This window comes from Streptomyces sp. NPDC048606 (assembly GCF_040650855.1).
In the GTDB taxonomy this organism is placed as follows: Bacteria; Actinomycetota; Actinomycetes; order Streptomycetales; family Streptomycetaceae; genus Streptomyces.
The window spans coordinates 1-56,712 of sequence record NZ_JBEZIB010000017.1; the positions used below are offsets into that span (position 1 = coordinate 1).

General features: G+C 72.4%; 53 protein-coding genes, 1 pseudogene and 1 riboswitch (1 of these 55 only partly in view). Of the genes and pseudogenes, 20 read left to right on the forward strand and 34 right to left on the reverse strand.

All coding sequences use genetic code 11. The features are described 5' to 3' along the window. Positions 1–105: 105 nt before the first annotated feature. The 16 genes from AB0D01_RS19400 to rsmH form a co-directional block, all read right to left on the reverse strand. Positions 106–1,341: a DivIVA domain-containing protein gene (locus AB0D01_RS19400; RefSeq protein WP_363056771.1), complete on the reverse strand. Its 1,236-nt coding sequence runs from the start codon at positions 1,339–1,341 to the stop codon at positions 106–108. Positions 1,342–1,417: 76 nt separating this feature from the next. Beyond that, on the reverse strand, positions 1,418–1,714 hold the full coding sequence (locus tag AB0D01_RS19405; RefSeq protein ID WP_030155988.1) for a YggT family protein: 297 nt from the start codon (positions 1,712–1,714) through the stop codon (positions 1,418–1,420). A 60-nt stretch (positions 1,715–1,774) separates the two neighbouring features. Further along, positions 1,775–2,392, reverse strand: a complete 618-nt coding sequence (sepF, locus tag AB0D01_RS19410; RefSeq protein ID WP_249765630.1) for a cell division protein SepF — start codon at positions 2,390–2,392, stop codon at positions 1,775–1,777. Between the two features lie 166 nt (positions 2,393–2,558). Next, the gene (locus AB0D01_RS19415) at positions 2,559–3,278 is read right to left on the reverse strand and encodes a YggS family pyridoxal phosphate-dependent enzyme (RefSeq protein WP_363056774.1); all 720 of its coding nucleotides are present in this window, start codon (positions 3,276–3,278) and stop codon (positions 2,559–2,561) included. A 3-nt stretch (positions 3,279–3,281) separates the two neighbouring features. Next, a complete protein-coding gene (gene pgeF / locus AB0D01_RS19420) occupies positions 3,282–4,013 on the reverse strand; it encodes a peptidoglycan editing factor PgeF (RefSeq protein ID WP_363056776.1) in 732 nt (243 codons plus the stop codon). After that, entirely contained in the window at positions 4,010–5,212 is a 1,203-nt protein-coding gene (gene ftsZ / locus AB0D01_RS19425) for a cell division protein FtsZ (protein ID WP_363056778.1), read from the reverse strand. Before ftsZ ends, pgeF begins: the two co-directional genes overlap by 4 nt. 279 nt (positions 5,213–5,491) lie before the next feature. After that, entirely contained in the window at positions 5,492–6,175 is a 684-nt protein-coding gene (locus tag AB0D01_RS19430; protein ID WP_363057032.1) for an FtsQ-type POTRA domain-containing protein, read from the reverse strand. 206 nt (positions 6,176–6,381) lie between these two features. After that, positions 6,382–7,476: an undecaprenyldiphospho-muramoylpentapeptide beta-N-acetylglucosaminyltransferase gene (murG, locus tag AB0D01_RS19435; RefSeq protein WP_363056780.1), complete on the reverse strand. Its 1,095-nt coding sequence runs from the start codon at positions 7,474–7,476 to the stop codon at positions 6,382–6,384. Positions 7,477–7,482: 6 nt separating this feature from the next. Further along, the gene (ftsW, locus tag AB0D01_RS19440; protein ID WP_363056782.1) at positions 7,483–8,844 is read right to left on the reverse strand and encodes a putative lipid II flippase FtsW; all 1,362 of its coding nucleotides are present in this window, start codon (positions 8,842–8,844) and stop codon (positions 7,483–7,485) included. 67 nt (positions 8,845–8,911) lie between these two features. Continuing rightward, positions 8,912–10,360: a UDP-N-acetylmuramoyl-L-alanine--D-glutamate ligase gene (murD, locus tag AB0D01_RS19445; protein WP_363056784.1), complete on the reverse strand. Its 1,449-nt coding sequence runs from the start codon at positions 10,358–10,360 to the stop codon at positions 8,912–8,914. Further along, a complete protein-coding gene (gene mraY / locus AB0D01_RS19450; RefSeq protein ID WP_363056786.1) occupies positions 10,342–11,412 on the reverse strand; it encodes a phospho-N-acetylmuramoyl-pentapeptide-transferase in 1,071 nt (356 codons plus the stop codon). The genes murD and mraY overlap by 19 nt, the downstream gene beginning before the upstream one ends. Further along, complete coding sequence (gene murF, locus AB0D01_RS19455) at positions 11,409–12,833, reverse strand: UDP-N-acetylmuramoyl-tripeptide--D-alanyl-D-alanine ligase (protein ID WP_363056787.1); 1,425 nt, start codon at positions 12,831–12,833, stop codon at positions 11,409–11,411. The genes mraY and murF overlap by 4 nt, the downstream gene beginning before the upstream one ends. After that, positions 12,830–14,524 (reverse strand): UDP-N-acetylmuramoyl-L-alanyl-D-glutamate--2,6-diaminopimelate ligase, encoded by a 1,695-nt coding sequence (locus AB0D01_RS19460; RefSeq protein ID WP_363056789.1) that lies wholly within the window; start codon positions 14,522–14,524, stop codon positions 12,830–12,832. The genes murF and AB0D01_RS19460 overlap by 4 nt, the downstream gene beginning before the upstream one ends. A gap of 37 nt (positions 14,525–14,561) precedes the next feature. Next, positions 14,562–16,604: a penicillin-binding protein 2 gene (locus AB0D01_RS19465; RefSeq protein WP_363056791.1), complete on the reverse strand. Its 2,043-nt coding sequence runs from the start codon at positions 16,602–16,604 to the stop codon at positions 14,562–14,564. A 102-nt stretch (positions 16,605–16,706) separates the two neighbouring features. After that, on the reverse strand, positions 16,707–17,276 hold the full coding sequence (locus AB0D01_RS19470) for a hypothetical protein (protein WP_363056793.1): 570 nt from the start codon (positions 17,274–17,276) through the stop codon (positions 16,707–16,709). Then, entirely contained in the window at positions 17,273–18,232 is a 960-nt protein-coding gene (rsmH, locus tag AB0D01_RS19475) for a 16S rRNA (cytosine(1402)-N(4))-methyltransferase RsmH (RefSeq protein ID WP_363056795.1), read from the reverse strand. Before rsmH ends, AB0D01_RS19470 begins: the two co-directional genes overlap by 4 nt. A gap of 320 nt (positions 18,233–18,552) precedes the next feature. On the opposite strand from rsmH, the gene AB0D01_RS19480 reads away from it, so the two are divergent. The 4 genes from AB0D01_RS19480 (at position 18,553) to AB0D01_RS19495 (ending at position 24,014) form a co-directional block, all read left to right on the forward strand. Further along, positions 18,553–19,101, forward strand: a complete 549-nt coding sequence (locus tag AB0D01_RS19480; RefSeq protein ID WP_363056797.1) for a carbonic anhydrase — start codon at positions 18,553–18,555, stop codon at positions 19,099–19,101. Positions 19,102–19,237: 136 nt separating this feature from the next. Next, on the forward strand, positions 19,238–20,248 hold the full coding sequence (locus tag AB0D01_RS19485; RefSeq protein ID WP_363056799.1) for a MoxR family ATPase: 1,011 nt from the start codon (positions 19,238–19,240) through the stop codon (positions 20,246–20,248). Next, on the forward strand, positions 20,248–21,603 hold the full coding sequence (locus AB0D01_RS19490) for a DUF58 domain-containing protein (protein WP_363056800.1): 1,356 nt from the start codon (positions 20,248–20,250) through the stop codon (positions 21,601–21,603). The genes AB0D01_RS19485 and AB0D01_RS19490 overlap by 1 nt, the downstream gene beginning before the upstream one ends. Continuing rightward, positions 21,600–24,014, forward strand: coding sequence for a DUF3488 and transglutaminase-like domain-containing protein (locus AB0D01_RS19495; protein WP_363056802.1), 2,415 nt, complete (start codon positions 21,600–21,602; stop codon positions 24,012–24,014). The genes AB0D01_RS19490 and AB0D01_RS19495 overlap by 4 nt, the downstream gene beginning before the upstream one ends. Positions 24,015–24,392: 378 nt before the next feature. Here AB0D01_RS19495 and AB0D01_RS19500 read toward each other — a convergent pair whose 3' ends face one another. From AB0D01_RS19500 to AB0D01_RS19510, 3 genes and pseudogenes are all read right to left on the reverse strand, one after another. Beyond that, positions 24,393–25,043, reverse strand: coding sequence for a TetR/AcrR family transcriptional regulator (locus AB0D01_RS19500; RefSeq protein WP_363056804.1), 651 nt, complete (start codon positions 25,041–25,043; stop codon positions 24,393–24,395). 29 nt (positions 25,044–25,072) lie between these two features. Further along, entirely contained in the window at positions 25,073–27,163 is a 2,091-nt protein-coding gene (locus AB0D01_RS19505; RefSeq protein WP_363056806.1) for a YhgE/Pip domain-containing protein, read from the reverse strand. Positions 27,164–27,539: 376 nt separating this feature from the next. Then, a pseudogene (locus AB0D01_RS19510) lies at positions 27,540–28,226 on the reverse strand (ATP-binding cassette domain-containing protein); the annotation flags it as partial. A 192-nt stretch (positions 28,227–28,418) separates the two neighbouring features. On the opposite strand from AB0D01_RS19510, the gene AB0D01_RS19515 reads away from it, so the two are divergent. The 5 genes from AB0D01_RS19515 to AB0D01_RS19535 all read left to right on the forward strand — a co-directional run bounded on the left by AB0D01_RS19515 (position 28,419) and on the right by AB0D01_RS19535 (position 32,664). Continuing rightward, a complete protein-coding gene (locus AB0D01_RS19515; protein ID WP_363056809.1) occupies positions 28,419–28,901 on the forward strand; it encodes an SAV_6107 family HEPN domain-containing protein in 483 nt (160 codons plus the stop codon). 76 nt (positions 28,902–28,977) lie between these two features. Then, positions 28,978–29,736: a methyltransferase gene (locus AB0D01_RS19520; protein WP_363056811.1), complete on the forward strand. Its 759-nt coding sequence runs from the start codon at positions 28,978–28,980 to the stop codon at positions 29,734–29,736. 340 nt (positions 29,737–30,076) lie between these two features. Then, on the forward strand, positions 30,077–30,484 hold the full coding sequence (locus AB0D01_RS19525) for a DUF3040 domain-containing protein (protein ID WP_363056813.1): 408 nt from the start codon (positions 30,077–30,079) through the stop codon (positions 30,482–30,484). A gap of 103 nt (positions 30,485–30,587) precedes the next feature. Beyond that, positions 30,588–31,232: a DUF4126 domain-containing protein gene (locus tag AB0D01_RS19530; protein ID WP_363056815.1), complete on the forward strand. Its 645-nt coding sequence runs from the start codon at positions 30,588–30,590 to the stop codon at positions 31,230–31,232. Between the two features lie 10 nt (positions 31,233–31,242). After that, positions 31,243–32,664 carry an NAD(P)/FAD-dependent oxidoreductase gene (locus AB0D01_RS19535; protein ID WP_363056816.1) on the forward strand — a complete coding sequence of 474 codons (1,422 nt, stop codon included), beginning with the start codon at positions 31,243–31,245 and terminating at the stop codon, positions 32,662–32,664. Positions 32,665–32,689: 25 nt separating this feature from the next. On the opposite strand, the gene AB0D01_RS19540 is transcribed toward AB0D01_RS19535, so the two are convergent. The 5 genes from AB0D01_RS19540 to AB0D01_RS19560 form a co-directional block, all read right to left on the reverse strand. Then, positions 32,690–33,574 carry a hypothetical protein gene (locus AB0D01_RS19540; protein ID WP_363056818.1) on the reverse strand — a complete coding sequence of 295 codons (885 nt, stop codon included), beginning with the start codon at positions 33,572–33,574 and terminating at the stop codon, positions 32,690–32,692. Positions 33,575–33,627: 53 nt separating this feature from the next. Then, complete coding sequence (gene metF / locus AB0D01_RS19545; protein ID WP_363056820.1) at positions 33,628–34,542, reverse strand: methylenetetrahydrofolate reductase [NAD(P)H]; 915 nt, start codon at positions 34,540–34,542, stop codon at positions 33,628–33,630. 68 nt (positions 34,543–34,610) lie between these two features. Next, positions 34,611–35,249, reverse strand: coding sequence for a thiamine phosphate synthase (thiE, locus tag AB0D01_RS19550; protein ID WP_363056822.1), 639 nt, complete (start codon positions 35,247–35,249; stop codon positions 34,611–34,613). Positions 35,250–35,318: 69 nt separating this feature from the next. After that, positions 35,319–35,684, reverse strand: coding sequence for an Rv2175c family DNA-binding protein (locus AB0D01_RS19555; RefSeq protein WP_363056824.1), 366 nt, complete (start codon positions 35,682–35,684; stop codon positions 35,319–35,321). Positions 35,685–35,829: 145 nt separating this feature from the next. Continuing rightward, a complete protein-coding gene (locus tag AB0D01_RS19560; RefSeq protein ID WP_363057034.1) occupies positions 35,830–36,996 on the reverse strand; it encodes an FAD-dependent oxidoreductase in 1,167 nt (388 codons plus the stop codon). Between the two features lie 211 nt (positions 36,997–37,207). Continuing rightward, positions 37,208–37,320: riboswitch (TPP riboswitch) on the forward strand. Here AB0D01_RS19560 and thiO point away from each other — a divergent pair. The 3 genes from thiO to AB0D01_RS19575 all read left to right on the forward strand — a co-directional run bounded on the left by thiO (position 37,318) and on the right by AB0D01_RS19575 (position 39,538). After that, positions 37,318–38,541 carry a glycine oxidase ThiO gene (gene thiO / locus AB0D01_RS19565; RefSeq protein ID WP_363056826.1) on the forward strand — a complete coding sequence of 408 codons (1,224 nt, stop codon included), beginning with the start codon at positions 37,318–37,320 and terminating at the stop codon, positions 38,539–38,541. It overlaps the preceding riboswitch by 3 nt. Further along, positions 38,538–38,738, forward strand: coding sequence for a sulfur carrier protein ThiS (thiS, locus tag AB0D01_RS19570; RefSeq protein ID WP_363056828.1), 201 nt, complete (start codon positions 38,538–38,540; stop codon positions 38,736–38,738). The genes thiO and thiS overlap by 4 nt, the downstream gene beginning before the upstream one ends. A gap of 5 nt (positions 38,739–38,743) precedes the next feature. Continuing rightward, entirely contained in the window at positions 38,744–39,538 is a 795-nt protein-coding gene (locus AB0D01_RS19575) for a thiazole synthase (protein WP_363056830.1), read from the forward strand. 51 nt (positions 39,539–39,589) lie between these two features. On the opposite strand, the gene AB0D01_RS19580 is transcribed toward AB0D01_RS19575, so the two are convergent. Together AB0D01_RS19580 and AB0D01_RS19585 are read right to left on the reverse strand one after the other, a co-directional pair. Then, entirely contained in the window at positions 39,590–39,826 is a 237-nt protein-coding gene (locus tag AB0D01_RS19580; protein WP_363056832.1) for a hypothetical protein, read from the reverse strand. Next, positions 39,819–39,986: a hypothetical protein gene (locus AB0D01_RS19585; protein ID WP_363056834.1), complete on the reverse strand. Its 168-nt coding sequence runs from the start codon at positions 39,984–39,986 to the stop codon at positions 39,819–39,821. Before AB0D01_RS19585 ends, AB0D01_RS19580 begins: the two co-directional genes overlap by 8 nt. 149 nt (positions 39,987–40,135) lie before the next feature. On the opposite strand from AB0D01_RS19585, the gene AB0D01_RS19590 reads away from it, so the two are divergent. From AB0D01_RS19590 to AB0D01_RS19610, 5 genes are all read left to right on the forward strand, one after another. Continuing rightward, positions 40,136–41,233 (forward strand): hypothetical protein, encoded by a 1,098-nt coding sequence (locus tag AB0D01_RS19590; RefSeq protein ID WP_363056836.1) that lies wholly within the window; start codon positions 40,136–40,138, stop codon positions 41,231–41,233. A gap of 17 nt (positions 41,234–41,250) precedes the next feature. Then, on the forward strand, positions 41,251–41,913 hold the full coding sequence (locus tag AB0D01_RS19595) for a YdcF family protein (RefSeq protein WP_363056838.1): 663 nt from the start codon (positions 41,251–41,253) through the stop codon (positions 41,911–41,913). 195 nt (positions 41,914–42,108) lie between these two features. Next, positions 42,109–44,022, forward strand: a complete 1,914-nt coding sequence (gene pknB, locus AB0D01_RS19600; protein WP_363056840.1) for a Stk1 family PASTA domain-containing Ser/Thr kinase — start codon at positions 42,109–42,111, stop codon at positions 44,020–44,022. 9 nt (positions 44,023–44,031) lie between these two features. Continuing rightward, entirely contained in the window at positions 44,032–44,889 is an 858-nt protein-coding gene (locus tag AB0D01_RS19605; protein WP_363057036.1) for a deoxyribonuclease IV, read from the forward strand. Between the two features lie 95 nt (positions 44,890–44,984). Next, positions 44,985–45,593, forward strand: a complete 609-nt coding sequence (locus AB0D01_RS19610; protein WP_363056842.1) for a DUF4396 domain-containing protein — start codon at positions 44,985–44,987, stop codon at positions 45,591–45,593. Between the two features lie 9 nt (positions 45,594–45,602). Here the strand turns inward: AB0D01_RS19610 and AB0D01_RS19615 are convergent, their stop codons facing one another. After that, a complete protein-coding gene (locus tag AB0D01_RS19615) occupies positions 45,603–46,235 on the reverse strand; it encodes a sulfite oxidase-like oxidoreductase (protein ID WP_363056844.1) in 633 nt (210 codons plus the stop codon). A 172-nt stretch (positions 46,236–46,407) separates the two neighbouring features. Here AB0D01_RS19615 and bfr point away from each other — a divergent pair, with 172 nt between their 5' ends. Further along, entirely contained in the window at positions 46,408–46,887 is a 480-nt protein-coding gene (gene bfr / locus AB0D01_RS19620) for a bacterioferritin (RefSeq protein WP_363056846.1), read from the forward strand. Positions 46,888–46,928: 41 nt separating this feature from the next. Here bfr and AB0D01_RS19625 read toward each other — a convergent pair whose 3' ends face one another. Together AB0D01_RS19625 and AB0D01_RS19630 are read right to left on the reverse strand one after the other, a co-directional pair. Then, a complete protein-coding gene (locus AB0D01_RS19625) occupies positions 46,929–47,213 on the reverse strand; it encodes a (2Fe-2S)-binding protein (RefSeq protein WP_363056848.1) in 285 nt (94 codons plus the stop codon). A 161-nt stretch (positions 47,214–47,374) separates the two neighbouring features. Beyond that, entirely contained in the window at positions 47,375–48,724 is a 1,350-nt protein-coding gene (locus tag AB0D01_RS19630) for a class II 3-deoxy-7-phosphoheptulonate synthase (protein WP_363056850.1), read from the reverse strand. A gap of 367 nt (positions 48,725–49,091) precedes the next feature. Here AB0D01_RS19630 and AB0D01_RS19635 point away from each other — a divergent pair, with 367 nt between their 5' ends. Further along, complete coding sequence (locus AB0D01_RS19635) at positions 49,092–50,993, forward strand: chorismate-binding protein (protein WP_363056851.1); 1,902 nt, start codon at positions 49,092–49,094, stop codon at positions 50,991–50,993. Positions 50,994–51,038: 45 nt separating this feature from the next. Here the strand turns inward: AB0D01_RS19635 and AB0D01_RS19640 are convergent, their stop codons facing one another. The 5 genes from AB0D01_RS19640 to AB0D01_RS19660 form a co-directional block, all read right to left on the reverse strand. Beyond that, positions 51,039–52,031: a 2-hydroxyacid dehydrogenase gene (locus AB0D01_RS19640; RefSeq protein ID WP_363056852.1), complete on the reverse strand. Its 993-nt coding sequence runs from the start codon at positions 52,029–52,031 to the stop codon at positions 51,039–51,041. Positions 52,032–52,203: 172 nt separating this feature from the next. Further along, a complete protein-coding gene (locus AB0D01_RS19645; protein WP_363057038.1) occupies positions 52,204–53,232 on the reverse strand; it encodes a 6-phosphofructokinase in 1,029 nt (342 codons plus the stop codon). Between the two features lie 167 nt (positions 53,233–53,399). Continuing rightward, complete coding sequence (locus AB0D01_RS19650; protein WP_363057040.1) at positions 53,400–54,044, reverse strand: response regulator transcription factor; 645 nt, start codon at positions 54,042–54,044, stop codon at positions 53,400–53,402. Between the two features lie 23 nt (positions 54,045–54,067). Beyond that, positions 54,068–55,279 carry a DUF5931 domain-containing protein gene (locus AB0D01_RS19655; RefSeq protein ID WP_363056853.1) on the reverse strand — a complete coding sequence of 404 codons (1,212 nt, stop codon included), beginning with the start codon at positions 55,277–55,279 and terminating at the stop codon, positions 54,068–54,070. 43 nt (positions 55,280–55,322) lie between these two features. Continuing rightward, positions 55,323–56,099, reverse strand: coding sequence for a lysophospholipid acyltransferase family protein (locus tag AB0D01_RS19660; RefSeq protein WP_363057042.1), 777 nt, complete (start codon positions 56,097–56,099; stop codon positions 55,323–55,325). A 169-nt stretch (positions 56,100–56,268) separates the two neighbouring features. On the opposite strand from AB0D01_RS19660, the gene AB0D01_RS19665 reads away from it, so the two are divergent. Further along, a protein-coding gene (locus AB0D01_RS19665) for an alpha/beta fold hydrolase (RefSeq protein WP_363056854.1) crosses the window boundary here: on the forward strand, positions 56,269–56,712 show its 5' portion. The gene runs 336 nt beyond the window's last position; the window shows 444 of its 780 coding nt (coding positions 1–444); its start codon is at positions 56,269–56,271; its stop codon lies off the right edge, out of view.

Genomic DNA, 56,712 nt, shown 5'->3' on the forward strand with positions numbered 1-56,712 from the left:
GCCCCGGCCGCACCCCGCCGGTTTACGGCTTCGGGCCGGGCCCGGTCCCCCGCGGGGGACCGGGCCCGGCCCGAACACTGCTGCCGACGGATGCGGCGGCGGCGCCTAGTTGTCGTCCTCGTCGATCAGGAAGCCCCGCATGGGAGACGGCGCCTGCTGCATCGGCTGCGGACCCGCGGGCCGCACCGGAGCCATCGGCTGCGTCATCGCCGGGGACATCTGCTGCTGGCCACCGTACGAGGGACCGCCGGCCATCGGGGACGGGCCGCCCATCGGCGACGGGGCGCCCATGGAGGGGCCACCCATCGAGTGCCCCATCGAGCCGGCCGGAGCCATCGAGGGGGACGGCGACGGCGGGAGCGCCGGGCCGGCCGGGGTGCGCGGCGGGGCGAGCGAGTCGTCGGCCTGGGTCTCCAGCTGGCGCAGCTGCGACTCCAGGTAGGACTTCAGACGCGTACGGTACTCACGCTCGAAGCCCCGCAGGTCCTCGACCTTGCGCTCCAGCGTGGCGCGGGCGGACTCCAGCGAGCCCATCGCGACGCGGTGCTTCTCCTGGGCGTCCCGCTCCAGCGCGTCGGCCTTGGCGCGGGCGTCGCGCTCCAGGCCCTCGGCGCGGCTGCGCGCCTCGCCGACGATCTTGTTGGCCTCGGAGCGGGCCTCCGCGATCGCCTGGTCGGCGGTCTGCTGCGCGAGCGACAGGACGCGGGCGGCGCTGTCGCCACCGGGGCCCTGCTGCGGGAGCTGCGGCTGACCCATCGGCTGCATCTGCTGGCCCATCGGCTGCATCTGCTGCCCCATGGGCTGCATCTGCTGGCCCATCGGCTGGCCGAGCGGGTTCTGGCCGCCCATGGACTGCTGCTGCATGGGCTGCATCTGCTGCCCCATGGGCTGCTGGCCCATCTGCGGCTGGCCCATCGGGTTCTGGCCACCCATGGACTGCTGCTGCATCGGGTTGCCCATCGGGCCGGGACCCTGCGGTCCGTGTCCGCCGGGGCCGGCGGGCAGCTGGGGCTGGCCGCCCGGCAGCTGCGGCGGACCCATCTGCGGCTGCTGCTGCTGCGGCGGCTGCGGCGGGCCGGATATGGCCGCCGGCACGGGAGCGCCCGGGCCTCGCTGGTCCTGGGGTTCCGGCTTGCGCATGTTCTGCTGCTGCTGGTTCTGCGCGGCGGCACGCGTGGCGGCGGCCAGCTTCGCGCGCAGGTCCTCGTTCTCGCGCAGCAGACGCGTCAGCTCGGATTCGACCTCGTCGAGGAAGGCATCGACCTCGTCCTCGTCATAGCCTTCTCGGAGGCGGACGGTCGTGAACTGCTTGTTCCGCACGTCCTCGGGGGTCAGCGGCATCTCTTCTTCACCTCTACGTAGTCGTCGGCAGTCGGCAAGACCTGGAGCATCCCCGCGCGTGTGGGGAGCACATCGTTCACACGCTTCTCGCAGCGGTGCTCACGAAACTGATGAGGATGTAAACGATGATCATCAGAACGAAGAAGGACAGGTCGAGTGCCACGCCCCCGAGACGCAACGGCGGGATGAACCGCCGAAGAAGCTTGAGCGGTGGATCGGTGACAGTGTAGGTGGCCTCCAGGACGACCACCATCGCCTTGCCGGGTGTCCATGAACGTGCGAACTGGAACACGTAGTCCATGACCAGTCGGAAGATCAGCACGATCAGGAAGCACATCAGCGCGATGTAGACCACTTGCAGTGCGACGCCCATCCCGCGCTTCCCTCTCCCCGTTTTCCGCTCTGTTCCCGGTCCCGTATCTGACGGATCGGTCTAGCTTTGGTTGAAGAACCCGCCCTCCGCGATGCGGGCCTTGTCCTCCGCCGTGACATCGACGTTAGCAGGCGACAGCAGGAACACCTTCTGTGTCACGCGTTCAATGCTGCCGTGCAGACCGAAGACGAGGCCGGCGGCGAAGTCGACCAGACGCTTCGCGTCGGTGTCGTCCATCTCCGTGAGATTCATGATCACCGGAGTGCCCTCACGGAAGTGTTCCCCGATGGTACGGGCCTCGTTGTAGGTCCGGGGGTGCAGTGTCGTGATGCGGTACGGCTCCCGCTCGGAGACGACCTTGGGCATGATCACGGGGGCGTTCTTCTCCAGGTTGGTGCGGTCAGGTGTGATGGATGCCACGGGGGCAATTCGCGCGGGACGTCCGTTTTCTGACGGAATTGGGAGGGGTTCCCGCGGAGCCGGCGGCTGTACGACTCGTACCGGTTCGTCCGTTACGGGCGCTTGGTGCACCGGCTGCTGTCGACGATCCCTCTCCCGGGGGCGCTCCGGCTCCGGCTCGGGTTCGAACTCGTCATCGGGGTCGTACCCCGGGTTGTCGTACCGGTCGTCCTCCACGAGGCCGAGGTAGACCGCCATCTTGCGCATCGCGCCGGCCATTCTCCGAGTCCTCCGCTCTGTGGTGGATCGCCCTGTCACAGGTGTCGCCGCGTCAGCGAAGTCGCTGGGTCACCGAAGTCACCAACTGCCTGCGATCCACGTGGCCTGTCCGCTCATCTGCGGAAATGACCATATTTTCTGCTGTGGTCCGACTTTCTTCGCGACGTTACCCGAGCCGGGGTCTCGCGCCGAGTACCGCAGTGCCGACGCGTACATGTGTCGCACCCGCCCGCACCGCCTGTTCCAGGTCCCCGCTCATTCCGGCCGAGACCATCGTGGCAGTCGGATGGTCCCCGCGCAGGCCGGATGACAATTCCACCAGCCGCTCGAAGGCCGCCTGTTCGCGTCCCGCGTACGGACCGGACAGCGGGGCGACGGTCATGAGACCCTCGATCCGCAGCCCCGGCGCGGCGGCCACGAGGTCCGCCAACTCCGGCAGCAGGTCCGGCGCCGCGCCTCCGCGGGCCCCCCGCTCGCCCGACTCGGCGTCGAGGGCGATCTGCACCAGGACCCCGAGCTCGCGCCCGCGGTCCGTCGCCGCCGCGGAGAGCGCCGTGACGAGCTTCGGTCGGTCGACCGACTGCACCACGTGCGCGTATCCCGCCACGGAACGGACTTTGTTCGTCTGCAACTGGCCCACGAAGTGCCAGTCGAGCGGCAGGTCCGCGCAGGCCGCGGCCTTGGGGGCGGCGTCCTGGTCACGGTTTTCCGCAACATGACGGACGCCCAGCTCCGCCAGCAGTCGTACGTCACTCGCCGGGTAGGTCTTGGTGACCACGATGAGGGTCACCTCCTCCCGACCCCGCCCCGCGGCGGCGCAGGCGGAGGCGATCCGCTCCTCCACCCGCACGAGGTTCTCGGCGAGCTCCGACTTACGATCTGTCATTCTCTAGTCCAACCAGACATATCCGGCGAGCCGCCCGGTCACCCGGTCGCGGCGGTACGAGTAGTGGTCCCGGGACTCCAGTGTGCAGACCGGGGAACGGTGGCGGTCCACCACCCCCGCCTCCGCCAACTGCGCGTGCACCCCGGCGACCACGTCGACGGCCGGCGTCCCCCAGGAGGTCTCGGCCCGCGCGGCCGGAACCACGGCGGCGACGGCCTCGCGCATCTCCTCCGGCACCTCGTAGCACCGACCGCAGACGGCCGGTCCGGTACGGGCGACCATGCGCGCGGGGTCGGCCCCGAGGGCCACCATCGCCTCGACCGCCGCGGGGACGACCCCGGCGACCAGTCCGGGCCGCCCGGCGTGGGCGGCGCCGACGACCCCGGCGACGGGGTCGGCCAGCAGGACCGGCGTGCAGTCGGCGGTGAGCACCGCGAGGGCGAGCCCCCGACGGGCGGTCACCACCGCGTCCACCGAGGGGATCGCCTCGCCCTCGGCCCAGGGGCCGTCCACCACCGCGACGTCCCGCCCGTGCACCTGGTTCATCCACACGACGCGGGCCGGGTCCACGCCCAGCTCCCGCGCGGCGGTCTCCCGGTTCGCGCGAACGGCGGCCGGGTCGTCTCCGACCGCGCCGCCGAGATTGAGCTCCTCGTACGGAACGGCGCTCACCCCGCCCCACCGGTCGGTGAAGGCGAAGTGGGCGCCGTTCTCGATGTGCTGCCCCAGTGTCACTTCAAGAAGTCCGGAACATCCAGTTCTTCGGCCGGGCTGTCCTGGTAGGGCCTGGCCGTCGGGACCTGCGGCGCGGGGGCCGGGGCCTCGACCGGGATCTCCACGGGAGCCGGGGGCTCTTCGCGCGGGGGAACGGTGCCGAGTCCGCCGAAGGCCGGGCGGACCGGCTCCGGGGCGCGGACGGGAGCCGGGGCCGGCTCCTCGCGCTTGGTGGACGCGGCGCCGATGACGTTGTCCCGGCGGGCCGGGGGCTGTCCGCCGTCGAAGCCGGCGGCGATGACGGTGACCCGTACCTCGTCGCCGAGCGCGTCGTCGATGACGGCGCCGAAGATGATGTTCGCCTCGGGGTGCGCGGCCTCGCTCACCAGCTGCGCGGCCTCGTTGATCTCGAAGAGACCGAGGTCCGAGCCGCCGGAGATGGACAGGAGCACACCGCGGGCGCCGTCGATGGACGCCTCCAGCAGCGGGGAGGAGATGGCCATCTCGGCGGCGGCCACCGCGCGGTCGTCGCCGCGGGCGGAGCCGATGCCCATCAGGGCCGAGCCGGCCTCGGACATCACGGACTTGACGTCGGCGAAGTCGAGGTTGATCAGACCCGGGGTCGTGATGAGGTCCGTGATGCCCTGGACGCCCGACAGCAGGACCTGGTCCGCCGACTTGAAGGCGTCGAGGACGGAGACCTGGCGGTCCGAGATGGACAGCAGTCGGTCGTTGGGGATGACGATGAGGGTGTCGACCTCTTCGCGGAGCTCGGCGATGCCGTCCTCCGCCTGGTTCGCGCGGCGCCGGCCCTCGAAGGTGAACGGTCGGGTGACCACACCGATCGTCAGGGCGCCCAGCGAGCGCGCGATGTTGGCGACGACGGGTGCGCCGCCGGTGCCGGTGCCGCCACCCTCACCGGCGGTGACGAAGACCATGTCGGCCCCCTTGAGGACCTCCTCGATCTCCTCGCGGTGGTCCTCTGCCGCCTTGCGACCGACGGCCGGGTTGGCGCCGGCGCCGAGGCCGCGGGTCAGTTCCCGACCGACGTCGAGCTTGACGTCGGCGTCGCTCATCAACAGCGCCTGGGCGTCCGTGTTGATGGCGATGAACTCGACGCCCTTGAGACCGACCTCGATCATTCGGTTGATGGCATTGACACCACCGCCGCCGACACCGATGACCTTGATGACTGCGAGGTAGTTCTGCGGTGCTGCCACGTCGAAGGCCTCTCGCCTCGAGTTACGTGTCGCCGCCTCGCGGGCCTGCGTTGCGACGACTGATGCCGAAAATGGGACGGTCCGTACGCGCCGACCCGAACCCTCACCCTGAAGTTTAGGGTTAGGGGTATGTCTGTTCTCTGGACTCTTCCGAACAGGACACTAAGTCGACAAGTAGCGCGTGTTCAACGAACACGCCGAACCTCCCGTTTTTCTTTTCACCCTATGTGATCACCCGTATCGGTGGCCAACCAGGGTGCGTCGGTGTTGGACCCGACGTCAACTCCCGGACACCGCAGGGGCGGTGGGGACGCTCACGTCGAAGCGCTCACCCTTGGGCGCGGCCTTCAACAAAGCGGTCAGCGCACGCCCCTTCGCCTCCCCCAGTTCGCCGCTCCCCCACACCACCGTGCGGCCCTTGGTCAGCTCCAGTACGACCGAATCGTACGACCGCACCTTGACCTGCAAGGTCTCCTTGGCGACGGCCGCGGGCAGCGCGCCGGCGATGCCTACGGCCTCCCGCAGGAGCCGTTCCTCGTCGAAACGTCGGGCGCTCGGCGCGTGCTCCGCGGCCAGTTCGAGGACCGGAACGCCCGCCGGTGCCTTCGCCACCGTGTCGAATCGCACACCGGACGCGTCCACTTCGACGAAGTCCGCGTCCTTCCTGATGAGCAGGACGGGTTTGCGTTCCGTCACTTTCAGCCCGATTGCGTGCGGCCAGGTGCGGACCACTTCGACCGAATCGATGCGGGGCAGCCGGCCGCGCAGCCGGGCCGCGATCTCGTCGGTGTCGACGCCGACCAGGGGCGCGCCGACGGGCACGGCCGCGGCGGTGAGGACCTGCTCGGGGGTGAGCACCTCGGTGCCGGAGGTCGTGACCTTCTCGACGCGGAGCCAGGAGGAGCCGTAGAGCACCCAGGTGCCGCCGCCGGCGAGGAGCACCGCGGCGGCCAGGACGCCCAGGGCGAGGACCCGGCGCGAACGGACGCGGCCGGGGCCCCGGGGGCCGGAGCGTTCGGACGAGCCGGGTCGCCCGGCCGGCTTGGCCGACTTGGGCGGCTTGGGCGCTTTCGGCGCGCCCTGACCTCCTTTGCCCCGGCCCGCGTTGCCGGGCGTGCCGGGTCGTGCCGTCGTCGCTCCGGCCACTCCTGTGCCTCCTGGGTCTGTGGTCAGCGGGCCCTGCTCGCCGCGACCGCCTCGTGGACCAGGCCGACGAGCAGGTCGTCGGCGTCCCGGCGGCCGAACTCGGAGGCCGCGCGGGACATCTCGTACAGGCGGTGCGGGTCGGACAGCACCGGGAGGATCTGGCCGAGCACCCAGTCGGGGTTCAGCTCCGCGTCGTCGACGAGCAGGCCGCCGCCGGCCTTGACCACCGGCTGGGCGTTGAGCCGCTGTTCGCCGTTGCCGATGGGCAGCGGTACGTAGGCGGCCGGCAGTCCGACGGCGGAGAGTTCGGCGACGGTCATCGCGCCCGCGCGGCACAGCATCATGTCGGCGGCGGCGTACGCGAGGTCCATCCGGTCCACGTACGGTACCGGGACGTAGGGCGGCATCCCGGGCATGTTGTCGACACGCGGCAGTTCGTTCTTCGGGCCGACCGCGTGCAGGATCTGGATCCCGGAGCGCTGGAGGACCGGGGCGACCTGCTGGATCGTCTCGTTGAGGCGGCGGGCGCCCTGCGAGCCGCCGGAGACGAGCAGCGTCGGCAGGTTGGGGTCCAGGCCGAAGGCGGCGCGTGCCTCGGGGCGGACGGCGGCCCGGTCGAGGGTGGAGATGGAGCGGCGCAGCGGGATGCCGACGTAGCGGGCCCCGCGCAGCTTGCTGTCCGGGGTGGAGACCGCGACGGCGTGCGCGTAGCGGGAGCCGATCTTGTTGGCCAGTCCGGGCCGGGCGTTGGCCTCGTGGACGATGATCGGCACCCCGAGCCGCTTGGCGGCCAGGTAGCCGGGCAGGGCCACGTAGCCGCCGAAGCCGACGACGCAGTCGGCCTTGGTGCGCGTGAGGATCTCCTCGGCGGCCTTGATCGTGCCGCGCAGGCGCCCGGGGACGGTGATGAGTTCGGGCGTGGGCTTGCGGGGCAGCGGTACGGCGGGGATCAGTCCCAGTTCGTAGCCGCGTTCGGGCACCAGACGGGTCTCAAGGCCGCGTTCCGTGCCGAGGGCGGTGATGCCCACGGTCGGGTCCTGCCTGCGCAGGGCATCCGCGAGGGCGAGCGCCGGCTCGATGTGGCCGGCGGTCCCCCCACCGGCGAGTACGACATGCACCGAAATTCACCGCTCTCCGGACGGACGCTTCTTGACGCGCCGTCTCATCGACTTCCATATCGGCCCGCTCCGCGGTCGGCCGGACTTCGGCCGGCGCATCGCGAGCGCCGCTCGCGCCGCCGGCTCCTCCCGCGCGAAGGCGATGAGCAGTCCGACCGCGAACATGGTCGGGAGCAGGGCGGACCCCCCGTAGGAGAACAGCGGGAGGGGAACCCCTGCGATCGGCAGCAGACCGAGCACCGCACCGATGTTGATCACGGCCTGTGCCGTGATCCAGGTGGTCACGCCTCCCGCGGCATACCGTACGAAGGAGTCCTCCGTGCGTCCGGCCACGCGGATACCCGCATAGCCTAGGGCCGCGAACAGGGCGAGCACCGACAGCGTCCCTGCCAGACCCAGTTCCTCACCGGTGATGGCAAAGATGAAGTCCGTGTGGGCTTCGGGCAGTTGCCCCCATTTTTCCACACTGGCACCCAGACCGGAACCGAACCAGCCGCCGGACGCGAGGGCGTAGATCCCGTGCACGGCCTGCCAGCAGAGGTCGCCCCGGCCCGGTTCCGTGGCCCCGAGGCAGGCGAGTCGGTCCATGCGGTGCGGGCTGGTCCTGATCAGCAGTGCGACGATCACACCAGCGAAGAGGAGGACTCCGACGAACATCCTCGTCGGCGCCCCCGCGAGCCACAACAGCCCGAACAGGACGGCCCCGAGGATCATCGCGGTGCCCATGTCCCCGCCGAGCATGATCAGTCCGAGCAGCAGGAAGGCCACCGGCACCAGCGGCACCAGCAGGTGCTTCCACTGGCTCAGCAGCCCCTTGTCGCCCTTGCGGGCCAGCAGGTCGGCGCCCCACAGGATCAGCGCCAGTTTGCCGAACTCACTGGGCTGGAGCATGAACGGACCGCCAAGGGAGATCCAATTCTGGTTGCCGTTGATCGAGACCCCTATCCCGGGGACCTGGACCAGGACCATCAGGAACAGGGTGCCCGCCAGGACGGGGTAGGACAGCGCCCGGTGGAGCTTGACCGGCATCCGGGAGGCGGCCATGAGCAGGACGCCGCCGATCAGGGCGGCCAGGAACTGCTTCTTGAAGAAGTACGCGTCCCCCAGGCCGAGCTGGAGGGCCTTGATCATGGAGGCCGAGTACACCATCACCAGGCCGAGGACGGTGATGAGCAGCGAGCTGCCGAAAATCAGGTAATACGCGGTGAGGGGGCGGTCCCAGGCCCGGCGCAGTCGTTGCTGCGTGCGCCGCAGCCGCTCCAGCGGCCCGCCCCGCGGGGATCCTTTGCCCGGGGCGGGCGGGCGAGGGCGGCCGCGCGGTCCCACCGCGGACGGCCGCCTGCCCGGCAGCACCTGCTTCGCCGGCATCTGTGATCTTCCCCTCCACTCGTACGAGGCGAGCAGCCGGGTCGGGGAGGAAACCCCCTGGATCGACCTAGGCGCTCTCGGCGGCCAGTTCGCGCACCGCGTCGGCGAATGCGTCCCCACGCTCGTTGTAGTTCGCGAACATGTCCATCGAGGCACACGCGGGTGCCAGCAGGACCGTGTCGCCGGGCTCCGCGAGCCGGGCCGCCTCCCGGACCGCCGCGAGCATCGCCCCAGTGTCGGTCCGTTCGAGGTCGACGACCGGGACCTTCGGGGCGTGTCGCGCCAGCGCCTCGGCGATCAGCGCCCGGTCGGCGCCCATCAGGACGACGCCGCGCAGCCGGTCGGCCGCCTTGCGGACGGTCTCGTCGAAGGTCGCGCCCTTGGCGAGGCCGCCGGCGATCCAGACCACCGGTTCGAAGGCGGCGAGGGAGGCCTCCGCCGCGTGCGTGTTGGTGGCCTTGGAGTCGTCGACGTACGTGACCCCGTCGACCACGTCCACGTGCGCGACGCGGTGCGCGTCGGGGCGGAAGTCGCGCAGTCCGTCGCGCACGGCGCGCGGCTCGACGCCGAAGGCGCGGGCCAGGGCGGCGGCCGCGAGGGCGTTGGCGATGTTGTGCGGGGCGGGCGGGTTGACGTCGTCGACGTGCGCGAGTTCCTGGGCGTTCTTCTGCCGGTTCTCCACGAAGGCGCGGTCCACGAGGATCCCGTCGACCACTCCGAGCATGGAGGGGCCGGGGGCGCCGAGGGTGAAGCCGATGGCGCGGCAGCCCTCCTCGACGTCGGCCTCGACGACGAGGTCCTCGGTGGCCTGGTCCGCGACGTTGTAGACGCAGGCGACCGTGTTGCCCTCGTAGACGCGGCCCTTGTCGGCGGCGTACGCCTCCATGGAGCCGTGCCAGTCGAGGTGGTCCGGGGCCAGGTTCAGCACGGCCGCGGAGTGGGCGCGCACGGAGGGCGCCCAGTGCAGCTGGTAGCTGGAGAGCTCGACCGCGAGGACGTCGTAGGTCTCCTCGCCGGTGACCACGTCGATGATCGGGGTGCCGATGTTGCCGACGGCCGCGGTCTTCAGACCGGCGGCCCGCAGGATCGACGCGAGCATCTGGGTGGTGGTGGTCTTGCCGTTGGTGCCGGTGATGGCGAGCCAGGGGGCGGCGTTCTCGCCCCGCAGCAGCCAGGCGATCTCGACGTCGCCCACGACGTCCACGCCGGCCGCGGCGGCGGCCTCGAACAGGGGGCTGTCGGGCTTCCAGCCCGGCGAGGTGACCACGAGGTCGGTCCCCTCGGGCAGGACCTCGCCCGCCCGTCGTCCGTCGTCGAGCCGGCCGAGGCGCACCGCGATGCCCTGGGCGTCGAGTTCGGCGGACCGCGCGCGCAGCGCGTCGCCGTCCCCGTTGTCGACGACGGTCACCCGCGCGCCGAGGCCGGCCAGGGCGCGGGCGGCACTGATGCCGCTCACGCCGAGGCCGGCGACGGTGATGTTCCTGTCCTGCCAGGAGGTCACTTGTCTGCTGCCCATCCCGCGTAGAAGAGACCGAGGCCGACGATCACGCACATGCCCTGGATGATCCAGAAGCGGACCACGACGAGGACCTCGGACCAGCCCTTGAGTTCGAAGTGGTGCTGGAGTGGCGCCATCCGGAAGACGCGCTTGCCGGTCAGCTTGAAGGAGCCGACCTGGATGACGACCGACATCGTGATGAGCACGAACAGGCCGCCGAGGAGCGCCATCAGGAACTCCGTGCGGGAGCAGATGGCGAGGCCCGCGAGCGCGCCGCCGAGGGCGAGCGAGCCGGTGTCACCCATGAAGATCTTGGCGGGCGAGGTGTTCCACCACAGGAAGCCGAAGCAGGCGCCCATGAGGGCGGAGGCGACGACCGCGAGGTCGAGCGGGTCGCGGACCTCGAAGCAGGCGTTCGGGTTGGTGAGGTCGACCGCGTTGGCGCAGGACTCCTGGAACTGCCAGACACCGATGAAGGTGTAGGCGCCGAAGACCATCACGGCGGCGCCGGTCGCCAGACCGTCCAGACCGTCCGTGAGGTTCACGCCGTTGGACATGGCCAGGATCATGAACAGCGCCCAGACCACGAACAGCACCGGGCCGAGCGACCAGCCGAAGTCCGTGACGAACGACAGCTTGTCGGAGGCCGGGGTCAGTCCCCGCGAGTCCTTGAACTGGAGGGCCAGCACCGCGAAGGCGATGCCGACGATCAGCTGGCCGGACATCTTCGCCTTGGCCCGCAGGCCCAGCGAACGACGCTTGACGATCTTGATGTAGTCGTCCAGGTACCCGACGAGGCCCATGCCGGCCATCAGGAACAGGACGAGCAGGCCCGAGAAGCTCGGCTCCTCGCCCGTGATCACCTTCGTCAGGGCGTACGCGATGATCGTCGCCAGGATGAAGGAGATGCCGCCCATGGTGGGCGTGCCCTTCTTCCCGGCGTGGCCGCGGGGGCCGTCGTCGCGGATGAACTGGCCGTAGCCCTTGCGGGCCAGCAGCTTGATCAGAAGCGGGGTGCCGATGACGGTGAGGAACATACCGATGACACCCGCGAACAGGATCTGCCTCATCGGCCGGCGACCTCGCCCTCGCTGTCGAGCAGCGCCTGCGCGACCCGCTCCAGGCCGATCGACCTGGAAGCCTTCACCAGCACGACGTCCCCCGGACGCAGTTCACTGCGCAACAGGTCGACCGCCGCCTGCGCGTCGGACACGAGCACCGACTCCTCACCCCACGAACCCTCGTTATAGGCGCCCAATTGCAGCCAGGACGCTTCCCTGCCCCCGACTGCGACGAGCTTGCTCACGTTGAGCCGGACGGCAAGCCGTCCCACCGCGTCGTGCTCCGCCAGCGACGCGTCACCGAGCTCGGCCATGGGGCCGAGCACCGCCCACGTCCGTCCCCCCTTCGCCTGCGCGGCGCCGCCCATCGCGGCGAGTGCGCGCAGGGCGGCCCGCATGGACTCCGGGTTCGCGTTGTAGGCGTCGTTGACGATCGTGACGCCGTCCGCCCGCTCGGTGACCTCCATCCGCCACCGGGACAGCGTGCCCGCTCCGGAGAGCGCGCTGGCGATCTCCTCGGCGGACATGCCCAGGACATGGGCGACGGCCGCCGCGGCGAGCGCGTTCGACACGTGGTGCTCACCGTACAGCCGCAAGGTCACATCGCCGCACCCGGTCGGGGTGTGGAGTGTGAAGGAGGGCTGTCCCGAGGCCGTCATCCGCACCTCGGTGGCGCGTACGTCGGCGTCCTCGGCCTCGCCGAACAGGACCGTACGGGCCTTCGTGCGGGCGGACATGGCCCGCACGAGGAGGTCGTCGGCGTTGAGGACGGCGACGCCGCCCTCGGCCTCGGTCGGCAGGGCCTCGACCAGTTCTCCCTTGGCCTGCGCGATGGCCTCGCGACCGCCGAACTCGCCGATGTGGGCGGTTCCGACGTTCAGGACGAGGCCGATCCGCGGTGGGGTCAGGCCGGTGAGGTAGGCGATGTGGCCGATGCCGCGGGCACCCATCTCCAGGACCAGGTGCCGGGTTTCGGCGGTGGCCTTGAGGGCGGTCAGCGGGAGCCCGATCTCGTTGTTGAGCGAGCCGGGCGTCCACACGGTGGGCGCGTGGTGCTGGAGCACCTGCGCGATGAGGTCCTTGGTGGAGGTCTTGCCGGCGGAACCGGTCAGGGCCACCACGTCGGTGCCGAGGCGTTCGACGACGGCGCGGGCGAGGGCGCCGAGCGCCTTCTCCACGTCGGGCACGACGATCGCCGGGACGCCCACGGGGCGGGCCGCGAGGACGGCCGCCGCTCCGGCGGCGACCGCGCGCTCGGCGTAGTCGTGGCCGTCGACGTGCTCGCCGTCGAAGGCGGCGAAGAGACTGCCGGGCTCGACCTGGCGGGAGTCGATGACGACCGGACCGCCGATCCGCACCGAGGGATCCGGTATGTCGTGGGGCCGCCCGCCGGTGATGTCGGCGATCTCGGCGAGGGTAAGGGCGATCACTGCTGCACCTCGGCCTGTCGGGCGCCGCGCTGCCGGCTCTCGATGGCCTCGCGCAGCACGGCACGGTCGTCGAAGGGGCGTACGACGCCCCCGGTGTCCTGGCCCTGCTCGTGGCCCTTGCCGGCGACGAGGACGGTGTCCCCGGCCTCGGCGCGCGCGACCGCGGCGGCGATGGCCGCGGCCCGGTCGGCGTCGACGAGGACGGTGCCCCGCTCGGCGGACGGCACGGACACGGCGCCCTCGAACATCGCCGCGAGGATCGCGAGGGGGTCCTCGGAACGCGGGTTGTCGGAGGTCAGGACGGCCACGTCGGCGTACCGGGCGGCCGCGGCGCCCATGGGGGCGCGCTTGGTGGTGTCACGGTCGCCGCCACAGCCCAGGACGATGTGCAGCCGACCGGTGGTGACCTCGCGCAGGGCGCGCAGCACCGACTCGACGGCGTCCGTCTTGTGGGCGTAGTCCACGACGGCCAGGTACGGCTGGCCCGCGTCGACCCGCTCCAGCCGGCCCGGGACCCCGGGGACCGCGGCGACGCCGTCGGCGGCGGTCTGCGGGTCGAGGCCGGCGGTGGCGAGGGTGACGATCGCGGCGACGGTGTTGGCGACGTTGAAGGGGCCGGGCAGCGGGGCGGTGGCCCGTACGCGCTGCCCCTCGGGGCCGACGAGGGTCAGCGTCGAGTCCATGTGGCCGCTGACCACGTCCTCGGCGCGCCAGTCGGCGGCCGGGTCGCCCGCGGCGGAGAAGGTGACGACCGGGATCGACGCCTCCTTGGCCAGGCGGCGGCCGTACTCGTCGTCGAGGTTGACCACGCCGAGGCGGGCGCGGCGCTCGGTGAAGAGCTGCGCCTTGGCCTGGAAGTAGTCCTCCATGTCGGAGTGGAACTCCATGTGCTCCGGGCTCAGGTTGTTGAAGACGGCGACGTCGAAGACGCAGCCGTCGACCCGACCGAGCGCGAGGGCGTGGCTGGAGACCTCCATGGCGACGGCCTCGATGCCGCGCTCGCGCATGACCGCGAACAGGGCCTGGAGGTCGGTGGCCTCGGGGGTGGTGCGCTCGGACTTGATGCGCTCGTCGCCGATGCGCATCTCGACCGTGCCGATGAGACCGGTGGTGCGGCCCGCGGCGCGCAGTCCGCCCTCGACGAGGTAGGCGGTGGTGGTCTTGCCGGAGGTTCCGGTGATGCCGATCTGGAGCAGGTCCTCACCGGGCCGGCCGTAGATCGCGGCGGCGAGCTCGCCCATCCGGCCGCGCGGGTCGGCGACGGCGAGCACCGGCAGGCCGGTCGCGGCGGCGCGTTCGGCGCCCGTCGGATCGGTCAGCACGGCGGCGGCGCCGAGGGCGGCCGCCTGCGTGGCGAAGTCCGCGCCGTGCAACCGGGCGCCGGGCAGGGCCGCGTACACGTCTCCGGGGCGTACGGCACGGGAATCGTGCGTGATGCCGGTGATCCGGGCGTCGCCCGCGTCGGGCAGGCCCAGCAGTGCGGCCAGCTCGCCCAGGGGGGTCGGGCGGGCGGTCGCGGGCCGGGGCGCTCCCGGCGGCGCTGCCGGGGCGTCTTTCTGGGCGGTTCTGGGCTGATCAGCGTGGGGCACGGCGGTGAGCGTACCGGGCGCGGTGGGCCGCTCGCGAAGCGAGGGCCCGGCGGGGGCCTCCCCGGCGGATCGGTTCCCGGGATTCGGAGTGATGGATGTCACTGATGGTGCCTCACGCATTCCTGGCTGGGCGGTCGGTTCACGGTGCGGGCTGCGGACCGGGCTGCGCACCGCCGGGGGCGGCGGGCGGGGCGGCGCTCGGGGCGGCGGGCGGCGGGGCGGCGTCGTAGGTCACCGGGAGGCCGGCGGGGGCCGATCCGCTGGGCGGGACCTGGAGGGTCTTGAGGGCGAACTCCATGACCGTCTTGTAGATCGGGCCGCAGATCTGGCCGCCGAAGTAGCTTCCCTTGGTGGGGTTCTGGATGGCGCAGTAGACGGTGACGCGCGGGTTGTCGGCCGGTGCGAAGCCGGCGAAGGAGGCGGTGTAGCCCTTGTAGCGGCCGGTGGCCGGATCCACCCGGTTGGACGTGCCGGTCTTGCCGCCGACCCGGTAGCCGGGGATGCGGGCCTTGGTGCCGGTGCCCTCCTGGTCGTCGACGACCGATTCGAGCATCTCGGCGAGGGTCTTGGCGGTCTCGGCGCTGATGACCCGGGTCCGTTCGGGGGCGGGCGCCGGGTTGAAGCGGCCGTCGGGTCCCTTGGAGCCGCGGACCAGGGTCGGGGTGACGCGTTCTCCGCCGTTGGCGATGGTGGAGTACACGGAGGCGGCCTGCATGGCGTTGAGCGACAGTCCCTGGCCGAAGGGGATCGTGTACTGCTGGGAGGTGGACCAGGCCTCGGGCTTGGCGAGGATGCCGCGGGATTCGCCGGGGTAGCCGAGGCCGGTGGGCCGGCCGACGCCGAACTTGTCCAGGTAGGAGTACAGGACCTTGTTGGCCTCGGGCTGGGTGGGGCCGAGCTGGCCGGTGGCCAGGATGGTGCCGATGTTGGAGGACTTGGCGAGGACTCCGTTGAGGGTCAGGTACCAGGTCGGGTGGTCGATGTCGTCCTTGAAGAGGCGGTCGCCGCGGTGGAGCCGGTTGGGGACCTCGACGTGCGTCGCCGGGGTGGCCTTCTTCTCCTCCAGGACGGCGGCCATGGAGATCACCTTGGCGGTGGAACCGGGCTCGTACACGTCCTGGAGGGCGGCGTTGCCCATGGCGGCGGAACGGGCCTTGGTGAGGTCGTTGGGGTCGAAGCCGGGGGCGTTGGCCATGGCGAGGACCTCGCCGGTGCGGGTGTCCTGGACGATGACGTAGCCCCGGTCGGCGCCGGACTTCTCGACCTGCTCGGTGATGGCGGACTGCGCCGCCCACTGGATGTCGCGGTCGATGGTCAGCTCGATGTCGTCGCCGGGCACGGCGGGCTTCTCGCTGGAGCCGGCGGTGGGGACGCGCCGGCCGCCGGACTGGGCGTAGGTCAGCTCGCCGTCCTTGCCGGCGAGCTTCTTGTCCAGGGCGGACTCCAGTCCGCCGCCGCCCTTGCCCTCGGCGTTGACGTAACCCAGTATCCCGGCGGCGAGGGCCCCGTTGGGGTACACGCGCTTGCTGCTGTTCTCGTTGAACACGCCGGCCAGGACGTTGGCGCCGGGGCCGTTGTTCCGCTTGTCGGCGGCGGCCTTGTCGGCGAAGAGCTTCCTGAGGTCCTTGATCTGGTTCCAGACCTGGGGGGTCTGGCGGCGGGCGAGGACCACGTAGCGGGTGTTCTTCGTCTTCAGGCGCCCGGCGATCTCCTTGGCGTCCACGCCGAGGATCGGGGCGAGGAGGGCGGCGGCCTGCTCGGGCGCGTCCGGGGCCTTGCTCTCCTGCGGGGTGAACATCTTCGGGTCGGCGGTGATGTCGTACGCGTCGACGCTGGTGGCCAGGGCGACGCCCTTGCGGTCGGTGATCTCACCGCGCTCGGCGGCCAGGGTGTGGCTCGCGAAGCGGTTCTCGGAGGCCTTGGCGGAGTACGCGGAGGCGTCCACGGCCTGCACCTGGAGGAGCCGGACGACGAAGGCGAGCATGACCAGGGTCAGGCCCACGCCGACCAGCCTCAGGCGCGGCTTGGGGTTGCCGAGGCGGATGGTGTGCGGGGCGCGGGCGGCGGCGGGCCGCCGGGTGGCGGGGCGCGAGGCCGGACGGGCCCCGGCGCGGGAACGCTCGCCGGGCCGCGGCCTCGGCGGGCCGGGCACCCGCCGTCGCGGCGGTTCCTTGGCGCTCACCGGGGGGCTCCGGGAACGGAACGGACGCCGTACGGGGCCGCGGGGGCGGGGCGGTCGGGGGGCGGGGTGGGGCGGGGTCCCGCGGGTGTCCGGGTCACGACGTCACCTGCCTGGGGTCGGGGTGGGCTGCGGGCCGGTGCCGGGGGCCGGGCCCGCCTGGCCGGACGGCGCGCTCTGCGCGGCGGCCGGCGGCGGACTCGTGGCGCCGCCCGACGCGGCGGGCGCGGCGGGCGCGGCGCCGGACGTCGAGGGGGCCGGGCTCGGGGTGACCGGCGGGGGCGGGGGCGGGGCCTCCGCGGTGGAGACGGTGCCCGCGACCTTGCCGTCGGGGCCGATGAAGACGGGACTGCCGCCGGGCACGAGGCCCAGCTCGTGCGCCCGGCGCTGGAGGGCGTCCGGGGCGGAGTAGGCGTCGACGTCGCGCTGGAGGGCCTGTTCCTCGTCCGTGAGCGCGGTGGTCTCCCGCTTCAGCTTCGACAGCTGGAAGGAGCCCTCGTTGAGGGCCGAGTTCAGCAGCAGGAGACTGATCAGTCCGCCGCCGAGCAGGGCCACGACCAGCAGGACGAACGGCATGCGCGCCGCCCCTCCCGCCGGGGCCGGACCCCGCCCGCCGCGGACCAGCCGGGCCGCCTGCCCACGCGTCAGCGTGGCCACCTTCCCGGCCTTGGTCACAGTCGCGCCTCGCGGATGCGCTCGACGCCCCGGAAGCGCGCCGGGGCCGCCCGCCGGTTCTCGGCGATCTCCTCCTCGGTCGGCAGCTCCGCTCCGCGCGTCAGCAGCTTCAGCTTCGGCTGGTACTTCTCCGGCACGACCGGCAGACCGGGCGGGGCGGTGGAGGTGGCGCCGGCCGCGAAGACCTGCTTGACCAGGCGGTCCTCCAGGGAGTGGTACGACAGGACCGCGATGCGGCCACCGACGGCGATCCGGTCCACGGCCGCCGGGACGGCCCGCTCCAGGCCGGACAGCTCGCCGTTGACCTCGATGCGCAGGGCCTGGAAGGTCCGCTTGGCGGGGTTGCCGCCGGTGCGCTTGGCCGCCTGCGGCAGCGCGTCGCGGATCAGTTCCACCAGGCGCGCGCTGTGGTCGAAGGGCTCCTTGTCGCGCTCGCGGACGATCGCCGACACGATCCGCTTGGCCTGCTTCTCCTCGCCGTACTGGCGCAGGATGCGGACCAGCTCTCCCGGGGCGTAGGTGTTGAGCACCTCGGCCGCGCTGATGCCCGTGGACTGGTCCATGCGCATGTCCAGGGGCGCGTCCTGCGCGTAGGCGAACCCGCGGTCGGCCTCGTCGAGCTGCATCGAGGAGACGCCGAGGTCGAAGAGGATGCCCTGGACGGTGGGGATCCCCAGGGTGTCGAGGACCTCGGCGAGGTCGGCGTAGATCGCGTGGACCAGGGTGGCCCGGTCGCCGAAGGGCGCCAGGCGTTCGCCGGAGAGCCGCAGGGCCTCCTTGTCGCGGTCGAGACCGATCAGGTGGGCCTCGGGGAACCGGGTCAGCAGGGCCTCGCTGTGGCCGCCGAGACCGAGGGTGCAGTCGACGACGACGGCCCCCGGCCTCTCCAGCGCCGGGGCCAACAGGTCCAGGCACCGCTGGAGCATCACCGGGACATGTCGGGACTCGCTACTCAAAGCGCCCTCTCAGATAACGGCGCGGCAGGCGTACGCCGCGCCGCGCACGCGGAGTCTTACCAGGTTTCACACGGTCCGGGACGGCCGGTGAGGGCCGGGCTCCGGCCGGTTCGCGTCACTTTAGTGCAACGGTCGCCGCGGTCAACGAACCGCCCCGCGCCCGGTGCGCCCCTGCGCCGACGAACCGACGAAAGCCTCGAATCACCCGATCGGCGGCACCCGTACGGCCCCTGTGGGGCAGCTCACAACAAGGGCGGACGGCCTTCTTTGTCGCTCCTCGCCCCCCGCCCCGCCCGGGTGTGCGCACTAACGTCGTCGTCATGACGACTTCAGCCTCCCCGCCCGCCCACCCCGCTCCCGAGGCGGCCGGCGAAACCGTCACCGACCGGCTCGTCGCCGCCAACCGTCGCTACGCGTCCGCGTTCACCGACCCCGGCATGGACGCCCGTCCGGTCCTGCGCGTGGCCGTCGTCGCCTGCATGGACGCCCGCCTCGACCTGCACAAGGCCCTGGGCCTGGAGCTCGGCGACTGCCACACCATCCGCAACGCGGGCGGCGTGGTGACCGACGACACCATCCGCTCCCTCACCATCAGCCAGCGTGCCCTGGGCACCCGCGCGGTGATACTCATCCACCACACCGGCTGTGGTCTCGAAAGCCTGACCGAGGACTTCCGGCACGAGCTGGAGGACGAGGTCGGCCAGCGCCCCGCCTGGGCCGTCGAGGCCTTCCGCGACGTCGACCAGGACGTCCGCCAGTCGATGCAGCGCGTGCGCACCAACCCCTTCCTGCCCTTCAAGGACGATGTGCGAGGCTTCGTCTTCGACGTGCACACCGGACTCCTGAGGGAGATCGATCCCGTCTCCTGAGTGACACGGGACCGGATCGCCGTCAAGAATGCGGGGATGACGTCACCCGGAAAGCCTCCGGGGCGACGTCCGTGTTTCGGGGTGGGCCGGTTCAAACGCCAGCGGCGTCGGCCCTGGAAAGGCCGAGGAGAACCTGGTGACCACCTATGACGACCGAGCGAGCCTCGCGGATCTGACCAGCACGGCCGAGCGGGTCCGCCACTCGGTCGAGAGCGTGATCGAGGGCAAGCCGGAGGTCGTCCGCCTGGCGCTGACCGTCCTGCTCGCCGAGGGCCACCTCCTCATCGAGGACGTGCCCGGCGTCGGCAAGACCATGCTCGCCAAGACGCTCGCCAAGTCCATCGACTGCACGGTCCAGCGCATCCAGTTCACTCCGGACCTGCTGCCGTCCGACATCACCGGCGTCAGCATCTACGACCAGCAGCGCCGCGAGTTCGAGTTCAAGCCGGGCGCGATCTTCGCGCAGATCGTCATCGGCGACGAGATCAACCGCGCCTCGCCGAAGACCCAGTCCGCGCTGCTGGAGTCGATGGAGGAACGTCAGGTCACCATCGACGGCACCACCTACGCCCTGCCCAGCCCCTTCATGGTCGTCGCCACCCAGAACCCGGTGGAGATGGAGGGCACCTACCCGCTGCCCGAGGCGCAGCGCGACCGCTTCATGGCCCGGGTGTCCGTCGGCTACCCCAGCCCCGAGGCCGAGCTCCAGATGCTCGACGTGCACGGCGGGCTCTCCCCGCTCGACGACCTCACCGCCGTCGCGCACGCCCACGACGTCGTCAAGCTCGTCGAGGCCGTCCGCGAGGTGTACGTGGCCGCGCCCGTACGCCGCTACGTGGTCGACCTCGTCGGCGCCACCCGCAACCACCCGGACCTGCGCCTGGGCGCCTCGCCCCGCGCCACCCTGCACCTGCTGCGCGCCGTGAAGGCCGCCGCCGCGCTGGCCGGCCGGGACTACGTCCTGCCCGACGACGTCCAGCAACTGGCCGCCCCCGTCCTCGCGCACCGCCTGCTGCCCACCGCCCAGGCCCAGCTCAACCGGCGCACCGCCGAACAGGTCGTCCAGGACATCCTCCAGCGCACCCCGGTCCCCGCCGCGCACGCGCGCGGCGAGATGCCTCCGGGCGCCGCCGCCCGGAGCTTCTGATGGGCGCCGGCGCCCCGCACGGCGCCGGCGGGCGGGTGCGGGACACCGGGGGCCTGCGCGCCTCGCTGGCCGGCCTGACCACCCGGGGCCGCTCCTTCCTGGCCGCCGGAGCGGCCGCCGCCGTGTGCGCGTACGTCCTGGGCCAGAGCCAGCTGCTGCGCGTCGGGCTGCTGCTCGTCGTCCTGCCGCTGCTGTGCGTGCTGGCCCTGCACCTCACCCGCCACCGGGTAACCGGCAGCCGCCTGCTCACCCCGCTGCGGGTGCCCGCCGGCGGCGAGGCCCGGGTCCGGTTGCGGCTGGAGAACGTCTCGCGGATGCCCACGGGACTGCTCATGCTCCAGGACCGGGTGCCCTACGTGCTCGGCCCCCGGCCCCGCTTCGTCCTCGACCGGGTCGAGGCCGGCGGACGCCGCGAGGTCTCCTACCGGGTCCGCTCCGACCTGCGCGGCCGCTACCCGCTGGGCCCGCTCCAGCTGCGCCTGACCGACCCCTTCGGGCTGGTCGAGCTCACCCGCTCCTTCAGCTCCTACGACACCCTCACCGTCGTCCCGCGCACCCAGCCCCTGCCCCCGGTCCGGATGACCGGCGAGGCCGGCGGCTACGGCGACGGCAGCCGCCGCTCCCTGGCCCTGTCCGGCGAGGACGACGTCATCCCGCGCGGCTACCGGCGCGGCGACGACCTGCGCCGCGTCCACTGGCGCTCCACCGCCCGCTACGGCGAGCTGATGGTGCGCCGCGAGGAACAGCCGCAGCGCAGCAAGGCCACCGTCCTGCTGGACACCCGCGACCTCGCCTACGAGGGCGCGGGCCCCGACTCCGCCTTCGAGTGGGCGGTCTCGGCCGCCGCCTCCACCCTGCTCCACGTCCTGGAACAGGGGTTCTCGGCGCGGCTGCTCACCGACACCGGCGACTCGGTGCCCGGCGACGGCGCCGGCGGGTTCTCCTCCGGCGGACAGGAGTCGGCCGAGGCCGCCGGGCTGATGATGGACACCCTCGCGATCGTCGGCCACTCCGCCGGCGAGGGCCTCTCCGGCGCCTACGAGGCCCTGCGCGGCGGCCCCGGCCTCGGCTCCCCCGGGGGCGACGGCCTGCTGATCGCCTTCTTCGGCGACCTGGACGACGTACAGACCGAGATGGCGGCCCGGATGCGGCAGCGCAGCGCGGGCGCCGTGGCTTTCGTACTGGACTCCGCGGCCTGGACCGGCGAGCCCTCGCGGGTGGAGGAACGACTGCGCAGGCTGCGCGACGCGGGCTGGACGGCCCTGGCCGTCCCGCCCGGCGCCGCGTTCGGCGAACTGTGGCGACAGGCCGGGAGCGCACCCCTCGGCACGGGAACCTCCGGAGGTCGGGGATGAGCGGGCGGGCGCGCGTGACGCTCTTCGGCATGCTGGCGACGCTGCTGACCTCCTGGTCGCTGGCCCCGCTGGTGGAGACCTCGGGCTGGCTGCTCCAGGCCGCCGCGCTGCTCGGCGCGCAGGCGCTGGTGGGGGCCGGGGGCCGGCGGATCCCGCTGGCCCGGTGGCTGACCGTGGCCGCGCAGGCTCTGGTGTCGCTGCTGCTCCTCGCGCTGCTCTTCGCGGGGAAGGCGGAGTCGACCGGGAGCGGGCCGCTGGCCTTCCTGGTCACCGACTTCGGCGGCCTGTTCCGCCAGGGCGTGCGGGACGTCTCCGAGTTCGCGACGCCCGCGCCGCTGACGGACGGCATCCGGCTGCTGCTCCTGGCCGGCGTGCTGCTGATCGGGCTGCTCGTGGACGTCCTCGCGGTGACGATGCGGACGGCCGCGGCCGCCGGGCTGCCGCTGCTCGCGCTGTACTCGGTGGCGGCCGGGCTGTCGGCCGGTCGGGGCGGCGCCTGGTTCGCCTTCCTGCTGGCCGGCGCCGGATACCTGCTGCTGTTGCTGGCCGAGGGACGCGACCGGCTCGCCCAGTGGGGCCGCGTCTTCGGCGGCGCCCCCGGCGGCCGGGTCTCGGCCGCCTCCGGCTACGGCTCCGGGGCGGCCGGGCGGGCCGTGTCCCCCGTACGCACCGGCCGCCGCATCGGCGTGGCCGCGCTGGGGCTGGCCCTGGCCGTGCCGACCGTGTTGCCGGCGCTCGGCGGCGGGGTCCTCGGCGCCGCGGGCCGCGACAGCGCGGGCGGCGGCGGGGGCGGCACGATCTCGGCGGTGAACCCGCTGGTGTCCCTCCAGAGCAGCCTCAACGCCCAGGACAACCGGGTGATCCTGAAGTACCGCACGGACAGCCCCCAGCTCGGCGAGCAGTACCTGCGGATCCTGGCGCTGGACGAGTTCAACGGCGTCAAGTGGGAGGCGTCGGGCCGCCCGCTGACCGAGGTGCCCGCGCGGCTGCCGAACCCGGCGGGGCTCAGCGACAAGGTCCGCGAGGGCGCCGTCGAGGTCCGCACCACCGTCTCGGCCGCGGACACCTACGCCCAGCGCTACCTGCCCATGCCCTACCCGGCGACGCAGATCGACATCGGCGGCAAGTGGCGCTACGAGCCCGCCGGCCGCACCCTCGTCGGCGACCAGCTGGGCAAGGACCGCTTCCAGAACGTGCAGGGCGCGCAGTACACCGTACGGAGCCTGCTGCTGCGGCCCACGGCGGAGCAGCTCCAGGCGGCGCCCGAGCCGAACCCGTTCGTGCGGGCCGAGTACACGAAGCTGCCGGACAACCTGCCGCCCGTGGTGGCGGAGACCGCCCGGCAGATCACGCAGGGCGCGCGGAACGACTACACGCGGGCGGTGCGGCTCCAGGACTGGTTCGCGGTCAACGGCGGCTTCCGCTACGACACCAAGGTGTCCTCGGGAACGGGTTCGCAGGCCATCGCCCGCTTCCTGAACGACAAGGAGGGCTTCTGCGTCCACTTCGCCTTCTCGATGGCGGCGATGTCGCGCACCCTCGGCATCCCGGCGCGGGTCGCGGTCGGCTTCACCCCCGGCGAGAAGCAGTCGGACGGCAGCGTGAACGTGTCCATGCGCGACGCGCACGCCTGGCCCGAGCTGTACTTCGAGGGCATGGGCTGGACCCGCTTCGAGCCCACGCCCCGCTCCGGGATCAGCGTGCCGGACTACAGCCGCCCCGAGGCCCCGGCCCCGCAGCCGTCGGCGCCGTCCGCACTGCCCTCGCAGTCGGCGGCCGCCCCGGCGCCGGCGCCCTCGCGCAGCGACGCCTGCCCGCCGGAGCTCAGGAGGCTCGGCGAGTGCGGCGGCGCCGTGCCGCAGCAGGGCGCCGCCACCGGTTCCGACGGCCCCTCGGTGGGCGCGGTGCTGGGCTGGACCGCCGCCGCGGCGGTCCTCGTCGGCCTGCCCGTGGTGCCGGTGCTGTGGCGCCGCCGGGTCCGTGCGCGGCGCCTGGGCTCGCGCGAGGCCCTGGCCGCGTGGCGGGAGCTGGGCGACTGCGCCTGGGACGTGGGCATCCCGCCCGACGAGGCGCTGTCACCGCGTCAGGCCGCCGCCCGGATCGTGGTGCTGGGCGGACTGGACCGCGAGGCCGAGCAGGCCGTGCACCGGGTCGCGGGCGCGGTCGAGCGGGCGCTGTACGCCCCGCCCGGCGCGCCGCCGCCGTCCGAGACCCTGCGCGCGGACGTGGAGGCGGCGCGGGTGGCGCTGGTCGCGGGAGTGGGCCGGTGGGCCCGGCTGCGCGCCCTGTTCCTGCCCCGCTCGGCGGCGCGGGTCTCCTGGGCGCTCTCGGCCCGCCTCGCGGCGATCCCGCTGCCGCGCCTGCCCGCCCGCCTGCCGTTCCCGCGCCGGCCGCGAACGCTGCGCCGCTAGGCGGTGTCTTCCGGATCATGTCGGGCCATCGGTGGCCGAGCCCGCACCGCGCGGGGCCGGCCGTCCGGAGCAGGGCGTCCAGAGCAGGCCGTCCGGAGCAGGCCGTCCGGAGCAGGCCGTCCGGACGCGAAAACGCCGGTGACGTCGGGCTCGTTCCCCCCGAGCCCGGCGTCACCGGCGTTTCCTTCCGACCGGGCAGGGAGGACCTCTCCCCTCCGCGGCCCCGTGTCCGCGGTGGGGAGAGGTCCCCTGTCCGTCGCTCCCAGTCTGCCGTTCGCGCAGGTCGGAGCCATCCGTACGCGTACTCATCCCTGGCCGTAGGTACGGATACTCAGTTCTACGCCGCCCGCCACCGCGAGCGGCACCGCCGACCGGGGGTCAACGGCTCCCGCTGACCCGGCCCCGCAGCAGCAGCGACAGCGCCGAGTGCACGTCGTCCAGCGAGCGTTCGCTCTGGAACGCCTGCCAGTCCAGCGCCGCGACCAGGACCATCCCGACGAGCGCCGCCGCCGTGAGTTGCACGTCGATCTCCGCGCTCAGCTCGCCGCGTTCGACGCCCTCGCGCAGCACCGTCTCGACGACGGCCACCGCCTCCTGGCGCACCACCATCAGGGTGGACTGCCAGGCCCGGTTGGTGCGCCACAGTTCGGCGACGTAGAGCTGGGTGAAGGCCGGGTAGCGGTCGATGAAGACCAGCCCCGCCCGGATCATGCCGTCCAGGGCCTCGACGCGGCTGCCGCCCCGCTCCTCCGTCTCGCGGGCGGCGTCGCGCAGCGAGGCGGTGAGGAGGCCGACCCCGTGCCGGAGCAGCTCCTCGAAGAGTTCGGTCTTGCTCGCGAAGTTGTAGTAGACGGTGCCCTTGGCGACTCCGGCCCGCTCCGCGATCTCGTCGACCGTGGTCGCGGAGAAGCCCTTCTCGGCGATGAGGGTGACGGCGGCCTCGTAGAGCTTCTGCCGGGTGGCGGCCCGACGGCCGCCCCCCGGGCCCGTTCCCGCCCTCGTGCCGGTACCGGCGCTGCTGCTTTCCATGGCGCTGATTCTCACAGGTCAACAGCTCCTTACAGGCTCAGTTCCGGGTGCAGTCGGTCCATGGTCCATACCTGCTTGCCGCGTGCGGCGAGCGCCGTGAGGGCCAGGGAGCCGACCGTGAAGGCCGCCAGGACCGCGCAGCCCTGCCACACGGGGGTGAGGTCGCCGCCGGTGATCAGGCGGCGCAGGCTCTCCACGATGTACGACATCGGCAGGTACGGGTGGATGGCGTTGAAGAACCCGGGGCTGGTCTGCACCGGGTAGGTGCCGCCCGCCGAGGTCAGCTGGAGCATCAGGACGGCCAGCACCAGGATGCGGCCGGCCGCGCCGAACTTGGCGTTGAGCCACTGGACGATCGACGCGAAGCAGCCGGTGACCAGGACGAGGAAGGCGACGGTCAGGGCCGGACGGGCCATCTCCAGGCCGAGTCCCCAGTGCAGTACGGACATCAGCGCGCCCACCTGCGCGGCGCCGAGGCCGAGCACGGGCAGCCAGCCCGCGAGGGCGACCCGCCAGGGCGAGGACCCGGCGGCGAGGGCCCGCTTGTTGAGCGGGGCGATCAGCATGTACGCCACCATCGCGCCGACCCACAGGGACAGCGGGATGAAGTACGGGGCGAAGCCGGTGCCGTAGTTGGGCGCCTTGTGCAGGGACTGGTTGGCGAGCTGGACCGGGTCGGCCATGACCTGGGTGCGGGCGTCGCGCTGCCGCTGGTCGTAGTCGGGGATCTTGCCGGCGCCGTCGTGCAGGCCGCCGGCGAGTTCGCCGGTTCCGTCGACGAGCTTGAACATGCCGCCGTTGAGGTTGTGCGCGCCGTCGCCGAGCTTGCCGACGCCCTCGGTGAGGGCTCCGGAGCCGCCGGCGGCGGTGCCCAGGCCGGAGTGCAGCTTGGACATGCCGTCGGCGACCTTGTGGGCGCCGCTGTTGAGGGCGTTGACCTTGGTGACGGCCGCGTCGAGGTCACCGGCGAGACCGGGGGCCTTGTCCACGAGTTCGCGGGCCTTGTTCTCCAGCTCCTTCAGCTGGGTGCGCAGCTTGGCCACGTCGCCGTTGGAGTTGCCGGCGAGGGTGCTGACGTCGCCGGCGAGCAGGGCCGCCTCGGCCGTGTCCTGCTTGGCGATCTTCGCGTCGGCGCAGGCGGCCGGCGGCAGCTGGAGCGTGCCGGGGGTGAGGCAGTACTTGGTGTGGAAGGCGTCGGCGCGGTTGGCGGCCCGCTGGGTGACGCCGGCGACGGCCGGGGCCTTCTCGACGAACTTCCCCAGGTGGTTCTGGACGACCACGGAGGTGTCCATCACCAACTTGGCGCTGTCCGCGAGGCTCTTGGGGTCCTTGACGAAGGGACGGGCCTTGGTCGCGGCGTCGTTGACCTTGTCGGCCAGGGTCTGGGTGCCGGTCGCGATCTCCTTGCTGCCGGTCGCGAGCTGACCGGCCGCCGCGTTCAGCTTCTTGATGCCGCCGGTGAGTTCGCCGGACTTCTCCTTGGCCGTGTCCAGGCCGTCGGCGAGGTCCTTGGCGCCCTTCTGGGCCTTGCCCGCGCCGTCCTTGAGCTTGTCGGCGCCGTCGGCGGCCTCGGTGGTCTTGTCGTGCAGGTCGGAGAAGGAGACGAAGATCTTGTCGAGGAACCCGCGGGAGGCGTTGGTGGACGCCGCCGTGCGGACCTCGGAGAAGACGGTGCGCGAGATCGAGCCGACGATGTAGTTGTTCGCGTCGTTCGTGCGGACCTGGAGGGCGCCGGTGGTGGGGTCGTCACCGGAGCTGGAGGCGATCTTCGCGCTGAAGTCGGCGGGCATGGTGAGGGAGAGGTAGTACGTGCCGTCCTCCAGCCCCTCGGCCGCCTCCTTCGCGCTGACCTCGCGCCAGTCGAAGGTCTTGCTGTCGTGCAGCTTCCCGGTGATCTCGGCGCCCGCGTCGACGCGCTTGCCGTCGACGGTGGCGCCTTGGTCGGCGTTGACGAGGGCGACGGGCACCTTGTCGAGGCGGCTGTACGGATCCCAGAAGGACCACAGGTACAGGGCGCCGTAGAGCAGCGGCAGCAGGAGCAGTGCGACGAGCGCGGCCCTGGGCAGCTTCCCCCGCCCGAACCGCTTCAGCTCAAGCGCGGCCAGCTTCGGCGATCGCATCGTCCGCCCCCTTCGTGTCCTCGGTGTCGGTGGTCTCGGTGTTCTCGGCGGTGTCCGTGCCGGCGGTCGCGCCATCGGGTGCGGCGTCCGGTGCAGGCTCCGGCTCCGTTTCCGGTTTCGACTTCGGCTCCGGTTTCGACTTCGCGGCCCGCTTCGTGAGCGGCTTCGCGACCGGCTCGGCGTCCGCGCGGGCTTCCGGCCCCGCGTCCGGACCCGGCTCCGGCTCCGGGTGCTTCTCCGGGCGCGGCTCGCCCGCCGGGTCCGTGGTCTCGCCCGGGGTGCCCCAGGTGACCTTCGGGTTGCGGGCGGACGGTACGGCCGGGGCCGCGGTCGGGCGGGCGGCCGGCGCGGGGGCCGCGGGCTCCCGGTCCCCGCCCGTGCGCACGACGGTGACGCCCCGCGGGGCCTCGCTGCACACGGCGAGGACGGTGGTCCCGCGTCCGGCGATCGAGCGGAGCAGGTCCCAGGCCTCGGCGCGTTCGGCGTCCGAGAGCTTGATGTCGAGGTCGTCGAGGGCGACCAGCCGGGGCGAGCCCAGCAGGGCGATGGCCAGCGAGAGCCGCAGTGCCTCCAGCCGCTCCAGGTCGCGCACGGAGGTCCGCGGGCCCTTGGGCAGCGTGGTGAGGTCCAGCCCGACGGCGGCCAGGGCCTCCTCCACGCGGGCCGCGGTGGAGGTCCGGGCCTCGCCGCGCGGGCGCAGCAGGGCGCGCAGGGGGCCGTCGTAGCGGCGCTGGAGCATGGCGCCCTCGCGCAGTTGCTCCGCGACGGTCAGGGACTGGTCGAGGTCGTTGACGCCGGGCACCGGGCCCAGGGCGGTGATCCGCCGGACCGCCGCCATCTTCTTGGGGAGCCGGTGGCGGCCGATCTCGGCATGGCCCTCGGTGGGCTTCATCCGCCCGGTGAGGGCCAGCAGCAGGCAGGTCCGGCCGCTGCCGGAGGGTCCTTCGAGCGCGATGAGCGAACCGGACGGGGCGTCGATCCCCACGCCCCGGAAGACCCAGCCGCGCGGGCCCTTCAGTCCGAAGCCCTCCGCCTTGACGGCGGCGCCGTGCGGGCTGTCCACACCCTCCCCCTTCTTTTGAACTGACCAGTCAGTTCAAAAACTATCAGGTGTCGTAGACCGCTGCGCACCCGAGGGAGAAATAAGGCGAAATCGCAGGTCAGCGCGATTGTCAGTGGGGGAGGTCACGATGGACGCACGAACGAACACGCACGCGCACGTCCACGAGCACCACGTCACGACAGGAGGTTCGTCATGGCCACACCGTCCCCGTCCCCTGTCCACCCCGTCCCGCGCAGGGCGGCCGCACCACCGGCCGCCCTGGACCTGCTCGCCAAGGCCCGCGCCGGCCTGGCCGAGGCCGCCCTGCTGCCCCGGCCCAACGAGCGGTACGCCACCGCCCACCTCGCCGCGCTGCGCGCCGCCGCGGCCGTGCTCGCCGCCCGGGGACGCCCCGAGCCGGTGCGCCCGAAGCGGCGCCCGCGGATCCGCAGCGCGTGGGAGGTCCTCCCCGAGATAGCGCCGGAGCTGACCGAGTGGAGCGCGCTGTTCGCCTCGGGCGCCGCCCGTCGGGCCCGGGCCGAGGCCGGCATATCGGACGCGGCGACCGCCCGTGACGCGGACGACCTCGTCCGGGAGGTGGGCATGTTCGTGCGGCTGGTGGAGCGGATGCTCGCGCTCCAGCCCGTGGTCGGACCCCTGCCGCAACCCCGACCGGAGCGTCCGCACGCGGGATGAGCTGCCCGGCTGTCCGAGGCAATAGGGTGGGGCCGACGTCTTTGCCCCACCCGAACCCGCCGAGGAGTCATCAGTCGTGTCGGACAATTCCCGCCCCCGTGCCTCGCTCCGCACCGCCGTGGTGTGGGAGGTCCTCAAGGAGGCCCTCGACCGCCGGGTGAAGGCGACCGGGCGGGAAGTCCTGGACGTCCTGGACACCGGCGGCGGCACCGGCAAGTTCGCCGTGCCCGTGGCCCGGCTGGGCCACCGGGTGACCGTGGTCGACCCCAGCCCGAACGCCCTGTTCGGGCTGGAGCGTCGGGTCGGCGAGGAAGGCGTGGCCGACCTGGTGCGCGGCGTCCAGGGCGACGCCCAGGGCCTGCTGGACGTCGTCGAGCGGGACGCGTACGACGTGGTGCTGTGCCACGGCGTGCTGGAGTACGTCGACGACCCGGTCGAGGGCGTGGCCAACGCCGTCGCGGCCCTGCGCCCCGGCGGCGTCCTCAGCCTGCTGGGCGCCGGGGTCGGCGGGGCCGTGCTGGCCCGCGCGCTGGCCGGTCACTTCACCGAGGCCCGCACCGCGCTCACGGACCCGGCCGGCCGGTGGGGCTCCGGCGACCCGGTCCCCCGCCGCTTCACCGCCGAGCAGCTCTCCGAGCTGGTGGGCGGGGCCGGCCTGGAGGTCGGCGCGGTGCACGGCGTACGGATCTTCGCGGACCTGGTTCCCGGCGTGCTGGTGGACACCGAGCCGGGCGCCGTGGAGGCGTTGCTGCGTCTGGAGGAGGCCGCCGCCGAGCTGCCCGCCTTCCACGCGGTGGCCACGCAGTTGCACGTCCTGGGCGAGAAGCCCGCCTGATCTGCGCGCATGCGGAGCACGGGCCGGCCGGACAACCCTCCGTTCCGGCCCCCGTCCCCGTATGATCGGGGGCACCGTTCGGCATGGCGGACGACTCAGTGGGGAATAAGCGCCTCAGTGACCGCGCTGGCGACGGTACGTTTGAAGCCGTGCTCCTTTGCCGCCGCAGTTCTCCTGCCCGGGGCTGTTCGCCACGGGCGTGGTCACCGCAGTGGTTTTTTGGCGCAGTGGTTTGCAGAATGTGGCGTAGAGGGCGGGTATCACGGGGGCGATTCCCCGCCTATCCTGAAGGGGACCCCTGGTCGCTACCCCCCGCGACCGACGGATGAGGAGGACTCCCGTGCCGCTCTCGGAGCACGAGCAGCGAATGCTCGAGCAGATGGAGCGAGCGCTGTACGCCGAAGACCCCAAGTTCGCGACAGCGCTTGAGGGCAGTGGACTGCGCACGTACACCCGGCGACGGGTCTACCAGGCAGTCGTGGGCATTGTGGTGGGTATCGCGCTCCTCATGACCGGTGTGATCTGGCAGGAAGTGCTCTGGATCAGCGTGGTGGGATTCCTCGTCATGCTGGCCTGTACGGTCCTCGTGGTCACCGGTTGGCGCAAGGCACCCAAGCCCGGCGAGCAGCCCGTCTCCGGAAGTACAGGCGGTTCGGCCCACGGTGGCCGCAGCCGACATCAGCGTCGGTCGATGATGACCCGGATCGAGGAGCGGTGGCAGCGCCGCCGTGACGAACAGGGGCAGTAGCCCCGTACACAGACTCCGTCGGTGAGGGGACGGCCGCCCGCGTGCGGTCGTCCCCTCACCGTTTCGGCCGTGTCGGCGCCTCCACCTGCGGCATGATGACCGAATGAGTGTGCTCCCCCTGGTCTTCACCAGCGGCTGGGCCAGCGGGATCAACGCCTACGCCGTGGTCCTGCTGCTCGGCATCTTCGGCGCGACCGGCATGACCGACGAGGTCCCGGCCTCCCTCCAGCGCACCGACGTGCTCGTCGTGGCGGCCGTGCTGTTCCTGTGCGAGGCCGTCGCCGACAAGATCCCCTACGTGGACTCCCTGTGGGACACCGCCCACACGGTGATCCGGCCCGTCGCCGGCGCCGTCGTGGGGGCCCTGCTGGCCGGACAGAGCGGTTCGCTCTCCGACCTCGCCGCCGGGGCCGTCGGCGGATCCACGGCGCTGGCCAGCCACTTCGTCAAGGCCGGCACCCGGATGGCTATCAACACCTCGCCCGAGCCGGTCAGCAACATCGTCGTCAGCACCGCCGAGGACCTCGGGGTCGCCGGGCTCGTCACCTTCGCCATGTTCCACCCGACGGCCGCCGCGATCATCGCCGGCGTCCTGCTCCTGCTCGGCCTGGCCATACTGGCCTTCCTGTGGAGCCGGATCCGCCGCTTCCTGCGCCGCCGCGCCCAGCGCCGCGAGGAGAAGCGCCTCGCCGCCGCTCTCACCACGACCGGGGCACCACCCCCCTACCCTCCCGACCTCCCTCGATAGGCTCGGCCGCATGGCACGAATTGCGGTGATCGGCGCCGGCATGGGCGCGATGGCGACGGCGGCCCGACTGGCCGTGGCGGGGCACCGGGTGACGGTGTACGAGCGGGGCGAGACCCACGGCGGCGCGGTCGGCCGCCACGAGCGGGACGGCTTCTCCTTCGACACCGGGCCCGGCTTCCTGCACCTGCCCGCCGTCTACCGCGACCTGTTCGTGAAGACGGGCAAGCGGTCCCTGGAGGACAGCGTCGACCTCGTCCAGCTCGACCCGGCCGTCCGGCACCTCGTCGGCGACACCTCCGTCACCCTTCCGGGCGCCTCGCGCGGCGGGGTCGCCGCCGCCCTCGACACCGCCTTCGGCGCGGGCGCCGGCGCACGCTGGAACGACCTGCTGGGCCGGGCCCGCGACACCTGGGACGCCACCCGCCGCCCCCTGCTGGAGGAGCCGCTGCGCCCCGACCGGCAGGCGTTGGAGCGCGACCCGTACCCGGCGCTGCGCGGCAGCGGCCTGCTGCGCCGCCGACCGCCGACCCTGGCCGAGGTGGCCCGGCGCGAACTGGGCGGCGACCTCGCGGAACTGCTGACCGGCCGGGTGGCCGCGTACGGGCTCGACCCCGCGACCGCGCCCGCCTCCGCGGCGGCGCTGCCCTACATGGAGCAGACCTTCGGCACCTGGTACGTCCGCGGCGGCATGCGCGAGCTGGCGAACGCCGTGTACGCGCGCTGCCTGGAGCGGAAGGTCGAGTTCGTCTTCGGCGCGGCCGTACGGGAGGTCCTGGCGCGCGACGGTCGGGCCGCCGGGCTGCTGCTGGCCGACGGCACCGAGGTGCCCGCCGACTCCGTCGTCTGCGGGATCGACCCGCGCGCGCTGCCGGGCGGCTCCGTGCCGCTCCCGCCGGACGGGGTGCCGGCCCGGGGCGGCGATCTGCCCGGCCGGATCACCCTGCTGCTGGCCCTGCGCGGAGCCCGGCCGGCCGACGCCGTCCACCGCACCCTCGTGCACTCCCCCGGCCTCACCGTCACCGTCCTGCGCCCGGACGACCCGGCGACCCGGCCCGACGCCGACCACGAGGCGGTCACGGTGAGCGCCGCGTGCGGCCCGTCGGGCGGAACCGAGGTCGTCGACCCCGGGCGGCTGGCGGCGCTCGCCGAGCGGGCCGTGCCCGACCTGCGGGAGAGGCTGCTGTGGCAGGAGGTGCGCACCCCGGCGGACGTGGAGGCGGCCACGGGCGCGCTCGGCGGGGCCGTGCCCGCGCCCGCCCTGGCCGGGGCCGGGGGGCAGCAGCTGTACCCCGCCAACGTGACGGGCCTGCCCGGGCTCTACCTGGCGGGGGGCTGGGCGCACCCCGGCGGCGGACTGGCGCACTCCGGGATGACCGGGGCGCTGGTGGCGGGGCTCATCGTGGAGGGCGCGGAGTTCCGGGGCTCGCGGTGAGGGCGCGGCCCCGGAGCGCGCGGACTCAGTAGCGGTAGCCGTTGTCCTGGTAGGGGTAGCCCTGCGGCGGCTGCTGCTGTTGCTGCTGCGCCTGGGGGTCGTACGGGTCCTGCGCGGGCTGCTCCGGGCGGCCGTCGGTGACCCGCTGCTGCGGGACCCAGACCCCGCCGGGCGGGGTGTCCATGGAGTACTGCTGCTGCGCGGGGTCGGCGTAGGGCTGGTAGTCGGCGCCGCCGTAGGGGGGCGTGGGGGCGACGGCGCCGCCCGTGCCGATGTACGGGTCCGAGTAGGCGGCGTAGACCTGCTGGTCACCGCCGACGTACCCGCCGGGGTAGTCGTAGCCGCCCTGGCCCTGCCGCGGGTCCTGGTAGGCGGCGTACTGGTGGGCGTCCTGCTCGGCCGTGGTGTAGGGCGAGGCGAACGGGGCCGTCTCGTCGGGCCGGCGGTCGGCGAAGCTCTGTATCCCGTACGTGCCGGTCTCGTCGGGGACCGGCTCCGGGGTGAACACCGGGTCGGCCGCGTCCCGGTCGGGGCGGCCCGTCTCCCGCGGGGCCCGGTCCTCGTACTCCAGTCCGGTGACCTCCAGCTTGGCCTCCCGGCGCGGCGCGTCCTTGGAACCGCGCCGGCGGCCGGACTCCTGCTTCGCGGGCCCGTCACCCCGGCGCAGGGACCAACCGGCGACGAAGCCCTTGCGGAAGGACAACGTCACCAGGGTCTGACCGATGGCGAACGCCGTCGCGCCGGCGGCGATGACCGGCACCGAGGGCAGCACCACGCCCGCGACCACGCCGAGGAAGCCGGCGAACGCGAGCAGGCGCCAGCGCAGCCGGGCCTTGTACTGCATCAGGACCTCGGCCAACAGCCACAGCGCGACGACCCCGAACGCGACGTAGAGAACCGTCATTCCCATGCCTGGCCCACCCTCTCGGTACGGCCGCCCGAACGGGAACGGGGTACGGCCGATCAGGCCCGCTGGTGCAGGCCCAGGTTCTCGTAGATCTCGAGGGTCGCCGTGGAATTGTTCAGCGTGATGAAGTGCAAGCCCGGGACACCCTCGGACAGCAGCCGCGCGCAGAACTCCGTGGCGAACTCGATGCCAATGGAGCGTACAGCGGCCGGATCGTCCTTGACGGCGAGCATGCGCTCTTTCACGGCCGCGGGGAAGACCGCGGTGCTCAATTGGGGCAGCCGGTCGAGCTGCTTGATACCCACAACAGGCATGACCTCGGGGATGATCGGGGTATCGCAGCCCGCCTTCGCGACGCTGTCGCGCAGCCTCAGATAATTCTCCGGATCGAAGAACATCTGGGTGATGGCGTAGTCCGCGCCGGCGCGGCACTTGTCCACGAAGTGCCGGATGTCCGTGTCCCAGTCCTCCGAGCGGGGGTGCATCTCGGGGAAGGCCGCGACGCCCACGCAGAAATCTCCGGACTCCTTGAGCAGGCGCACGAGGTCCGCCGCGTAGTCCACGCCCTCGGGGTGCCTGACCCACGGGCCCATGGGGTCGCCCGGCGGGTCACCGCGCAGGGCGAGCATGTTGCGGATCCCCGCGTCGGCGAACTGGCCGATGACGTGGCGCAGCTCGGCGACGGAGTGGTCCACCGCGGTGAGGTGCGCGACGGGCGTCAGGGTGGTGTCGGCGGCGATCTGCTGCGTGGCGCGGACGGTGCCGCCGCGCGTGGAGCCGCCGGCCCCGTAGGTGACCGAGACGAAGCTCGGGGAGACCGACTCGATCCGGCGCAGCGCGTTCCAGAGGTTGCGCTCGCCCTTCTCGGTCTTGGGCGCCCAGAACTCGAAGGAGAAGGAGCTCCCGGACGCGAGGAGGTCGCGGACCGTGTGTGCACGGTCCGACCAGGTGGAAGCGGTACCAAGAGCCATACCCGCAGGTTAGACGTGGGCCGGCGGACTCCGAAGCGCTGTCCAGCAATTGGACAGCGATTTGGACACTATGCCAGGCGGGCGCGGATCGTCTTGGAGAGTTCGGCGGCGGCGGCGTGCGGGTCGGAGGCCTCGGTGATGGCGCGGACGACGACGACCCGGGAGGCGCCGGCGTCCAGGACCTGTTCGAGGTTGCCGCCGTCGATGCCGCCGATGGCGAACCAGGGGCGGCCTTGGCGCAGCGAGGCCGCGTACCGGACGAGGTCGAGGCCGGGGGCGTGGCGGCCGGGCTTGGTGGGGGTCGGCCAGCAGGGGCCGGTGCAGAAGTAGTCGACGCCCGGTTCGGCGGCGGCGGCGTCCACCTCGGACTCGGCGTGGCAGGAGCGGCCGATCAGGACGTTCTCGCCGAGGATGGCGCGGGCGGCGGGGACGGGGATGTCGCCCTGGCCCAGGTGCAGCACGTCGGAGCCGATGGCGTGGGCGACGTCGGCGCGGTCGTTGACGGCGAGGAGCCTGCCGTGGCGGCGCGCTGCCTCGGCGAAGACCTGGAGGTGCTCCAGCTCCTCGGCGGCCTCCATGCCCTTGTCGCGGAGCTGGACGATGTCGACGCCGCCCGACAGGGCCGCGTCGAGGAACTCGGGGAGGTCGCCCTGCCGCTTGCGGGCGTCCGTGCACAGGTAGAGCCGGGCGTCGGACAGCTGCTGCATGGGAGTACCCCCCGTGGTGTGGCGGGGTACGGGCCCGCGTACGGGCCCGTACCCCTGTGGATCAGCCGGTCAGAGGGCGAGCGCCTGGGCGCGTCGCTTCACCTCCGTGCCGCGATTCTCGCTCAGCGCCTGCGCGGGGGTGCCGGGCAGGGTGGGGTCCGGCGTGAACATCCACTCCAGGATCTCCTCGTCGGAGAAGCCGTCGTCACGCAGCACGGTCAGCAGGCCGACGAGGCCCTTGACGACCTTGTCGCCGTCGATGAAGGGGGCGGGCACCTGGAGGGAGCGGTTCTCGCCGCGGCGTACGGCGACCAGCTGACCTTCCTTGACCATCTGGCGGACCCGGGTCACCTCGAGGTCGAGCATCTCCGCGATGTCGGGGAGGTACAGCCAGGAGGGGACGAGGGCATCGATCTTTGCGTCAATCTCGGTCACGGGGACAAGCCTGCCACCTCGGACGGGCACCCGGTACCCGGCCCCGTCCGTCCGTGGCGGGCACGGACGGCGCGGGGACGGCGTGGGGACGGAGTGGGGACGGCGCGGGACGGGGCGGACCCGTGTGGCGCCCGGGATCACCGGCTCAGACGCCGGCGGACTTCAGGGGCACGCCCGGGTCGGCGACCCGGGCCGGGTCCAGGAGGGCGCCGGACTCGATCAGCCTGCGGCCCTGCGCCAGGTCCCGGGGCCGGCCCACGGCGAGGACGGCGACGAGCGCGCCGTCGCGCAGCCAGCACACCGACCAGGTGTCCTCGGCCGGGTCTCCGCGCCACAGCAGGGTGTCGGCCCCGCCGTGGTGGCCCGCGTACTGGACGAAGCGGCCGAACTGCTCGGACCAGAAGTACGGGACGGGGTCGTAGGCCCGTACGGGCTCGCCGGCGAGGATGTTCTCGGCGACGGCGCGGGGGCCCTGGAGTGCGTTGTCCCAGTGGTGCACCAGCAGCCGGGTCCCGTAGCGGGCGGACGGGAAGGAGGCGCAGTCGCCCACGGCGTACACCCCGGGCAGGGTGGTGCGCAGGTACGCGTCGGCGGTGACGGAGCCGTCGGGGCCCCGCTCGACGCCGGTCCCGGCCAGCCAGTCGGTGGCGGGGCGGGCCCCGATGCCCACGACCACGGCCCCGGCCGGCAGCTCGCGGCCGTCCGCGAGCCGGACGCGGCCCGGTTCGACGCCGGCGACCCGGGCGGCGGTGAGCAGTTCGGCGCCCGCGTCGGCGTACCAGCGGGCCATGGGGGCGGCGACCTCGGCGGGCAGGGCACCGGCCAGGACCCGGTCGGCGGCCTCCACGACGGTCACGGCGCAGCCGGCCTCGCGGGCGGCGGTGGCGAACTCGGCGCCGATCCAGCCGGCGCCGACGACGACGGTGGCGGGGGCCTCGGCCAGTACGGGGCGCAGCCGGGCGGCGTCGTCGAGGGTGCGCAGGAGGTGGACGCCCGGCACGCCCTCGGAGCCGGGCAGGGTCAGCGGCTGAGCGCCGGTGGCCAGGACGAGGACCTCGTAGGGGACCGGGCCGGACTCGGTGTCCACCATGTGGTCGGCGGCGCGCAGTCCGGTGACCTCGGTTCCCAGTCGCAGATCGATCCGGAGCGCCTCGAAGTCCACGTCGAACGCGGAGTCCTCGGCCTTGCCGAGGAGGACCGCCTTGGACAGCGGGGGCCGGTCGTAGGGCTGGTGGGGTTCGGCGCCCAGCAGGGTCACGGGGCCGGTGAAGCCCTGTTCCCGCAAGGCGACCGCCGTCTGCACCCCGGCCATGCCGGCCCCGACCACGACGACGCCGGGCTCCGGCGGTCGTGGGGCGGCTTCCGTCGACGTCCGTGCCCGCGCCTGCGTATGCGTCTGCTCGCTCACGTGCCCACCCTAATGAACTGACGACTCGTCAGGAACAGGGGGCGGGGAGCCGACTGCGCGCGGGCCCCGGGGAGGCAGCCTTACCCGCCGCCGGCCACGGGGTTAGTCTGGCCACCGTACCTATCGCGGGAGTCCGGGCGCACCGGGCTGAGAGGGAGGCTGGCCGGCCTCCGACCGTACGAACCTGATCCGGGTCATGCCGGCGAAGGGAGGGGCTGGACGCCCATGCACTCATCTCCGAAGGGATCCCCCGGATCCCCCACGACCTCCACGACCTCCACCACCCCGGCGGACCGGGGGTCGGACGTCCTCGTCATCGGGGGCGGGATCATCGGCCTGGTCACCGCCTGGCGGGCCGCCCGCGCCGGACTGCGCGTCGCGCTCGCCGACCCGGACCCCGGCGGCGGCGCCGCCCGGGTCGCGGCCGGCATGCTCGCCGCCGTCACCGAACTGCACTACGGCGAGGAAACCCTCCTCGGGCTCAACGTGGCCTCCGCCGAGCGCTACCCCCACTTCGCCGCCGAACTCACCGAAGCCAGCGGCGGCATGGACCTCGGCTACCGCGCCTGCGGCACCCTGGCCGTGGCCCTCGACGCCGACGACCGCCTCCACCTGCGGGAACTGCACGCCCTCCAGCGCCGCTGCGGACTGGAGTCCGAGTGGCTCACCGGCCGCGAGTGCCGCCGACTGGAGCCGATGCTGGCCCCGGGCGTCCGCGGTGGGCTCCGTGTCGACGGCGACCACCAGGTGGACCCGCGCCGGCTGGCGGCCGCCCTGCTCGCCGCCTGCGAACGGGCCGGCGTCACCGTCCACCGCGCCCGCGCGGTCCGCCTGCTGACCGGCGCCGACCGGGCGGTGGGCGCCGAGCTGGAGGACGGTACGCCCCTGCGCGCCGACCAGGTGGTCCTGGCGGCGGGCTCGCTCAGCTCGCGGCTGGCCGGCGTACCGCCGGAGGTGGCGGTGCCGGTGCGCCCGGTGAAGGGACAGGTGCTGCGCCTGTCGGTGCCGGCCCCGTACGCGCCGTTCCTGTCGCGGACCGTCCGGGCGGTCGTCCGCGGCAGCCACATCTACCTCGTCCCGCGCGAGAACGGCGAACTCGTCGTCGGCGCCACCAGCGAGGAACTCGGCTGGGACACCACCGTCACCGCCGGCGGGGTGTACGAGCTGCTGCGCGACGCCCACGAACTCGTCCCCGGCATCACCGAACTCCCCCTCACCGAGACCCGCGCCGGCCTGCGCCCCGGCTCCCCGGACAACGCGCCGCTGCTCGGCCCGACCGACCTGCCGGGCCTGCACCTGGCCACCGGGCACTACCGCAACGGGGTGCTGCTGACCCCGCTCACCGGCGACGTGATGGCCGAGCTGCTGACCACCGGGGTCGTCCCGGAGATCGCCCGCCCCTTCACCCCGCGCCGCTTCTCCTCCACGCGTCAGGAGTCCTACGCATGACCATCTCCGTCAACGGCGAGCCGCGCGAGATCGCGGCCGGCACCACGCTCGACGCGGTGGTCGCCACCCTGAGCACGGCGCCCTCGGGCGTCGCCGCCGCCCTCAACGAGACCGTCGTCCCGCGCGGGCAGTGGTCGCTCACCGAGGTGGGCGACGGCGACCGGGTCGAGGTCCTCACCGCGGTACAGGGAGGTTGATCACGATGGCGGACGACGTCTTCTCCCTCGGCGGCCGGACCTTCACCTCCCGCCTCATCATGGGCACCGGCGGGGCCCCCAGCCTGGACGTCCTCGAACGCGCCCTGATCGCCTCCGGCACCGAACTGACCACGGTCGCGATGCGCCGCCTGGACCCGACGGTGCAGGGCTCGGTCCTGTCCGTGCTGGACCGGCTGGGCATCGCGGTCCTGCCGAACACCGCCGGCTGCTTCACGGCCGGCGAGGCGGTCCTCACCGCCCGTCTCGCCCGGGAGGCCCTGGGCACCGACTGGATCAAGCTGGAGGTCGTCGCCGACGAGCGGACGCTCCTGCCCGACGGCGTGGAGCTGCTGGACGCCGCCGAGATCCTGGTCGACGAGGGCTTCACCGTCCTGCCGTACACCAACGACGACCCGGTGCTGGCCCGGAAGCTGGAGGACGTGGGGTGCGCGGCGATCATGCCGCTGGGCTCCCCCATCGGGTCGGGCATGGGCATCCGCAACCCGCACAACTTCGAGTTGATCGTGGAGCGGGCCGGGGTCCCGGTGATCCTCGACGCGGGAGCCGGCACCGCGTCCGACGCGGCCCTCGCGATGGAGCTCGGTTGCGCGGGAGTGATGCTCGCCTCGGCCGTGACCCGGGCGCAGGCCCCCGTCCTGATGGCGGCGGCCATGCGGGACGCCGTCTCGGCGGGCCGCCTCGCCCACCGCGCGGGCCGCATCCCCCAACGCCGCTTCGCCGAGGCCTCCTCCCCCACGGAGGGCCGCGCCACCCTGGACCCGGAACGCCCGGCGTTCTGACCCTCACCCGGGAACCCCCGCCCCCGGCCGGGGGCGGGGGTTCCCCCGCGCTCAGCGACCGCCGGCCGTCGGGGGCTGGTCCACGGCCGGTTCGACGTTGGCGACGGCGGTGGTGAACGCGCGGCCGGAGGCGTCGCGGATGTAGGCGAGCTCCGCCCAACGCTCCACGCCGGTGTCGGACACGTTCTCGTTGATCACGGCCATCAGCACCCCCTCGGTGCCGGACGCGAGGTCGCGGACACGGTGCCGCAGGAGTCGGTGGGGCACGTACGCGTAGCGTTCAGTCATCGGAAGCCGCCTCGAAGGTGCTGAGGAAGCGCTCCCAGCCGACCTGAGCCCGATCGAGCAGCTCGGTGCTGGGCTCGGACGCGGCAGCCGCCCTCTTGAACGGCACTTCCGCGGTCCGGGGTACCTCACAGACACAGCTGTGCGTGATGCGGTCGGTCAAGGCCGACTCCTCTGAAGGTAGGTGGTGTCGTTCCTCAGACTGGACTCGTCACAACCGTGCGGGAATGACCGCCTGTTGCACTTCCGCTGCACTTGCGTCCCCCTTCACCGGCCCGGCGTGGTTCGCTGGTGATGGGAAGGGAGCGACGCGTGGCGACCGTGCACCACTGGACCGGGCTGGAGGCCAAGGCACTGAGGTTGGCGCTGCGGCTGAGCGTTCGAGCCTTCGCAGACCGGCTCGGCGTCGGCATCCGGACGATTTCCAAATGGGAGGCGCTCCTGGCCGAGACCGTCCCGCGCCCGGACACGCAGGCGATTTTGGATACCGCGTTGGCGCGCGCGGACGCGGCCTCCCACCTGAGATTCGAGACGTTCCTGTCCGAAGCCGGCCGGCCTGGCCCCTCAGGCGCGCGCGACGTGCCGACGGGGCCGCTCGTATGGGAGTACGAGTCGTGGGCCGACGATTTGGAACGAGCCGCGGTCGCCCTGTCCCGGCAGGACTTCACCTTCGGCGAAAGCCTGATCGGCCGGTGGACCAACCGCTTCAACCCGCTCCGGCTCGACCACCGGGGACTGTACCTGTTCGCCCGTTCGACCGCACTGCTTGGCGACCTCCAGCGCGATCAAGGAAACGTGATCGGCCCCCTGTCCGCGCGGCGCTCCTATCTCACGGCCCGGTCGCTGTTCACGCAGATCGACATCCCACGCCGGATCGCCCAACTCGATCTTTCGCTGGCCATCGTCGCCGAGATGTCGGGCCGGCTGGAAGCGGCCGCCCGCAGCTACAAGCGACTCGCGGTCGACGACCGACTATCACGCCGCGATCGGGCCAGATCCCGGCTGTGGGTCGGCACAACCTTGAGCAAGGAGGGCCAGTACGGCTACGCGACCCGGGTCATGCTGGCGGCGACCCGAGACTTCGAAGACCTCTCCGAACCGGAGGACTGGTCGGTGGCGCACCAGAAGATCGCCTTGGCCCACCGCGGCGCCGGCGACCTCTCCTCCGCGCTGCACTTCATCGGGGTCGCCCGCAGCACCACGGTCACCGACACCCCCATACAGACCGTCCGTCTGGACACAGCCCACGGGCACATCCTGCTCAGCGACCCCGCCACCCGCGATGATGGTCTTCACGTCCTCGGCAAGGCCGCGACCATGGCCGGGCGTTTCGGGCTGTCGCATCAGTTGGCCAGCATCGAGAACATCATGGTCATGAGCACGAGGCCATCCGGACCCTTCACTCGGTGACCAAGGAGAGAACAGGCGTGGGCGACAACCGGCAGAGCATGACCGAGGATCAGTGGCGCAAGACCAAACTGGTCTGGGACTACCACCTCATGGGCCACCGGTCGCGCCCCGTCGACGTGGCCATCGGGCTGGGCAGTCACGATCTCGGTGTCGCCCAGGCCACTGCCGATCTCTACCACCGCGGGCTGTTCCCGACCTTGGTGTTCACCGGCGGCAACAGCCCCACCACGAGGAACCGTTTCCCTCGTGGCGAGGCCGTCCACTTCCGCGAACACGCCCTCGAACTCGGCGTGCCCGACGAGGCGATCCTGGTCGAGCCGAACGCCACGAACACCGGCCAGAACATCACCCTCACCCGCGACCTGCTGGCCTCGGCGGGCATCCTTCCCACGACCGTGATGCTGATCTCCAAGCCCTACATGGAGCGGCGGTCCTTCGCCACCGCCCGCAAGCTCTGGCCCGCCGTCGAGATCGTCTGCGCCTCCGAAGCGCTGGAGCTGGACGACTACGTCAAGAGCATCGGTGACGAGAGGCTCGTGGTCGACATGCTCGTCGGCGACCTCCAGAGGGTGATCGAGTATCCCCGGCAGGGCTTCGCCATCGCCCAGGACGTCCCGGACGACGTCCACGCCGCGTATGAATCCCTCATCGCCGACGGTTTCACCAGCCGACTCATCTGACCGGCCCCTGGCGGCGGCCGGTCGCCGCGGGGTGAGGGGCGCGTGGCGATCCGTCGCGGGCGGGCGCCGCGCAGGGGGTTCCGGTCGGCCGGTCCGCCGCGTGAGACCGGGCCCGGGGGCCCTGCCGTGTCACGGGTGCGCTGCAAGCGTGGACGCCCCGGACGGCTCAAACGTGCCGGCTCGTAGAATCGCCGGGTGGATACGACCCTGGATGACCCCCTCGTCGGGCGCGTGCTCGACGGCCGCTACCGCATCGACGCCCGCATCGCGGCCGGCGGCATGGCAACGGTCTACCGGGCCGTCGACACCCGCCTGGACCGCGTCCTCGCGCTGAAGGTGATGCACCCGGCCCTCGCAGCCGACGTCGCCTTCGTGGACCGTTTCATCCGCGAGGCGAAGTCCGTGGCCCGCCTCGCGCACCCCAACGTCGTCGCCGTCTTCGACCAGGGCACGGACGGGCCGTACGTCTACCTCGCCATGGAGTACGTCTCCGGCTGCACCCTGCGCGACGTGCTCCGCGAGCGCGGCGCCCTCCAGCCCCGGGCCGCCCTCGACATCCTGGAGCCGGTCCTCGCCGCCCTCGGCGCCGCGCACCGCGCCGGGTTCGTCCACCGGGACATGAAGCCCGAGAACGTGCTCATCGGTGACGACGGCCGCGTCAAGGTCGCCGACTTCGGGCTGGTCCGGTCCGTGGACACGGTCACCAGCACCACCGGCGCCGTCCTCGGCACCGTCTCCTACCTGGCGCCCGAGCAGATCGAGAACGGCGTCGCCGACACCCGCGTCGACGTGTACGCCTGCGGCGTCGTCCTCTACGAGATGCTCACGGGCGGCAAGCCGCACACCGGCGGCACCCCCGCTCAGGTGCTCTACCAGCACCTCCACGAGGACGTGCCGCCCCCGTCGGCCACCGTCCCCGGGCTCCCCGTCGCCCTCGACGAGCTGGTCGCGACCGCCGCGGCCCGCTCCCCCGAGCTGCGCCCCTCCGATGCCGCGTCCCTGCTGGGGCTGGCCCTGGAGGCCCGCGCGCGACTGTCCGACGCCGAGCTGGACGCCGTACCGCCGCAGGCGCGCACGCAGGAGCGTTCGTCGGCCGAGGACCGCACCGGCGTGATCCCCCGGCCGGTCGAGGAGCGGCAGTCGGTACACCACACCTCCCGCCTGGCGACCCCGCCCCCGCCGCCGGCCCCGTCGAGGACCCCGGGCCCGGGGTCGCGCATGCCCCGACGCGGGGTGATCGCGGTGGTGGCGGGGGTCCTGCTGGCCCTCGGGATCGGCGTCGGCGTCTGGTACATCAACTCCGGGCAGTTCACCAAGGTCCCGAACCTCCTCGGCAAGACGGAGGAGCAGGCCCGCTCCCAGCTGTCCGCGTCCGGCCTCGGCCTCAAGCGGGTGGAGCGCAAGTTCAGCGACGCCTTCGAGCGCGGCACGGTGATGAACAGCGATCCCGCCGGCGGGGCGCGGATCCGGGGCAACGGCGCGGTGACGCTCACCGTCTCGCGGGGTCCCGAGACCGTCAGCGTCCCCGACCTGAAGGGGCGCCCCCTCCAGGAGGCGCAGGGCGAGCTGACCAAGGTGGGCCTGGCGCCCGGCGTGGTCACCCAGGCCTTCAGCCAGGACGTCGCCCAGGGCTCGGTGATCGAGACGAACCCGGCGGGCGGCCAGAAGCGGGCCCCCGACACCGCCGTCGCGCTCGTCGTCAGCAAGGGCCGGCCGGTACCGGTACCCAACCTGGTGGGTCTGGACGCGGCCGCCGCGAAGGCGCAGCTGGAGGGGATCGGCCTGAAGACGGCCACCGCGCCGGAGGCGGTGAACGCCCCGCAGGTGGCCGGACAGGTCGCGAACCAGTCCCTGGCCCCGGGCGCGCAGGCCGCGGCCGGCGACACGGTGACCCTGACCGTCTCCAAGGGTCCGCGTCAGGTCCAGGTGCCGGACGTCCGCAACCAGGATGCGGACGCGGCCCGCAAGGCGCTGGAGGCGCTGGGCTTCAAGGTGAAGGTGGACAAGCCGTTCCTGCCCTTCGGCAATTCGGTGGAGAGCCAGTCGGTGCCCGGTGGACAGAACGCCCCCGAGGGTTCCCTGATCGTCCTCAAGACCAAGGGACTGTGACGCCCGGTGATACGCAATCCCGTGGGCGGGCACGTGCCCGTCGCCGGCGGGCTGGCCTCGGTCGGCCTCCCCTACGCCCGTGAGATGGGCGCCGAGGCCGTCCAGGTCTTCGTGGCGAACCCGCGCGGCTGGGCCACCCCGACCGGGAACCCGGCGCAGGACGAGCTGTTCCGCGCCGGGTGCGCCGAGGCCTCGATCCCGGCGTACGTGCACGCCCCGTACCTGATCAACTTCGGGTCGCACACCGAGGCCACGGTGGAGAAGTCGGTGGAGTCCCTGCGCCATTCGCTGCGCAGGGGTCGGGAGATCGGCGCCCTCGGGGTGGTCGTCCACACCGGCTCGGCGACCGGCGGACGCCCGCGCGAGGCGGCGTACGCGCAGGTCAGGCAGTACATGCTGCCCCTGCTGGAGGAGCTGACGCACGAGGACGACCCGTTCCTCCTGCTGGAGTCCACCGCCGGCCAGGGTTCCTCGCTGTGCTCGCGGACCTGGGACTTCGGCCCGTACTTCGAGGCGCTGGACCACCACCCGAAGCTGGGCATCTGCCTGGACACCTGCCACATCTTCGCGGCCGGTCACGACCTGGCCGAGCCGGGCGGCACCAAGCAGACGCTCGACCTGCTGGTGGAGACGGTCGGCTCGGGCCGGCTGAAGCTGATCCACGCCAACGACTCCAAGGAGGGCGTCGGCGCGCACAAGGACCGGCACGCCAACATCGGCCAGGGGCACATCGGTCGGGAGGCCTTCGCCGAACTGTGCGCGCACCCCGAGACAGCCGGCGTACCGCTGATCATCGAGACCCCCGGCGGCAAGGAGGGCCACGCCGCGGACGTGGCCCTGCTGAAGGAGTTGCGCGGCTCCCACTGATCCCGAGATCCCTTGAGGAATACCCCTGGGGGGTATACGGTTCCGTCATGTCGACAGGACCGTTACCCGGCGTTTCCCATCAGGGGGTTGTTGTCATGGAGCAGGAACAGGGGCACGAGCACCAGGAACACGAGCACCACGGCCCCCACGGGCCCCACGGGCCCCACGGGCACGATCACCAGAGCCACGGGCACCAGGAACACAAGCACCAGGGCCACGAGGGCCACGCGCACCACGGCGGCCACACCGCCCACGCCGCCCACGGCCCCGTCGGCTGGGCCATGGCGGCCAGGGCCACCCTGCACTGCCTCACCGGATGCGCCATCGGCGAGGTGCTCGGCATGGTCATCGGCACCGCGCTCGGCTGGGGCAACGTCCCGACGATGGTCCTCGCGATCGCCTTGGCGTTCTTCTTCGGCTACGCCCTCACGCTGCGCGGGATCCTCGCGGCGGGGGTGGACTTCCGTTCCGCCGTTCGGGTGGCGCTGGCGGCGGACACCCTTTCGATCGCCGTGATGGAACTGATCGACAACGGGGTGATCGCGCTGTGGCCGGGCGCCATGGACGCGCACCTGTCGGATCCGCTGTTCTGGGTGGTCCTCGCGATCGCGCTGGTGACCGCCTTCATCGTGACCACGCCGGTCAACAAGTGGCTGATCGGCCGCGGCAAGGGCCACGCCGTCGTCCACCGCTACCACCACTGAGGGTCAGGGTCAGAGTTCCGGGCCGTCGCCCGGCTCCTCCTGGTACGAGTAGCGCTGCTCGCGCCAGGGGTCGCCGATGTTGTGGTAGCCGCGTTCCTCCCAGAACCCGCGGCGGTCGGCCGTCATGTACTCGATGCCGCGGACCCACTTCGGGCCCTTCCAGGCGTACAGGTGCGGCACGACGAGCCGGAGCGGGAAGCCGTGCTCGGCGGTCAGGAGTTCGCCCCCCATGTGGGTGGCGAAGAGGGTGCGCTCGGAGGCGAAATCGGCCAGTCTCAGGTTGGAGCTGAAGCCGTACTCGGCCCACACCATGACGTGCGTGACCTGCGGGGCCGGGGGCGCCAGGTCGAGGACGGTTCGCGCCGGCACTCCGCCCCATTCGGCGCCCGGCATGCTGAACTTGGTGACGCAGTGCAGGTCGGCCACGACGGACTCGAACGGCAGGGCCGCGAACTCCTCGTGGTTCCAGCAGTGCTTCTCGCCGTCCGCCGTCGCGCCGAAGGCGCGGAACTCCCAGCGCTCCGGCTTGAACTTGGGGACGGGACCGTAGTGGGTGACGGGCCAACCCTTCTGCAACCGCTGCCCCGGAGGAAGCTCAAGCTGCTCTGCTCCCGGAGATTCCCGGCTTTCCGGCTGACCCATGTCTCCATGGTGACAGACGTCGCGGGGTGGTCATGACCAGGTCGCGGGCGGTTCGGGCAAGTCAGGGTAACTCCCACTAAGGAGGCACTTACTGGACGGCCTCCGGCGGCGGTGCAAAGATGCGCGCACCTGCCCAGTCACTAGCTGACATTGCTTGGAAGGAGCCTCTGCGATGCAGGGCGACCCCGAGGTCCTTGAGTTTCTGAACGAGCAGCTGACCGGCGAGCTCACGGCCATCAACCAGTACTGGCTGCACTACCGCATCCAGGACAACAAGGGTTGGACGAAGCTCGCCAACTACACCCGTGCCGAGTCCATCGACGAGATGAAGCACGCGGACAAGCTCACCGAGCGCATCCTGATGCTGGACGGCCTGCCGAACTACCAGCGCCTCTTCCACGTGCGGGTCGGCCAGACCCTTACGGAGATGTTCCAGGCCGACCGCCAGGTCGAGGTGGAGGCCATCGACCGCCTCAAGCGGGGCATCGAGGTCATGCGCGGCAAGGGCGACGTCACCTCGGCGCGACTGTTCGAGGACATCCTGGAGGACGAGGAGCACCACATCGACTACCTCGACACGCAGCTGGAGCTCATCGAGAGCATCGGCGAGCCGCTCTACATCGCCCAGCTGCTGGAGCAGCCCGAAAGCTGAGCGGTGGTGCGGTGAGGACGGCGCACCGGGGGCGGCGTACGTTACGCGGCGTCGGCCAGTGCCGGCTCGGGTACGCGCGCCACGTCCGGCGTGAGCGCGGCGTCGGTCGCGAGCACCGCCGCGCCCTTGCCCTGGTCCAGCAGCTCCCTGCGCGGGCAGCTCCCGCGGCCCAGAAGGCCCTGGATGGTGCGTACGCAGGAGCCGCAGTCGGTTCCGGCCTTGGTGGCCGAGGCGATCTGGCGGGGCGTGCAGGCCCCGGCGGCCGCGTGTTCCTTGACCTGCTTGTCGGTGACCCCGAAGCAAGAGCAGACGTACACGCGGTTCACCTCCCTGGTGCGGAACGGTCCTGCGAGCCATCCCCATTTCGGTGAGGCTTACCTAACCGTACCCAAACTTAGGGTCCCCTAAAAGACCCGGATACGCCGATGGGGCGCGGATCACATCGATCCGCGCCCCATCGTCGTAGGAAGGCACCTACTGATCGCGACTACTGGTCCCGGTACATCTCGGCGACCAGGAAGGCCAGGTCCAGGGACTGGCTGCGGTTGAGGCGCGGGTCGCAGGCCGTCTCGTAGCGCTGGTGCAGGTCGTCGACGAAGATCTCGTCGCCGCCGCCCACGCACTCGGTGACGTCGTCACCGGTGAGCTCGACGTGAATGCCGCCCGGGTGGGTGCCCAGCGCCTTGTGGACCTCGAAGAAGCCCTTGACCTCGTCGAGCACGTCGTCGAAACGGCGCGTCTTGTGGCCGGAGGCCGCCTCGAAGGTGTTGCCGTGCATCGGGTCGGTGACCCAGGCGACGGTGGCACCGGACGCGGTGACCTTCTCGACCAGCTCGGGGAGCTTGTCGCGGACCTTGTCGGCGCCCATGCGGACGACGAAGGTCAGCCGGCCCGGCTCGCGCTCGGGGTCCAGGCGGTCGATGTAGGTCAGCGCCTCGTCCACGGTGGTGGTCGGGCCGAGCTTGATGCCGATCGGGTTGGCGATCTGCGAGCAGAACTCGATGTGCGCGTGGTCCAGCTGGCGGGTGCGCTCGCCGATCCAGACCATGTGGCCGGAGGTGTCGTAGAGCTTGCCGGTACGGGAGTCCGTACGGGTCAGCGCGCCCTCGTAGTCCAGCAGCAGGGCCTCGTGGGAGGCGTAGAACTCCACGGCCTTGAACTCGGCCGGGTCGGTGCCACAGGCCTTCATGAAGTTCAGGGCGTTGTCGATCTCCCGCGCGAGCTGCTCGTAGCGCTGCCCGGAGGGGGAGGACTTCACGAAGTCCTGGTTCCAGGCGTGCACCTGGCGCAGGTCGGCGTAGCCACCGGTGGTGAAGGCGCGGACCAGGTTGAGCGTGGAGGCGGAGGCGTTGTACATCCGCTTCAGGCGCTCGGGGTCCGGGACGCGGGCCTCTTCGGTGAAGGCGAAGCCGTTGACGGAGTCGCCGCGGTAGGTCGGCAGGGTGACGCCGTCACGCGTCTCGGTGTCCTTGGAGCGCGGCTTCGAGTACTGGCCGGCGATGCGCCCGACCTTGACGACGGGCACGGAGGCCGCGTACGTCAGGACGGCGCTCATCTGGAGCAGCGTCTTCAGCTTGGCGCGGATGTGGTCGGCGGACACGGCGTCGAAGGCCTCGGCGCAGTCGCCACCCTGGAGCAGGAACGCCTCGCCCTTGGCGACGGCTCCCAGACGGGCGCGCAGCTGATCGCACTCACCCGCGAAAACGAGGGGAGGATACGACTCGAGGTCCGCGACGACAGCGCGCAGTGCCTCGGCATCGGGGTACGAAGGCTGCTGCGCCGCGGGAAGGTCTCGCCAGGTCGCCTGGTGGGCGGGGGCTTGGGTTTCAGCGTTCACGGTCACCTCGTACACATTACGGCGTCTCACGCGCCGTCCGGCCCCGCGCCCACCTGGTGAGACGGCGTGGCTCGAAGGCGGGACGCCCCGAATGGAACGGAATCCATGGTTCACACGGCCGTATAGAACGGATGCAGCGGGATCGCGTCCGCTTGGGTTAGGGTGCCTCGCATGTACGCACACTTCGCCAAGAACTGGTGGTGGTCCGCTCCCGGCGGCCCACCCCTCGTGCGTACCCACTGACACGAGCGACGCGAAGGCCGCCCCGAGGGGCGGCCTTCCGTGTTTCCAGGACACGGGCACCGGGGCGCCCCTCCCGCCGACACCGAGCCGGACCCACCGGCCGACCGGAAGGACCGTCCCCACCATGACCCAGGAAGCCACCGCCCGACAGCACGACCTCGGCCGACTGCTCGACGACTCCTGCCCGCCCTTCGCCCTGCTGCGGCGGCGCACCCCGGGCCGCGACCACGACACGGTCGAGGTGCTCCTCGGCCCGGTCCACGAGGCCGAGCGGCTCGCGGACCTGCCCGTCGGGGAGCTCCCCACCCTCGCGCTGGTTCCGTTCCGCCAGATCCGCGAGCGCGGCTTCGACGTCCGCGACGACGGCACCCCGCTGAGCGTGCTGGCCGCCGAGGAGGCCTGGGAGCTGCCGCTGGACGAGGCCCTGGCCGCCCTGCCCGACCACGGGGTCCGCGTGGAGGGCGGCGGCTTCGACGTCTCGGACGAGGAGTACGCGACCACCGTCGAGCGGGTGATCCGCGAGGAGATCGGCCGGGGCGAGGGGGCGAACTTCGTCATCCGGCGCACCTACGAGGGCCGGATCGACGGCTTCGGGCGGGCCGACGCCCTGGCCCTGTTCCGGCGCCTGCTGCTGGGCGAGCGCGGCGCGTACTGGACGTACGTCGTCCACACCGGCGACCGGACCCTGGTCGGGGCCAGCCCGGAGGTGCACGTGCGCATGTCGGGCGGGACCGTCGTGATGAACCCGATCAGCGGCACGTACCGCTACCCCTCCGAAGGCCCCACGGCCGAGTCGCTCCTGACCTTCCTCGGCGACCGCAAGGAGACCGAGGAGCTGTCGATGGTGGTCGACGAGGAGCTCAAGATGATGTGCACGGTCGGGGACATGGGCGGGGTGGTCGTCGGACCCCGCCTGAAGGAGATGTCCCACCTCGCGCACACCGAGTACGAGCTGCGCGGCCGTTCCTCGCTGGACGCCCGCGAGGTGCTGCGGGAGACCATGTTCGCGGCGACGGTGACGGGCTCCCCCGTCCAGAACGCCTGCCGGGTGATCGAGCGCTACGAGAGCGGCGGCCGCGGCTACTACGCGGGCGCGCTGGCCCTGCTGGGCCTGGACTCCACCGGGGCGCAGACCCTGGACTCCCCGATCCTGATCCGCACCGCCGACATCGCCCCCGACGGGGCCCTGCGCGTGGCCGTCGGCGCCACCCTGGTGCGCCACTCCGACCCGCGGGGCGAGGTCGCCGAGACCCACGCCAAGGCCGCCGGGGTGCTGGCCGCCCTCGGGGTGCGGGAGGCCGCGCCCCGGCCGGCCTTCGAGGGGGCGCGGCTGACCGACGACCCGCGGGTGCAGGCGGCGCTGGACGCCCGGCGCGCGGACCTGGCCCCGTTCTGGCTGCGGATGCAGGAGCGGCCCGAGCGGATCACGGGGCACGCCCTGGTGGTGGACGGGGAGGACACCTTCACCGCGATGCTGGCCCACGTCCTGCGGGTGACGGGGCTGGACGTGACCGTCCTGCGCTACGACGATCCCGGGCTGCGGGCGACGGCCCTGGCCTGGGACGGACCGATCGTGCTGGGTCCGGGGCCGGGCAACCCGGCGCAGGAGGACGACCCGAAGATGCGGATGCTGCGCGCGCTGGCCGGGGAGCTGTTGGCCTCGCACCGGGGCGGGATCCTCGGCGTCTGCCTGGGCCACGAGCTGCTCGCGGCGGAGCTGGGGCTGCCGCTGGTGCGCAAGGCGGAGCCGGCGCAGGGGGCGCAGACCCGGATCGACCTGTTCGGGGCCGAGGAGGTGGTCGGGTTCTACAACACGTACACGGCGCGGTGCTCGGACGAGCTGGCGCTGCGGCTGGCCGGGGAGGGCGTGGAGGTGGCCCGGGACCCGGCCAACGGGGAGGTGCACGCCCTGCGCTCGGGCGCCGCGAACGTCGCCGGGGTGCAGTTCCACCCGGAGTCGGTGCTGACCCTGCGCGGGGTGGAGCTGGTGCGGGACCTGCTGAGCGGGGTCATGGCCCCGGCGTGAGGGGGGTGCGGCGCCGGGCGGCGGCCCCGCCCGGCGGGGCCGCCGTCAGGAGGGTACGAGGGTGTTCTCGGAGCGGCGGCCGGCGAGGTAGTCGGTCACGTTGCGGACGGTGGCCTCGATGATCTGGCCGACGGCGTCGGCCGTGTAGTAGGCCTGGTGGCTGGTCACCAGCACGTGCGGGAAGGTGACCAGCCGGGCCAGGGTGTCGTCCTCGACCGCCTCCAGGGACTTGTCGAGGAAGAAGACCCCGGCCTCGGCCTCGTACACGTCGAGGCCGACGCCGGTGAAGCGGCCCGCCCGCAGCTCCGTGACCAGGGCCTCGGTGTCGACGAGTCCGCCCCGGCTGGAGTTGACGAGGATCGCGTCGTCGCGCATCGACCTCAGGGCGGCCCCGTCGACGATGTGCCGGGTGGACTCCAGCAGCGGCACGTGCAGGCTGATCAGGTCGGACCGGGCGAACAGCTCCTGCTTGTCCACGTACTCCATGCCCAGTTCCAGGCAGGCCGGGTTCGGTTCGAGGTCCCAGCCGAGCAGGTCCATCCCGAAGCCGTGGGCGATGCGGGCGAAGGCCGCGCCGATCTTCCCGGTGCCGAGGACGCCCGCCGTGCGGCCGTGGAAGTCGCGGCCCATCAGCCCGTTGAGCCGGAAGTCGAAGTCGCGGGTGCGGTTGGAGGCGCGGGCGATCTTGCGGTTGACGGCCAGGGCGAGCGTCCAGGCGAACTCGGCCACCGAGTGGGGCGAGTAGTGGGAGACGCGGCCGACGGTCATGCCGAGGCGGTGGGCCACGTCGAGGTCGATGTTGTTGAAGCCGGTGGAGCGCTGGGCGATCATCTTCGTCCCGCCGGCGGCGAGGGTGTTGAGGACCCGGGCGCTCAGGTCGGCGTTCACGCTGGAGGAGACGACCTCGTAGCCGGCGGCGATGGGGGCGGTGTCCTCGCTGAGGAACACCTCCAGGCAGCGGATCTCGTGCAGCCCCTCGAAGGCCCGCTCCAGGAGCGGCTTCTCGTCGGCGGTCACTCCGAAGGCCAGGATCTCCACGCTTGCTCCCGTACGTCGAGCCGCTCGAACCGGGTGGATCCGTCCGAACCCGGTACGGACCCGGGCGATCCGGGATGGTCCGGGGCGCCACGGGTCGTTCGTCACGATACGACCCGTGGCGCGCGTACGCCGTCCGGCAGGGGCGCGTGCGGGCCCGAGTGGCCCGCTCGGCTCAGCCGAAGAAGACGCCGGCCTCCGCGTACAGCGCCGGGTCCACCGTCTTGAGCTTCGCGGTGGCCTCCACGATCGGGACCCGGACGATGTCCGTCCCCTTGAGCGCGACCATCTTGCCGAAGTCGCCGTCGCGCACCGCGTCGATCGCGTGCAGCCCGAAGCGGGTGGCCAGCCAGCGGTCGTAGGCGCTCGGGGTGCCGCCGCGCTGGACGTGGCCGAGGACCGTGGTGCGGGCCTCCTTGCCGGTGCGCCCCTCGATCTCCTTGGCGAGCCACTCGCCCACGCCGGAGAGGCGCACGTGACCGAAGGAGTCCTTCGTCGCGTCCTTGAGCACCATCTCGCCGTCGGTGGGCATCGCCCCCTCGGCGACCACCACGATCGGCGCGTAGCTCGCCTTGAACCGGGAGGTCACCCAGGCGCAGACCTTGTCGATGTCGAAGCGCTGCTCGGGGATGAGGATGACGTTGGCCCCGCCGGCGAGCCCGGAGTGCAGGGCGATCCAGCCCGCGTGCCGCCCCATCACCTCGACGACCAGGACCCGCATGTGCGATTCGGCGGTGGTGTGCAGCCGGTCGATGGCCTCGGTCGCGATGCCGACGGCCGTGTCGAACCCGAAGGTGTAGTCGGTGCCCGACAGGTCGTTGTCGATGGTCTTCGGCACGCCCACGCAGGGGATGCCGTACTCCTCGTAGAGGCGGGCGGCCACGCCCAGGGTGTCCTCGCCGCCGATCGCGATGAGCGCGTCGACCTCGTACTTGGCGAGGTTCTCCTTGATCTCGCGGACCCCGTGCTCGGTCTTGAAGGGGTTGGTGCGCGAGGAGCCGAGGATGGTGCCGCCGCGGGGCAGGATGCCGCGGACGGTGGGGATGTCGAGGGGGACGGTGTCCCCTTCGACCGGCCCCCGCCAGCCGTCCTTGAAGCCGACGAACCCGTATCCGTACTCCTGGACGCCCTTGCGGACGACGCCCCTGATCACCGCGTTGAGCCCGGGGCAGTCTCCGCCGCCCGTGAGCACTCCGACCTTCATGGAATCTCCCTTCGCCATGACGGTCACGCTAGTGGTGACCCAGGTCACAACAAGGGGCCTGGATGAGTCAATTCCGGTGGAATCGCGGGGCGTTGCGTCCCCGCGTTCACTCGTACGAAGACGTAAGTACGACCGGCTACTCCATCGGGGGAGCCGGTCGTACGCGACTAGGCGTCGTCGAGTCCGCGCTCTATGGCGTACCGGACCAGCTCGACCCGGTTGTGCAGCTGGAGCTTGCCGAGGGTGTTCTGCACGTGGTTCTGCACCGTCCGGTGCGAGATGACCAGGCGCTCCGCGATCTGCTTGTACGAGAGCCCCTTGGCCACCAGCCGCAGCACCTCGGTCTCGCGGTCGGTCAGTTGGGGGGCCTTCGGCTCGTCGGGGGTGGCGGGCGTCGGCTCGGTGGCCAGCCGGCGGTACTCGCCGAGGACCAGACCGGCCAGGCCCGGGGTGAACACCGGGTCGCCGGCCGCGGTGCGGCGGACCGCGTCGATCAGCTCCTGGGCGCCGGCCGACTTCAGCAGGTAGCCGGTGGCCCCGGACTTCACCGCCTCCAGGACGTCGGCGTGCTCGCCGCTGGCCGACAGGACGAGCACGCGCAGCGCCGGATCGGCGCCGACCAGCTCCTTGCAGACCTGTACGCCGGGCATGCCGGGCAGGTTCAGGTCGAGGACCAGCACCGCGGGGCCGGCGGCGCGGGCGCGGCGGACCGCCTCCGGGCCGTCGCCGGCCGTGGCCACCACGTCGAACCCGGCGGCGGCCAGGTCCCGGGCCACCGCGTCCCGCCACATCGGATGGTCGTCGACGACCATCACCTTGATCTCGTGCGGCTCGCTCACTGGGTCCTCCCCCTCGGTACTTTCAGTTCCACTTCGGTGCCCTGCCCGGGGACGGACACCAGCTCGGCGGTGCCGCCGAGGTCGCGCAGCCGGCCGCGGATCGACAGGGCCACGCCCATGCGCCCCTCGCCCTCCGCCTGGTCCAGCCGCCCGGCCGGGATGCCCGGACCGTCGTCGCGCACGGTCACGATCACCTCGTCGCCCCAGTCCTCGACCAGGATCCAGGCGCGGGCCTCGTCCCCGGCGTGCTTGCGCACGTTGTCCAGGGCCGCCCCGACGGCCGCCGCCAGCTCCCGCGCGGCGGGCACCGGCAGCGGTACGGGGGTGCCCGGCTCGGCGAAGCTCACCCGCGAACCGGCGTGCGGGGCGAGCAGGGAACGCAGGTCCAGCTCGCCGTCGTCGGCGCCGGGCTCCTCCACCTCGTAGGTGTCCACCAGCGCGCCGAGCGACTCGTCGCGCTGGACCCGTGAGGGGTGCACCAGGCCGCTGGAGACCAGGGTGCGCAGCGCCACCTCCTGTTCCCCGGCCATCCGCCCGAGTTCGGCGGCCTCGCCGCCCAGTTCGGTGCCGCGGCGCTGGACCATGGCGAGGACCTGGAGGACCCCGTCGTGGATGTCCCGGGCGAGGCGCTCGCGCTCGCGGGTGGCCGCCTCGATCTCCAGGGCGCGGGCCAGGGTGGCCTCACTGGCCCGGGCGACCTCGACGACGTAGCCGATCGCGATGGAGGCGACCCAGACCAGCAGGACGTTGTGCAGGGTGTCGCTGGTGGGGTCGCCGCCGTGGACGAGGATGTTGGCGGCGGCCACGAACGTCGAGGCGAAGCCGGCCCACCGCCAGCCGCCCTTGAGGGCGAAGGCGAGGACCGCGCCCGCCGTCCAGATGGTGGGCAGGGTGGGCCCGCCGGCGGCGATCCGCTCGTGGTCGTCGGTGAGCGGGGTCAGCAGGATGCCGACGATCGCGACGGTGAGGTCCGCGCCGAGGAACCCCTTGGTGCAGCGGGCGGCGTTCGCCACCCGGGAGTGGGTGGCGAGCGTCCACACGGCGAGCACCGCCAGGTAGCCGGCGGCGATCCAGGGCCGCTCGAAGCGCCGGTACGCGACGGCGAAGAGCAGCACCGCGTAGACCATGGTCAGCAGGCGGTAGGCGGTCAGCGCCCGCCACAACGGCTGCTCGACCGACATGCGTACGACGCGCTCGCGCTTCGCCATCTCCACCGCCCCCCGCGCGGGCGGTCAGGGCCGCCGCGCCGTCCTACTCGTTCTTCTCGCCCTGCTCGGCCCTGTCGGCCTTCTCCGCCTCGGCCTTCTCGGCCTTCTCGGCCTTGGCCTTCTCCGTCTTCTCGGCCTTCTCCGCCTTCTCGGCGTCGGCGATCTGGCGCTTGGCGGCCGTGGCGTAGATGTCCACGTACTCCTGGCCGGAGAGCTTCATGATCTCGTACATGACCTCGTCGGTCACCGAGCGGAGGATGAAGCGGTCCCCGTCCATGCCCTGGTAGCGGCTGAAGTCCAGCGGCTTGCCGATCCGGATGCCCGGCCGCATCAGCTTCGGGACCACCTTGCCGGGCGGCTGGATCTTCTCGGTGTCGATCATCGCCACCGGGATCACGGGGGCTCCCGTGGCGAGCGCCACGCGGGCCAGCCCGCCGGGCTTGCCCCGGTAGAGCCGGCCGTCGGGTGAACGGGTCCCCTCGGGGTAGATACCGAACAGCTCCCCGCGCTCGATGACCTCGATGCCGCTCTTGATGGCGGCCTCGCCCGCGCCGCGCGCGCCGGAGCGGTCCACCGGCAGCTGGCCGACGCCCTTGAAGAAGGCCGCCGTCAGCTTGCCCTTGACCCCGGGGGAGGTGAAGTACTCGGCCTTCGCGATGAAGGTCACCTTCCGGTCCAGGACCGCCGGCAGGAAGAAGGAGTCGGAGAAGGACAGGTGGTTGCTCGCGAGGATCGCCGGCCCCTCGGCGGGAATGTTCTCGAGGCCCTCCACCCACGGCCTGAAGGCGAGCTTCAGGGAACCGCCGATGGAGAACTTCATTGCGCCGTAGATCAACTCGAAAGCCTTCCTGTGTCTGTCGAACAGACCTTATCCCCTGGCTCCACCGGGAGCGGCCCGACGGCCCTGGTCGGTACCACCCCGGTCGCGTACGGTGAAGTCACACAGAGCAACGCACCCCCCACCCCCCGCCCCCGTTAAGGAGACCCTGGTGCCCGTCCTCCCTGGAGCCGAGCCGTTCCGCCACGAGGGCGGAGAGGTCGGCGTCCTCCTCTGCCACGGCTTCACCGGCTCCCCGCAGTCCCTGCGCCCGTGGGCCGAGTACCTCGCCGAGCGGGGTCTGACGGTGTCCCTGCCGCTGCTGCCCGGACACGGGACCCGCTGGGAGGACATGCAGCTCACCGGCTGGCAGGACTGGTACGCGGAGGTCGACCGCGCGCTGCGCGAGCTGCTGGACCGGTGCGAGCGGGTGTTCGTCTTCGGGCTGTCGATGGGCGGCGCGCTGACGCTGCGGCTGGCCGCCCGGCACGGGGACGCGATCAGCGGCATCGTGCTCGTCAACCCCGCCAACAAGGTGCACGACCCCCTGGCCGTGGCCCTTCCGGTGGCCAAGCACTTCATCCGGTCGACGCCGGGCATCGCCAGCGACATCGCG

Excerpts from the sequence above, each read along its gene's own strand:
- AB0D01_RS19400 (WP_363056771.1), bottom strand. The coding sequence starts at position 1,341 with ATGCCGCTGACCCCCGAGGACGTGCGGAACAAGCAGTTCACGACCGTC.
- AB0D01_RS19405 (WP_030155988.1), bottom strand. The coding sequence starts at position 1,714 with ATGGGCGTCGCACTGCAAGTGGTCTACATCGCGCTGATGTGCTTCCTG.
- sepF (WP_249765630.1), bottom strand. The coding sequence starts at position 2,392 with ATGGCCGGCGCGATGCGCAAGATGGCGGTCTACCTCGGCCTCGTGGAG.
- AB0D01_RS19415 (WP_363056774.1), bottom strand. The coding sequence starts at position 3,278 with ATGACAGATCGTAAGTCGGAGCTCGCCGAGAACCTCGTGCGGGTGGAG.
- ftsW (WP_363056782.1), bottom strand. The coding sequence starts at position 8,844 with ATGCCGGCGAAGCAGGTGCTGCCGGGCAGGCGGCCGTCCGCGGTGGGA.
- murD (WP_363056784.1), bottom strand. The coding sequence starts at position 10,360 with ATGGGCAGCAGACAAGTGACCTCCTGGCAGGACAGGAACATCACCGTC.
- mraY (WP_363056786.1), bottom strand. The coding sequence starts at position 11,412 with ATGAGGCAGATCCTGTTCGCGGGTGTCATCGGTATGTTCCTCACCGTC.
- AB0D01_RS19480 (WP_363056797.1), top strand. The coding sequence starts at position 18,553 with ATGACGACTTCAGCCTCCCCGCCCGCCCACCCCGCTCCCGAGGCGGCC.
- AB0D01_RS19490 (WP_363056800.1), top strand. The coding sequence starts at position 20,248 with ATGGGCGCCGGCGCCCCGCACGGCGCCGGCGGGCGGGTGCGGGACACC.
- AB0D01_RS19495 (WP_363056802.1), top strand. The coding sequence starts at position 21,600 with ATGAGCGGGCGGGCGCGCGTGACGCTCTTCGGCATGCTGGCGACGCTG.
- AB0D01_RS19500 (WP_363056804.1), bottom strand. The coding sequence starts at position 25,043 with ATGGAAAGCAGCAGCGCCGGTACCGGCACGAGGGCGGGAACGGGCCCG.
- AB0D01_RS19505 (WP_363056806.1), bottom strand. The coding sequence starts at position 27,163 with ATGCGATCGCCGAAGCTGGCCGCGCTTGAGCTGAAGCGGTTCGGGCGG.
- AB0D01_RS19515 (WP_363056809.1), top strand. The coding sequence starts at position 28,419 with ATGGCCACACCGTCCCCGTCCCCTGTCCACCCCGTCCCGCGCAGGGCG.
- AB0D01_RS19530 (WP_363056815.1), top strand. The coding sequence starts at position 30,588 with ATGAGTGTGCTCCCCCTGGTCTTCACCAGCGGCTGGGCCAGCGGGATC.
- AB0D01_RS19535 (WP_363056816.1), top strand. The coding sequence starts at position 31,243 with ATGGCACGAATTGCGGTGATCGGCGCCGGCATGGGCGCGATGGCGACG.
- AB0D01_RS19540 (WP_363056818.1), bottom strand. The coding sequence starts at position 33,574 with ATGGGAATGACGGTTCTCTACGTCGCGTTCGGGGTCGTCGCGCTGTGG.
- metF (WP_363056820.1), bottom strand. The coding sequence starts at position 34,542 with ATGGCTCTTGGTACCGCTTCCACCTGGTCGGACCGTGCACACACGGTC.
- thiE (WP_363056822.1), bottom strand. The coding sequence starts at position 35,249 with ATGCAGCAGCTGTCCGACGCCCGGCTCTACCTGTGCACGGACGCCCGC.
- AB0D01_RS19560 (WP_363057034.1), bottom strand. The coding sequence starts at position 36,996 with ATGGCCGGGGTGCAGACGGCGGTCGCCTTGCGGGAACAGGGCTTCACC.
- thiO (WP_363056826.1), top strand. The coding sequence starts at position 37,318 with ATGCACTCATCTCCGAAGGGATCCCCCGGATCCCCCACGACCTCCACG.
- thiS (WP_363056828.1), top strand. The coding sequence starts at position 38,538 with ATGACCATCTCCGTCAACGGCGAGCCGCGCGAGATCGCGGCCGGCACC.
- AB0D01_RS19575 (WP_363056830.1), top strand. The coding sequence starts at position 38,744 with ATGGCGGACGACGTCTTCTCCCTCGGCGGCCGGACCTTCACCTCCCGC.
- AB0D01_RS19580 (WP_363056832.1), bottom strand. The coding sequence starts at position 39,826 with ATGACTGAACGCTACGCGTACGTGCCCCACCGACTCCTGCGGCACCGT.
- AB0D01_RS19610 (WP_363056842.1), top strand. The coding sequence starts at position 44,985 with ATGGAGCAGGAACAGGGGCACGAGCACCAGGAACACGAGCACCACGGC.
- AB0D01_RS19615 (WP_363056844.1), bottom strand. The coding sequence starts at position 46,235 with ATGGGTCAGCCGGAAAGCCGGGAATCTCCGGGAGCAGAGCAGCTTGAG.
- bfr (WP_363056846.1), top strand. The coding sequence starts at position 46,408 with ATGCAGGGCGACCCCGAGGTCCTTGAGTTTCTGAACGAGCAGCTGACC.
- AB0D01_RS19635 (WP_363056851.1), top strand. The coding sequence starts at position 49,092 with ATGACCCAGGAAGCCACCGCCCGACAGCACGACCTCGGCCGACTGCTC.
- AB0D01_RS19645 (WP_363057038.1), bottom strand. The coding sequence starts at position 53,232 with ATGAAGGTCGGAGTGCTCACGGGCGGCGGAGACTGCCCCGGGCTCAAC.
- AB0D01_RS19650 (WP_363057040.1), bottom strand. The coding sequence starts at position 54,044 with ATGGTCGTCGACGACCATCCGATGTGGCGGGACGCGGTGGCCCGGGAC.
- AB0D01_RS19655 (WP_363056853.1), bottom strand. The coding sequence starts at position 55,279 with ATGGCGAAGCGCGAGCGCGTCGTACGCATGTCGGTCGAGCAGCCGTTG.
- AB0D01_RS19660 (WP_363057042.1), bottom strand. The coding sequence starts at position 56,099 with ATGAAGTTCTCCATCGGCGGTTCCCTGAAGCTCGCCTTCAGGCCGTGG.